Origin of the sequence: Pseudomonas sp. ADAK18, assembly GCF_012935695.1 — a bacterium.
In the GTDB taxonomy this organism is placed as follows: Bacteria; Pseudomonadota; Gammaproteobacteria; order Pseudomonadales; family Pseudomonadaceae; genus Aquipseudomonas.
Map to the genome: position 1 here is coordinate 1,357,838 of NZ_CP052859.1, position 57,671 is coordinate 1,415,508.

The 57,671-nt window shown below is 61.7% G+C and carries 23 protein-coding genes and 1 pseudogene (2 of these 24 running past the window's edge); 15 read left to right on the forward strand and 9 right to left on the reverse strand.

From position 1 onward, the window contains the following. The 3 genes from HKK55_RS06260 to HKK55_RS06270 all read left to right on the forward strand — a co-directional run. Positions 1–1,291, forward strand: the 3' portion of a protein-coding gene (locus HKK55_RS06260) for an FtsX-like permease family protein (RefSeq protein ID WP_169353840.1). The gene continues 1,187 nt to the left of window position 1, outside the view; only the last 1,291 of its 2,478 coding nucleotides appear in the window; its start codon lies beyond the left edge, outside the window; it ends in the stop codon at positions 1,289–1,291. Then, positions 1,281–2,345, forward strand: coding sequence for a lipocalin-like domain-containing protein (locus HKK55_RS06265; protein WP_169353841.1), 1,065 nt, complete (start codon positions 1,281–1,283; stop codon positions 2,343–2,345). The genes HKK55_RS06260 and HKK55_RS06265 overlap by 11 nt, the downstream gene beginning before the upstream one ends. 128 nt (positions 2,346–2,473) lie before the next feature. Next, positions 2,474–3,988, forward strand: a complete 1,515-nt coding sequence (locus HKK55_RS06270) for a hypothetical protein (RefSeq protein ID WP_169353842.1) — start codon at positions 2,474–2,476, stop codon at positions 3,986–3,988. Between the two features lie 90 nt (positions 3,989–4,078). On the opposite strand, the pseudogene HKK55_RS06275 reads toward HKK55_RS06270, so the two are convergent. Beyond that, positions 4,079–4,216, reverse strand: a pseudogene (locus tag HKK55_RS06275) (SMP-30/gluconolactonase/LRE family protein); the annotation flags it as partial. Beyond that, complete coding sequence (locus HKK55_RS06280) at positions 4,213–4,899, reverse strand: sterol desaturase family protein (protein ID WP_169353843.1); 687 nt, start codon at positions 4,897–4,899, stop codon at positions 4,213–4,215. The gene HKK55_RS06280 and the pseudogene HKK55_RS06275, both read right to left, overlap by 4 nt. Before the next feature lie 133 nt (positions 4,900–5,032). On the opposite strand from HKK55_RS06280, the gene hpaR reads away from it, so the two are divergent. After that, positions 5,033–5,455: a homoprotocatechuate degradation operon regulator HpaR gene (hpaR, locus tag HKK55_RS06285; RefSeq protein WP_169353844.1), complete on the forward strand. Its 423-nt coding sequence runs from the start codon at positions 5,033–5,035 to the stop codon at positions 5,453–5,455. 3 nt (positions 5,456–5,458) lie between these two features. Here the strand turns inward: hpaR and HKK55_RS06290 are convergent, their stop codons facing one another. Further along, positions 5,459–6,889, reverse strand: a complete 1,431-nt coding sequence (locus tag HKK55_RS06290; RefSeq protein ID WP_169353845.1) for an efflux transporter outer membrane subunit — start codon at positions 6,887–6,889, stop codon at positions 5,459–5,461. Between the two features lie 66 nt (positions 6,890–6,955). After that, a complete protein-coding gene (locus tag HKK55_RS06295) occupies positions 6,956–7,762 on the reverse strand; it encodes a helix-turn-helix transcriptional regulator (RefSeq protein ID WP_169353846.1) in 807 nt (268 codons plus the stop codon). 575 nt (positions 7,763–8,337) lie between these two features. On the opposite strand from HKK55_RS06295, the gene HKK55_RS06300 reads away from it, so the two are divergent. From HKK55_RS06300 to HKK55_RS06325, 6 genes are all read left to right on the forward strand, one after another. Then, positions 8,338–14,673 (forward strand): non-ribosomal peptide synthetase, encoded by a 6,336-nt coding sequence (locus HKK55_RS06300; protein WP_237151358.1) that lies wholly within the window; start codon positions 8,338–8,340, stop codon positions 14,671–14,673. A gap of 130 nt (positions 14,674–14,803) precedes the next feature. Next, complete coding sequence (locus HKK55_RS06305; protein ID WP_237151359.1) at positions 14,804–15,817, forward strand: GlxA family transcriptional regulator; 1,014 nt, start codon at positions 14,804–14,806, stop codon at positions 15,815–15,817. A gap of 244 nt (positions 15,818–16,061) precedes the next feature. Further along, the gene (locus HKK55_RS06310; RefSeq protein ID WP_169353849.1) at positions 16,062–29,075 is read left to right on the forward strand and encodes a non-ribosomal peptide synthetase; all 13,014 of its coding nucleotides are present in this window, start codon (positions 16,062–16,064) and stop codon (positions 29,073–29,075) included. After that, positions 29,072–40,483, forward strand: a complete 11,412-nt coding sequence (locus HKK55_RS06315) for a non-ribosomal peptide synthetase (protein ID WP_169353850.1) — start codon at positions 29,072–29,074, stop codon at positions 40,481–40,483. Before HKK55_RS06310 ends, HKK55_RS06315 begins: the two co-directional genes overlap by 4 nt. Before the next feature lie 79 nt (positions 40,484–40,562). After that, the gene (gene macA / locus HKK55_RS06320; RefSeq protein ID WP_169353851.1) at positions 40,563–41,714 is read left to right on the forward strand and encodes a macrolide transporter subunit MacA; all 1,152 of its coding nucleotides are present in this window, start codon (positions 40,563–40,565) and stop codon (positions 41,712–41,714) included. Between the two features lie 3 nt (positions 41,715–41,717). Continuing rightward, positions 41,718–43,676, forward strand: coding sequence for a MacB family efflux pump subunit (locus HKK55_RS06325; protein WP_169353852.1), 1,959 nt, complete (start codon positions 41,718–41,720; stop codon positions 43,674–43,676). 213 nt (positions 43,677–43,889) lie between these two features. On the opposite strand, the gene HKK55_RS06330 is transcribed toward HKK55_RS06325, so the two are convergent. Next, positions 43,890–44,627, reverse strand: coding sequence for a helix-turn-helix transcriptional regulator (locus HKK55_RS06330; RefSeq protein ID WP_169353853.1), 738 nt, complete (start codon positions 44,625–44,627; stop codon positions 43,890–43,892). 268 nt (positions 44,628–44,895) lie between these two features. Next, the gene (locus HKK55_RS06335; protein ID WP_169353854.1) at positions 44,896–46,146 is read right to left on the reverse strand and encodes a methionine gamma-lyase; all 1,251 of its coding nucleotides are present in this window, start codon (positions 46,144–46,146) and stop codon (positions 44,896–44,898) included. Positions 46,147–46,270: 124 nt separating this feature from the next. On the opposite strand from HKK55_RS06335, the gene HKK55_RS06340 reads away from it, so the two are divergent. After that, on the forward strand, positions 46,271–46,741 hold the full coding sequence (locus tag HKK55_RS06340; protein ID WP_169353855.1) for an Lrp/AsnC family transcriptional regulator: 471 nt from the start codon (positions 46,271–46,273) through the stop codon (positions 46,739–46,741). 787 nt (positions 46,742–47,528) lie between these two features. Here HKK55_RS06340 and HKK55_RS06345 read toward each other — a convergent pair. After that, complete coding sequence (locus HKK55_RS06345; protein WP_169353856.1) at positions 47,529–48,929, reverse strand: PLP-dependent aminotransferase family protein; 1,401 nt, start codon at positions 48,927–48,929, stop codon at positions 47,529–47,531. Positions 48,930–49,053: 124 nt separating this feature from the next. On the opposite strand from HKK55_RS06345, the gene HKK55_RS06350 reads away from it, so the two are divergent. The 3 genes from HKK55_RS06350 (at position 49,054) to HKK55_RS06360 (ending at position 52,145) form a co-directional block, all read left to right on the forward strand. Next, positions 49,054–49,689, forward strand: a complete 636-nt coding sequence (locus HKK55_RS06350) for a LysE family translocator (RefSeq protein ID WP_169353857.1) — start codon at positions 49,054–49,056, stop codon at positions 49,687–49,689. 94 nt (positions 49,690–49,783) lie between these two features. Further along, a complete protein-coding gene (locus tag HKK55_RS06355) occupies positions 49,784–50,842 on the forward strand; it encodes a diguanylate cyclase (RefSeq protein ID WP_169353858.1) in 1,059 nt (352 codons plus the stop codon). A gap of 67 nt (positions 50,843–50,909) precedes the next feature. Beyond that, the gene (locus HKK55_RS06360; protein ID WP_169353859.1) at positions 50,910–52,145 is read left to right on the forward strand and encodes a M20/M25/M40 family metallo-hydrolase; all 1,236 of its coding nucleotides are present in this window, start codon (positions 50,910–50,912) and stop codon (positions 52,143–52,145) included. A gap of 152 nt (positions 52,146–52,297) precedes the next feature. Here the strand turns inward: HKK55_RS06360 and HKK55_RS06365 are convergent, their stop codons facing one another. Beyond that, positions 52,298–55,369 (reverse strand): efflux RND transporter permease subunit, encoded by a 3,072-nt coding sequence (locus HKK55_RS06365; RefSeq protein WP_169353860.1) that lies wholly within the window; start codon positions 55,367–55,369, stop codon positions 52,298–52,300. A gap of 1 nt (position 55,370) precedes the next feature. Next, positions 55,371–56,483, reverse strand: a complete 1,113-nt coding sequence (locus HKK55_RS06370) for an efflux RND transporter periplasmic adaptor subunit (RefSeq protein ID WP_169353861.1) — start codon at positions 56,481–56,483, stop codon at positions 55,371–55,373. Positions 56,484–56,595: 112 nt separating this feature from the next. Between HKK55_RS06370 and HKK55_RS06375 the strand changes: the two genes are divergently transcribed. Beyond that, positions 56,596–57,671, forward strand: the 5' portion of a protein-coding gene (locus HKK55_RS06375; protein ID WP_169353862.1) for an MFS transporter. 127 nt of this gene lie beyond the right edge of the window; the window shows 1,076 of its 1,203 coding nt (coding positions 1–1,076); its start codon is at positions 56,596–56,598; its stop codon lies off the right edge, out of view.

A 57,671-nucleotide genomic window follows, 5' to 3' on the forward strand; every position in this document is an offset into this window, starting at 1 on the left:
TGCGGCCTGGTTGGTTGCATTGTTGGCGTTGTGGTTGGGTGACAGCCTGATCAGTGGTTTCGTGTTGATGGCGGCCTTGTTGCTGGGGGCTGCCCTGGGTTTGCCGGTGTTGCTCAACGTCCTGCTCAAGGCCGTGCTGGGCCGTAGCCGCTCGGTGCTGGGCCAATGGTTTCTCGCTGACTGTCGTCAACAACTGCCGGCCTTGAGCCTGGCGTTGATGGCTTTGTTGTTGGCGCTGTCGGCCAATATCGGTGCCGGTTCCATGACCTCGGGCTTTCGCCAGACCTTCAGCAATTGGCTGGAGCAGCGGCTGACCGCCGAGCTGTATGTCAATCCGCAAAATCCGGCCCAGGCCGAACAGTTACAGCAGTGGCTGGCGCAGCAACCCTTGGTGCAAACGGTGCTGCCCACCTGGCAAGTGCCGGTGCAATTGCAGGGCTGGCCGGCGGATGTTTTTGGTGTGGTGGATGACCCCACCTATCGCCAGCACTGGCCGTTGCTGCAAGCCGTGGCAGGTGATCCGTGGGATCAGTTGGTGCAGGGCGATACGCTGATGCTCAGCGAGCAACTGGCACGCCGGTTGAAAGTACAATTGGGCGATACGGTGACGATCCCGACGCCACAGGGGGCATGGTCGCCCACGGTGGTGGGGATCTACGCCGACTATGGCAACCCCAAGGGACACATCCTGGTCAACACCCGGCATCTATTGCAGCACTGGCCAGGGGCATCCCCGGCACGTTTCAACCTGCGGGTCGTGCCGGAAAATGTGCCGACGTTGGTGCGTGAGGTACAAGCCCGGTTTGCCCTGGAAGACAGCCGTATCGTCGACCAACAGCAACTCAAGGGTTGGTCGAGCCAGGTCTTCGAGCGCACCTTTGCCGCCACCGCCGCCCTCAACAGCTTGACCCTGGGCGTTGCCGGAGTGGCGTTGTTCATCAGTCTGCTGACCCAGAGCCAAAGCCGGCTGGGCCAATTGGCGCCGTTGTGGGCGTTGGGGGTGACGCGGCGACAATTGATGCTGCTCAACCTGGGGCAAACCTGGCTGCTGGCGGTGCTGACCCTGGTGCTCGCGTTGCCGCTGGGTTTGCTCCTGGCGTGGTGCCTGGACGCGGTGATCAACGTCCAGGCCTTTGGCTGGCGCCTGCCGTTGCAGGTGTTCCCCTGGCAGTTGGCCCAGTTGCTGGGGCTGGCGATGCTCGCCACGTTGTTGGCCTCGGCCTGGCCGCTCTGGCAGTTGTACCGCAGTCGCCCGGCCGATTTGCTGAGGACCTTTGCCCATGAAGATTAAGTGCCTGTTGTGGGCTTCACTGCTGTTGCTGAGCGCCTGCGATAAGCCGGTGCCGCCTGAGGAAAGCTTCGCCGGCCTTGGCAGCGATGCCGCAGACTTTGCCCAAGTGGTTCCTGGCAAAGTCTTCAACTTTCCTGAGGATCACGGTCCCCATGATGGTTTTCGCATCGAGTGGTGGTACGTCACCGCCAACCTGAAGGATGCCGAGGGCAACCCCTTCGGCGTGCAATGGACGCTCTTTCGCAACGCCCTCAAGGCCGGGCCGGTACAACCGGACTGGCATGATTCGACGATCTGGCTCGGCCATGCCGCCGTCACCTCCGCCTCCAGCCACTACGCCGCCGAGCGATACGCCCGAGGCGGCGTGGGGCAGGCCGGCGCCCAAGCGGTGCCCTTCAGTGCCTGGATCGACAACTGGAGTTTCGCCACCCGCCCAGGTGCCGCGAGCACCTTGACTGACATGCAGCTCAAGGCGGGCGATGGGCATTTCAACTACGACCTGCACTTGACGTCCAGCCGGCCACTGATCCTTCAGGGCGACAATGGCTACAGCCGCAAATCCGACCAGGGCCAAGCCTCGTACTACTACAGCCAGCCGTTTTTCCAGGCCAGCGGCAGCCTCACCCTCGATGGCAAAACCTATCAGGTCAGCGGCCCGGCCTGGCTCGACCGCGAGTGGAGCAGCCAGCCACTGACGGCCAACCAGACCGGCTGGGATTGGTTCTCCCTGCACCTGGACAGTGGTGAACAATTGATGTTGTTTCGGGTGCGGCAGAAAGAAGGTGAGTCCTACCTGACCGGCACCTGGATTGACAAGGAAGGGCGAACCCAAACCTTGCACAATCAAGACATTCAACTCACGCCGCTGGACAGTACCCAGATCGACGGACGCCGTATTCCAACACGTTGGTCGCTGAAAGTGCCTGGCAAACAGCTCGACATCACCACCGAAGCGGTAAACCCGAAGGCGTGGATGAAGGTGAGCATTGCGTATTGGGAAGGGCCGGTGCGGTTTGAGGGGGGAGTGGGGTATTTGGAGATGACGGGCTACTAGAAGTGGCTGTAAGAATTAGCTTACAAATAACTGGACATATATACAGTATTTATTTACATTCCATCCCAGGTGACCGGATGTCACCGAGCACTTGAGCGTTAAATTTTTTAACTATGGATGGATAAAAAATGAAATCTAAAAAAGCCTTTATGCTGGGCGCGGCCATGGCCGCTTCCTGCTTTGTTTCGACCTTTGCCCTGGCCGAGCAATACCCTCAACTGACCCAGAAAACGGCTCAGCCTGCTGACAAACAGGGCCTGAAGCAAGGCGCCAAAGTGGCGGTACACAAGGCCTCTGCTGAGCTGAAACAGCAATTGCAAGCGGCCTCCCAACTGAAAAAAACCACCCTCAAGGCCAAGCCAGTGGCCAGTGCTGGCGTGGTTGAAGGCAGCGCTGCACGCGCGCCGGCCACCAAGGTGCTCAAGCAACGCGCGAGTCAGGCCGGTGTGGCGCCGGTTGCCAAGGCTGCGCTGGTGGCCGGGTGTGAAACCACGCTGGATATCAACGTGCTTTACCCGGTGGACGGTATGCAGACCGGCGACTTGCTGTGCTACCACTTCAACCTGCCGCAGAAATCCCGGATCAACGCCTTGTTGATTGGTCAGAGCGAGGGCACCGACATGTCGTTGACCCTGTTTCAGGATGACGGCCAGGGCAATCCTGTTTCCCTGGGGACTTCCGACAGCCCGGGCAATGCCGATGAAGGCTTGAGCGGTGTGGTGCCGGCCGGTGATTACTATTGGTTCATGGAGACCAAGGCGGCCGTGGTCGGTTCGACCTTTCAGTTGGGGGTGGCCGTTGATAGCAACATCGATGACTTCGAACCCAATGACACACCGGACACAGCCTTCCAACTGCCGGATACCTTGAACTTCTTCAGCGGCAATGCGGACACCCTGGATGATGTCGATTACTTCGATTTCACTGCGGTGCGTGGCCAGGCAGTCGGCATCGCGCTGACGGCTGACGCGGCGAGCGGCAGTACCCGTGGCAAATGGATTCTCGAGCGATTCGATGGCACCAACTGGGTGACCTTGGGCGCCAATATCCCTACGACGACTGTCTCCAGCCCAGGCGTCAATGGTGTAGTCAAGGTTCGGGTGCGTCCCAATCAGCACCCCAACGAGCCGTGGAGCGCGAGCGGTAAATACACCCTGTCGTTGGGTTCCAGCCCCCGTATGAACAGCGGTGATGTCAAGGGCGAGCCCACCGTGATCCGCGTTCCCAGTTCCAGCCCTTATGGTTTCATGACCACCCAGGCCTACCGGACGCTGAACTGGTCGATGAACCTGTCGGACAGCACCGGCGCACCATTGGTGGGGCTGCACCCGATCCTGTTCCTCGACCAGCACGTCAATCCGACAACCGGCGATATCCTCTACAAAGCCTATCCGGCCACCACCAACAGCAGTGGCCAGGCGACGTCTACCGTCAACCTGGGGACGTGCTTCGGTGACTTCGAAGCGACCTCTGTCGACTATTCCATGGGCTACAACAACACCTGGCGTACGGAGTACAACTTCGGCGTGTGGCGCATGGGCGTACTGGAGTTTCCGGGCATCGGTATCGGCGGTGACAACGTGCAGTTCGTCACCTTCGGGCACCTGTGCAAGCAAACCCTGATCAGCAGCACCAAGAGCTGATTTGTTGCAGTTGTTCCAGGGATACAGGCCTTGTGGTCTGTATCCCTTTTTTTGTCTCTAGGGTTTCAGTGCAACCTGCAGCGGTGCCGCGCCATGCTCCATCGACTGAGCCTTGGGTGGCGACCAGTTGACCGACTGGACCTTGGTGGGCATCAGCAACAGGAAGGCAATAACCGTGATCAGGATCACCAGCAGCAGGTGCCGAGCTTTTCGTGGGCGGGTGTTCATGACCGTTCCTGGGTGTCGTTGGGCTCGTGGGTGGCGGGCTCCCAGTGCAGGGTGCCAAACAGGTAGTCCATCAATGGCAGGACGATGTTGAAGTTGCGTCCCTGCATCAGTTCACGACGGTGATGCAGGGCGTGCAGTTGACGCATCTGGCGAATCCAGGGGAGGCGCGCCAAGGGGTGGTGGTCGTGCAGGTGTTCGCAGGCGTGGAAAATTTCGTAGAGCAGGTAGCCGAGAATCATGCAGCCGGCGAACAGGCCGGCGACGTTGGGGTTCAGTTGCTTGAGCAGCCACCAGGCGGGAAGGGTGATGGCCAGGCTGTGGAGGATGATCAGCCAGGCGGGGAACAGGATGACGCGCCAGTCTTTTGCGCTTTGGTAGGTCATATGCCCGGGGGTGAAGAAACTGTGGTGGTCGCCGGTATGGCGGGCGTAGAACAGCTGGGCGAAGGTGTGTTTGTGGTGGCCCAGGTGGCGATGGACGAGGTAGATGCACAGGTTGAAGAACACCAGAGACAGCGGGATGGTCAGCCATTCCAGGGGTTGGACCTGGTGGACGGTGGACCAGAACAGCGTGATGCAAAGCAGGCCGTAACCCAGTACGAAACCGGCGTGTAGCCAAGGGTTGTAGCGGGGGTGGACGCTGGCGCGGTAGCGGGTGCGGAAGGCCTCGGTGGGGTGGGGCATGGGCGTGGCTCGTTGTTGTTTTTTTGGGTGGAGTGAGCTTAGTTGGTTGTGGGGATTATGCGAGTTCGTAGCTTGCACACCCCAGTCCCCGACTCTAAGCTCCACCACTCCTGCCCCTAGCGACGCGTAAACCATGCCCACCCCGAGACCCTCGTTGACCCTCACCCTGCTGCAAGCCCGCGAAGCGACCATGGCTTTCTTCCGCCCGCTGCTCAACGAGCACGACCTGACCGAGCAGCAATGGCGAGTGATCCGCATCCTGCGCCGCCAAGGCGAGCTGGAAAGTCATCAATTGGCCCATCTGGCCTGCATCCTCAAACCCAGCATGACCGGTGTGTTGGCGCGGTTGGAACGTGACGGTATCGTGCGGCGCAGAAAGTCTGCCGAAGACCAGCGTCGGGTGTTCGTCGCCCTGACCGAGCTTGGGCACCAGCGCTTTGTCGACATGAGCGGGGGGATGGAAAGTAACTACCTGAAGATCCAGGAACAGTTTGGCGAGGAGCAACTCGAGCAACTGATGACGCTGCTCGAAAAGCTCAAAGGCATCAAACCCTGAACCTTATTGCTCGGCGGTTGCCAGGCTTGGCCACTGTGCCCACGCGCCACCCAGCGCCGTATACAGGTTCACCTGCGCCACCAGTTGCGCCAACCGGTCGGCAATCAACATCTGCTGCGAACTGAACAGCGAGCGTTGTGCGTCCAGGAACGTCAAGTTGCTGTCCACGCCGCTGCGGTAGCGGTGTTCCGCCAGGTCGTAGTAGGCCTGGTTGGCCTGCACGAAGTCCCGTTGCGCCTCCAGTTGATCGTTGTAGGTCTGCCGTGCGGCGAGGCCGTTGGAGACTTCCTGGAAGGCGGTCTGGATGGACTTCTCGTATTGGGCGACGAGGATGTTTTTCTGGATCTTCGCGTAATCGAGGCTGGCCCGCAGGCTGCCGGCATTGAAGACCGGCAGGTTGATCTGTGGCTGGAACGTCCAGCTTCCCGAACCGCCCTTGAACAGTCCTGACAGGTCCTTGCTGGCGCTGCCGGCATTGGCGGTCAAGGTGAGGGAGGGGAAAAACGCGGCGCGGGCGGCGCCGATGTTGGCATTGGCGGCCTTTAGTTGGTATTCGGCCTGGAGAATGTCCGGGCGCCGTTGCAGCAGGTCTGATGGCAGCCCGGCCGGGACCCGGGCAATCAGGTCGCCATCCAGTGGGCGTGCGGGCAGTGTTTCGGGGACCGGGCCACCGACCAGCAAGCTCAGGCTGTTTACGTCTTGGGCAACCTGGCGCTGATAACGGGCGACGCTTGCCCGCGTGCTTTGCACACTGGTGCGGGCCTGGATCACGTCCAGCGAGGAAGCCTTGCCGGCGCTTTTGCTGCGGGAGGTCAAGCGCAGGCTGCGCTCGTCAACTGCCAGGGTTTTCTCTGCCAGGGCCAGCAGCTCCTGGTCGGCACGCCAGGTCAGGTAGCCGTTGGCGACGTTGGCCACCAGGCTCAGTTGGGCGCTGCGCCGGGCTTCTTCGGTGGACAGGTAGGTCTGCATGGCCTGCTCACTGAGGCTGCGCACGCGTCCGAAGAAATCCAGTTCATAGGCGCTGATTCCCAGCGTCGCCGAATAGGAGGAGGTGATGGCGGATTTGCCAGTACCGGTGATGTCGCCCGGTAGTTTCTGGCGCTTGCCGGCGCCGCTGGCGGACACGGCCGGGAACAGGTCGGCCCGTTGAATGCGGTACTGCGCCTGGAACGCTTCCACGTTCAAGGCCGCCACTCGCAGGTCACGGTTGTTGGCCAGGGCGTCGCGGATCAACTGCTGCATCGCCGGGTCATGAAACAGGTGCTGCCAGTCCGGTCCCGAGGCTGTATCGACCCCCGTCAGCGCGGCGGTGTAGGCCGGGCCCTGAGGGTACTGCGCAGGGGTGGGTGCTTCGGGTTGTTGGTAGTCCGGGATCAGCGAGCAACCGCCGAGGATCCACGCAACCGTCACCAAAGAGATGGGGAGCTTGCTCATTGACCAGCCTCAGGAAAAAAGGGAAGAGGCGCGCCGGGTTGCAGGGCTCGCCAGAGTGAAGGTGCTTTAGGCGCCGACCATCCATTTGGCCAGGCCATGGCGGCCACTCACCCCCAGCTTGGCGGCGGCGCGTTTGAGATAGGTTTCGATGGAGCTGTTTTTTACGCTGAGCTTCTCGGCCATCTGCGGTACGGTGCCGCCGGTCAACAGCCCCAGGCAGACTTCCTGTTCTCGCGCCGACAGGGTGATGTCACTGAGGGACAGGCGCTTGTAGAACTCACGCTGCAACTGTGACTGTTCCAGCAACGTTTGCGATTCCACCGCCCCGTTTACCGGCTCGGCCCGTAGGGCTTGTCGGCTGGCCTGGGCGTGCCGCTCGATCAACGGCAGCAAGGTGTCGGACAGACGTTTGAGAAATGACAACTGCGCCAGGGAGAACACCGGTTGTGTATGCGGGCGGTAAAGCGAAATCACGTAGCGACGATTGGCCCTGCGTGACACCAGATTGCACTGATGGGACGTGCCTCGCACATGGGGACTATTGGCTTTGGCGTTCATCTGGATCAGCAGCGAATCATCCATGCCCAGCATTTCCTTGAGCAGCGGGTGATCGTTGCGATGGTGCAGGGTGCGCGGTGCGGGTAGGTCTTCCTTCAAACCGGCGCTGCCCAGCAATGTAATGTCCAGTACGCTGGCCTGTTGCTCGTCCAGGGTCCACTCACTGAGGTCCACCAGGTGAGCCGGCACCAGTTTGTCCACCAAGTGCAGCATCCGCGTTGCAAAGTGCTCATTGCCTGTACTTGAAATCAACTCTCCCAATTCGAAATAGAAATGTGGGCTTTCCATCTGTCGAATACTGCTGATCAGGCTCATATACATCCATCCTTGATGTCGAAAACCGTCAACGGTTGCCGGGTGCATCAGCAGACCGTCCGTACTCCTTAAACGTAATGCGGCGCTCGAGATTTTATTTAGCCATACAGATTTGTCCTACGTATGTAGCGGAAACGGGGGACACAACCTGCCATAGAATCCAGGAAATGAGTTCGCTATTTCTGACAGGCGGAAGATTTTTGGTCTGATCAATAGTAGTTTTTAGAGTTATTTAACTAGTTGATAAAAAACAATTTTTGTTGATGTCTCAGGCTCATTAGTTAGCTAGGCATCGGAAGAAAATGGTCAATCTCCTACATTCATTTAATCGTTTCAGCAGTGAACGTTTAGCCAGCCCGGTTTTTGGACACCGACACCGGTCCTCTAAAGCCTCGAACTGTCCGGGTTTCGGGTGACAGACAGTCCCGGGAGGCAGTGCTTAAATCCGTTGATTTCGCCTGAACGGGCAGCCTTGCGCGCCCTCTGGACACCCCTCCCATGAGATGGACCTTATGACGCTTTTTTCTACCACTGCCGTGGGCGACGTTGCTGTGAACGAGGCTTCTTGTGGCACCTTGCCGGTGTTCCCGCTCACCGCCGCACAGCGGGATATCTGGCTTGACCAACTGCGCCTCGGCGACTCGCCGCTGTACAACATTGGTGGTTATGTCGACCTTGCGGGCCCTGTCATTCCCGAACTGATCCAGCGAGCGGTAGAACTGTTGGTGTTCAAGCACGATGCATTGCGCACAGTGCTGCTGCTCGATGGCGATGGCATGCCCCGGCAAACCTTCACCTCAGCATTGGCGGTGCAGGTGCCGTTGCACGACTTTTCCACCTTGGCTGATCCACAGGCTGCGACCCAGGCCCTGATGCAGCAGCAGATGGCGCAGGTCTATTCCATGGAGCGCGGGCCCTTATTCCGCTTCTTCCTGGTCAAGCTCGATGACGATCATTACCGCCTCGGCACCCAGGCTCACCACCTGATTCTCGACGGCTGGGGCTTTGGTCAGATGCTGCAATCCCTGGCCGGGATCTACTGTGCCCTGGAGCAGGGCCGCCAGCCGGACTTGGTGGCGCCGTCCTATATCGACTTCATCGACAACGATGAACACTATCGCGAGTCGGCCCGTTACGCCCGCGACCGAAAGTACTGGCTGGATAAATACCAGGCCCTGCCCGAGCCGCTGCTGGTCCCTCGTTATCGCCCGCACCGCGACAACGACCAGGCGCCCAGCAACACGCTGGTGCAGCCGTTTCCCGTGGCCTTGCTGGACCGTATGGAGCAGGTTGCGAACCGCTACCAGGCGTCGGCGTTCCACGTCTTGCTGGCGGCGATGTACGTGTATTTCACCCGTACCACGCAGCGCCAGGAGTGGGTCGTCGGGCTGCCGATTCTGAACCGCTCCAACGCGCGCTTTCGTTCGACCCTGGGGCTGTTCGCCCAGGTCAGCGCCGTGCGCTTTCAGTTCAACGAGCAACTGCCTTTCAGTGCACTGGTGCGCGGTGTGCGTGATCAGCTCAAGCAGGATTTTCGCCACCAGCGTTTCCCCTTGAGCGAGATGAATCGCGAGTTGGGGCTATTACAAGCAGACCGTGGCCAGTTGTTCGACCTGTCGGTGTCCTATGAGCAGGATGATCATGATTACCGCTACGGCCAGGCCATGGCCCATGCGATCAAGGTCTCCAACCATCATGAGCAACTGCCGATTGCCATCCACCTGCGCAGCAATCGCTACAACCACACCGCTTGCCTGCACTGCGTCTACAACCAGGCCTATTTCCAACACGACGAGGTGCAGGCCCTGGCGGAGCGCTTTACCCATGTGCTGGAACAGGGGCTGGAAGACACCACCTTGCCGGTGGCTGGGTTCTCGCTGCTGACGCCCCGTGAAGCCGAGCAATTGCGGCACTGGAATGCGACGGCTCAGGCTTACCCCCCCGGGCAAACCCTCCACCAGCGCATCGAAAACCAGGCGGCACTGACGCCGGATGCCGTAGCCGCGCTGTACCAGGGCCGGCCACTGACCTATGCCGAGTTGAATCGGCAGGCCAACGGGTTGGCGCATTACCTGTTGGAGTTGGGCGTTCAACCCGACGACCGCGTGGCCATCGTCGCCCGGCGCGGGCTGGAGACGTTGGTGGGCTTGCTGGCAATCCTCAAGTCCGGTGCCTGTTATGTGCCGGTGGATCCGTCCCATCCGGCTGAACGCCTGAACTACCTGCTCAGTGACAGCGCGCCGGTGGCGGTGCTTACGCAGCAGGAGTTGCTGGCACGCTTGCCGGCCCTTGATGTGCCGGTGATCAACTTGGATCAACCTGCCTGGCAGCAGCATTCGACGGCCAACCCGCAAACGGCCGTGACGCCCACCCACCTCGCTTACCTCATCTACACCTCGGGCTCCACCGGGCAGCCCAAAGGGGTGATGGTGGAGCATCACACCGTGGCCAACTTGGTGGACTGGCATTGCCAGGCTTTCGGTCTGGGTCAGGGCAGCCATACCGCCAGCGTTGCCGGTTTCGGCTTCGATGCCATGGCCTGGGAAGTCTGGCCGGCCTTGTGCATCGGTGCGACCCTGCATCTGCCGCCAACCCACGACGGCGCGGAAGACATCGACGCGCTGCTGGACTGGTGGCGCGCACAACCCCTGGACGTGTGTTTCCTGCCCACTCCAGTGGCTGAATACGCCTTCAGCCAGAACCTCGAACACCCGACCCTGCGCACCTTGCTGATCGGTGGTGACCGTCTGCGCCAGTTCGCCCGCGCCCAGCGCTTCGAGGTGATCAATAACTACGGCCCTACCGAAGCCACGGTCGTGGCCACTTCAGGTCGGGTCGAGGTGGGCCAGCCATTGCACATTGGCAAGCCCATCGCCAATGCCACGGTGTACGTGCTGGACGAGCAGCAGCGTCCGGTCCCTGTGGGTGTTGTCGGCGAGCTGTACGTTGGCGGCAAAGGCGTGGCGCGGGGCTATTTCAACCGTCCGGAAATGACCGCAGAACGCTTTCTCGACGACCCGTTCAACCCCGGCCGCCTGTACCGCACCGGCGACCTGGCGCGCTGGCTGGAGGACGGTAACCTTGAGTACCTGGGGCGCAACGACGACCAGGTGAAAATCCGTGGCGTACGCATCGAACTGGGGGAAATCGAAGCCGCGCTGGCCAGCCATCACGGGATCGCCGAAGCCGTGGTCCAAGTCCGTGAGGGACAATTGCTGGCCTGGTTTACGGCACCTGAACCTGCGGCAATCGACGCGCTTCGTGCCCATGTGCAATCCCGCGTGCCGGACGCGATGGTCCCCGTGGCCTATATGAAACTGGACGCGCTCCCATTGACCGCCAACGGTAAACTCGACCGCAAGGCCTTGCCGGCGCCAGGGCCGGAGGCTTTTATCACCCGCCGCTATGAAGCCCCGCAGGGGGCTGTGGAAACCGCCCTGGCACAGATCTGGGCCGAGGTGTTGCAGGTCGAGCGGGTAGGGCGCCAGGACCATTTCTTCGAACTGGGTGGGCATTCCCTGCTGGCGGTCAATCTGGTGCAGCGCATGCGCCACGCCGGGTTGCAGGCTGATGTTCAGGTGTTGTTTGGTCAACCCACTCTCGCGGCGTTGGCCGCTGCGGTGGGGGTTGGGACGGAGCTTGAGGTCGCGGCCAATCGCATCCCGGCCGATTGCACACGCATTACCCCGGACATGCTGGCGTTGGCTGAGCTGGATCAAGTGACGATCGATCGCGTCGTCGCCGCGATTCCCGGTGGTGCTGCCAATGTGCAGGAGATCTATCCGTTGGCACCGTTGCAGGAAGGTCTGCTCTACCACCATGTGACCGACGAGCGTGATCCCTACCAGCAACACGCGATGTTCACCTTTGCCGGGCGCGAGCAGCTGGACGCCTTTGCCGAGGCCTTGCAACAGGTGATCGCCCGACATGACATCCTGCGCACCAGCCTGGTCTGGGACGCCATCGAGCAACCGATGCAGGTGGTCTGGCGCGAGGCACGGCTGACGCTGGAGCAGATGACACTGCCGGGCGATGCCATCGTCGACCGGTTGCGCGAACACTTCGATCCACGCCAGCGACCGTTGGACCTGCGCCAGGCCCCGATGATGGCCTTGGCGTTTGCCGAGGACCCGCAGAACAACCGTTGGGTCGGCATGTTGCGCTTCCATCACCTGGTCAACGACGCAACGTCAACCACTGTACTGATGGACGAAATCCAGGCCCACATGCAGGGTCAGCACCAGCGGTTGCCCGCGCCGATTGCCTACCGCAACTTCGTCGCTCAAACCCGCGCACCGGATCGTCAGGCCCGGCATGAGGCGTTCTTTCGTGAGCGTCTGGGGGATATGGATGAGCCGACCCTGGCCTTCGGTTTGCAGGAGCGCCAGGCGGATCGTCGCGAGACACAAGAAGTCGAGTGCGTGCTGCCCGACGCCCTCGGCCAGCGTCTGCGGCTACAGGCACGTACTCTGGGCGTCAGTGTGGCGAGCCTGTATCACCTGGCCTGGGCTCATGTACTCGGCAAGGTCTCGGGACGTGACGACGTGGTATTTGGCACCGTGTTGCTGGGTCGTTTGCAGGCGGGAGAGGGCGCGGACCGTGCCCTGGGCATGTTCATCAATACCTTGCCACTGCGTCTGCGGCTGGCCGGGCAACGGGTGCGCGATGCGGTCCTGGACACCCATCGTCAACTGAGCGCCTTGCTTGCCCATGAACAGGCTTCCCTTGCGTTGGCCCAGCGTTGCAGCAGCCTGCCGGCCTCCACCCCTCTGTTCAACAGCCTGCTGAACTACCGGCACGGTTTGGCCGACGATGATCAAGGGCTGCTGCGGGGTGTACCGGGGGTCGAGTTGCTGAGCAGTGAAGACATTCTTAGCTATCCGTTGATGCTCACTGTGGATGACCTGGCCAGCAGTTTCCGGCTCAAGGCCAAGGCACCGCGTAAGGTCGGCGCCCAATGTTTGCTGGATTACCTGGGCACTGTACTGGCAGGGTTGGTGCAAGTCCTTGAACAGAAGCCGGATACGCTGCTGGGCAAGGTTGCAGTGATACCAGCGGCCGAGCTGCAGCAGTTGTTGGTCGATTTCAACGCCACTGAAATCGATTACCCCGCGCACTTCACCGTCCAAGGGCTATTCGAGGCCCATGTTCGGGAGATTCCTGACACCGTGGCGGTGCAAGCGAGTGAGCGGCAACTGACGTATCAGCAGCTCAACGAGCGCGCTAACCAACTAGCCCACCACTTGCGCGAGTTGGGTGTGCAGCCAGATGCTCGGGTGGCGTTGTGCGTTGAGCGCGGCCCGGAACTGGTGGTGGGATTGCTGGCGATTCTCAAGGCGGGTGGCGCCTATGTGCCCATGGATCCCGGCTATCCCCGAGAGCGCTTAGCCTACATGTTGCAAGACAGTGCCCCCGTGGTGTTGCTGGTCCACGGCCCGACTCGCGACTTGCCGGGGGACGTCACTATGCCGGTGATCGACTTTGACCGCTGCGTCTGGCAGCACCAACGGCTGACCAATCCCGAGATCCCCGGCTTGAGTGTCGATAACCTCGCTTACGTGATGTACACCTCTGGCTCCACCGGCACGCCCAAAGGTGTGATGGTCGAACATCGTGGCCTGGGTAACCTGATGCTCTGGGGGGCACGGCTGTGCCCGAATGCTCGGGGGGGGGCCTTGTTGCAGCGGGCGCCGTTCAGCTTTGATGGTTCGGTGTGGGAGCTGTTCTGGCCATTGGCCAATGGCATGCGCCTGGTCTTGGCACGACCCGATGGGCATCGCGAACCGTCCTATCTGGTGCAAGTGATCCGCGAACAGTCCATCACCGTGATCAAGTTCGTGCCGGCCATGCTGCAACAGTTCCTCGAACTGGAAGAGTCCAGCCTCTGCACCAGCCTCACCGATGTGTTGTGCGGTGGCGGCGAACTCACCGAAGCCCTGGCCCGAGGCGTCCAGGCTCGCTTGCCCAAGGTTCGCCTGCACAACGTCTACGGCCCTACTGAAGCCACCGTCGATAGCAGCGCCTGGACCCTGGAGCCGGGTGCACCGGTGCCGTCGGTGCAGTTGCCCATTGGCCGGGCCATCAGCAACACCCGGCTGTATGTACTGGACGAGCACGATCAACCGGTACCCGTGGGCGTCAGCGGCCAGTTGCATATCGGCGGCGTGGGCGTTGCCCGGGGTTACCTGGGGTTGGCGCAGATGACGGCCGAACGTTTTATCGACAGCCCGTTTGTGGCGGGTGATCGCCTGTACCGCACCGGGGACCTGGTGCGTTACCTGCCAGACGGTAATCTGGAGTTTCTCGGTCGCAACGACTTCCAGGTCAAGCTGCGGGGCGTTCGCCTGGAGCTGGGAGAGATCGAATCGCGTCTGGCCGCCCACCCGGCGCTACGTGAAGTGGCGGTGCTGATTCGCGATGAGCGACTGGTGGCCTACTTCACCGTTCGCGGTGAGACGCCAAGCCTTGAGAGTTTGCGCATCCATGTGCTGGAGCTGTTGCCGGAATACATGGTGCCGTCGGCGTTTGTGCAGCTTGAAGCGCTGCCCCTGAATCCGGCTGGCAAGCTCGACCGCAAGGCCCTGCCGGAGCCGGGGTTGGAGGCCGTGGTGAGTCGTACCTACGAGGCGCCGCAGGGCGAAGTAGAAACGCTGATGGCCGGCATTTGGGCCGAAATGTTGAAGTTGGAAAGGGTGGGGCGTCATGATCACTTCTTTGAACTGGGCGGGCACTCATTGCTGGCGGTAGGCCTGGTGGCGCGCTTGCGCAAGGCGGGACTGGAGGTGGATGCGCGGACCTTGTTCAGCCAGCCGACGCTGGCGGGGTTGGCGGGTAAGGTGGGGGCGCTTGTGCAACGGGTGGAGGTGCCGCAGACGTTGATTCCGCAGCTGGATCGGCGGCGTAGGCTTTGAAGGGGCCGGCTTGAGAGCCACCCCCACAACCCACAACAAAGTGGTACGCCTTTCCCGCCCCGGCAGTTAGCATTGCGTCCATCCGCCCGACATTCAACGGGCGGATCACCGCCAACCAGCCGGTCAAACAATAATGGAACGACGCCAATTCAGCGGGGGTATGCAGGGGAAAAACCTGCGTTACCTGAACGAAGCCCCTGGCCAAACACCGCAAAAGATCCAAACAGGCTTCCTGCTGCTCGAACACTTCTCGCTGCCAGCATTTACCCAGGCCCTGGATACGATCATCACGGCAAACCTGCTGCGCCCCGGGCTCTTTTCCACCTGTACCTTCGGTTTGGGCGAAGGCGAGATCGTCAGCGACCTGGGCCTGGTCATTCGGCCAGAGGCGCGGCTTGGGGCCTCAGTGCTTCCCGAACTGGACTTGTTGGTGATTTGTGGCGGCTACCGTACAGCGCTCACGGCCAGTGACGAGTTCCTGCACCTGCTCAAGGCCGCATCGCAGCAGGGTGTCAGCCTGGCCGGGCTGTGGAATGGCGCCTGGTTCCTGGGCCGGGCGGGTGTGCTGGACGGTTATCGTTGCGCCATTCACCCCGAGCATCGTCCTGCACTGGCAGAGATCGCCAAGGCGACCCAGGTCAGCAGCGAACCCTATGTGATTGATCGCGACCGACTCACCGCGTCCAGTCCCTCCGGCGCTTTCCACATGGCGCTGGACTGGATCAAAAGTGTGCATGGCAAGGCGCTGGTGGAAGGGATCGAGGACATTCTGGCGTTCGAAGAATCGCGTTATCGGCGCGTCAAACCGGTGACCCATATCTCGGTGAGCGCGCCATTGCGCGAGGTCGTGAAGTTGATGGAGGCCAACCTCGAAGATCCGTTGGCGCTGGATCAGTTGGCGGTCTATGCCGGCCGTTCACGGCGACAACTGGAGCGCTTGTTCAGGGAGCAACTGGGCACCACCCCGCAGCGTTACTACCTGGAACTGCGCATCACCGAGGCGCGGCGTTTGCTCCAGCACACGGAAATGTCCCAGGTCGAGGTGCTGGTGGCCTGTGGTTTCGTGTCGCCCAGTCATTTCAGCAAATGCTACAGCGCGTTTTTCGGCTATCGGCCATCGAAGGAAACACGACGAGTCAAGTGACCGACCGCTCTACGGTGCACGTGCAAGGTGTGTGCCGCCCCCTCTTGTCCCTACTTCCCATGTCACCCCCACTGACCTGAATGCTCTAGTTTTCCAACCCTGCGGGGAGCCCTGCGGCTGAACGCCGCACGCTGTTTTTTTGCGCAGCCCTCCCGGCAAACCCGCTCGTCTTCGGGCACTTGTGTGACAGCTGAAAACAGACTTTCTCCTCAACTGTATCCGACTCAAAAAGCAGGTTACTCCCATGCAGTTCAGCGAATTATTGGCAGTTCTTTCCACCTACCCGATCCGTCTGCAACTGGAAGAAGGCGACTTGATCGTTCTGGGTGACGACGATGCGCTGGATGACGCGCTGTGGGACCAACTGATTGCATACAAACCCCAATTGCTGGAACTGGTGACCCAACACGGTGGTGACTGGCTGAGCCCGGCCTATCGCATCACCCCGGACATGCTGCCCCTGGTCACGCTCGACCAATTGGCTATTGATCGCATCGTCGCGACCGTCCCGGGTGGGGCGGCCAACGTGCAGGATATCTACCCGCTGGCGCCGCTGCAGGAGGGCATGCTCTACCATCATGTGTCCTCCCGTCAGAGGGATCCCTACGTGCTGCATGCGCAGTTTGTATTCGACAGCCGCACCCGCCTCGAAGCCTTTGCCGAGGCGCTGCAATGGGTGATCGACCGTCATGACATCCTGCGCACTTCGATGGTTTGGGAGCGCCTGGACGAGCCGTTGCAAGTGGTCTGGCGCCAGGCCCGCCTGGTGTGTGAAGAAGCGCTGCTCAGCGGCACCGACGGTGATGCACTGACGCAGTTGCGTGCCCGCTACGATGCCCGCGATTACCGCATGGACCTGGGGCAGGCACCGTTACTGCGCCTGGTATTTGCCGAAGACAGCGTCCATCAGCGCATGGTCGCCATGCTGCTGTTCCACCACACCATTCTCGATCACACCGCCCTCGACGTGGTACGCCGGGAAATCCAGTTGTACCTGGCCGGGCAGACGGAGCTGGCGGGCACGCCCGTACCGTTTCGCGGCTACATCGCCCAGGTGCGCCAGGGCGTCAGCGAGCAGGCCCATGAAGCGTTCTTTCGCGGGATGCTGGCGGACATTGATGAGCCGACGCTGCCTTTTGGCCTGAACGAAGTGCAGGGCGATGGTCATGGTATTGATGAAGCTCGTATCACGGTCGAGCATGACTTGAGCCAGCGCCTTCGGGCTCAGGCACGTCCACTCGGTGTCAGCCCGGTGAGTATGATGCACCTGGCGATGGCCAGGGTGTTGGGCCAGGTGTCCGGTCGTGAGAGCGTGGTGTTCGGCACCGTGATGCTCGGCCGCATGGGCGCCGGTGAGGGTTCTGATCAGGCCCTGGGCATGTTCATCAACACCCTGCCATTGCGGGTTGATGTGGGTGAGCAAGGCGTGCGTGCCGGAGTCAAGGCCACCCATGAGCGGCTGACCGCGTTGCTGAATCACGAACATGCCTCTCTAGCCCTGGCCCAGCGTTGCAGCGGAGTGGCGGCGCCGACGCCGTTGTTCAGCGCTATCCTCAACTACCGCCACAGCGACGCTGCGGACACCGCCGATGTCATCGATATCGCCGAAGGCATCCAAGTGCTGGGTGCCGAGGAGCGCACCAACTACCCGCTGACGGTCAACGTCGACGACCTCGGCGAGGACTTTGCATTGACCGTACTGGTGGACACCTCCATCGGCGCCACGCGTATTGCCGGTTACCTGCACAATGCCCTCGAAAGTCTGGTGCGGGCGCTGGAACAGTCCCCGGATGCCGCGCTTCACAGTCTGGATATTCTGCCGGCCGCCGAGCGCCAGCATTTGCTGTTTGGCTTGAACGACACCGCCATCGATTACGACCTCAACCAGACTATTCATGGTCTGTTCGAGCAGCAGGTTCTGCGTACCCCGAGCGCGGTGGCCCTGCAAGCCGGTGATCAGCAACTGACTTACGCCGAGCTTGACCAGCGTGCCAACCAATTGGCCCATCACCTGCGCGAGCTGGGTGTGCAACCGGACACCCGAGTGGCGATCTGCGTCGAACGTGGCCTGGACATGATGATTGGCTTGCTGGCGATCCATAAGTCCGGTGGCGGTTATGTGCCGCTGGACCCGGCCTACCCGCTGGACCGCATCGCCTACATGCTGCAGGACAGCGCTCCGGTGGCGGTGCTGGTGCAAACCGCGACCCGTCCGCTGCTTGGCGAGGTGACCGTACCGGTGCTGGACCTGGACTGTTGCACCTGGCAGCAGCAACCCACCGGTAAGCCGTCAGTTCCCGAACATACGGCACAACACCTGGCCTATGTGATTTACACCTCCGGCTCCACCGGACAACCGAAGGGTGTCAGCAACGAGCACGGCGCGGTGGTTAACCGTCTGTTGTGGGGGCAGGGCGCCTACAGCCTGACGTCCAGCGATATCGTGCTGCAGAAAACCCCGTTCAGCTTTGACGTGTCAGTTTGGGAGCTCTTCTGGCCGCTGATCGCGGGGGCAAAACTGGTCATGGCTCGCCCCGGCGGTCATAAGGATCCAGCTTACCTGCGGGAGGTGATCGCCACCGCTCAGATCACCACGATGCACTTTGTACCGTCGATGCTCGATGTCTTCCTGGCCTTCGGTGATATCAGCCAGAGCAACGGGCTGGTCCGGGTCATGTGCAGTGGTGAGGCTTTGCCGGGGAGCCTGGTACGGCGCTTCAAACAACAATTGCCGGGCTGCGAGTTGCATAACTTGTATGGTCCGACCGAAGCCGCTGTGGAAGTCACCGCCTGGGATTGCGCTGGGCCTGTCGAGCAGGTAGCGGACAACACCCCCATCGGCAAGCCGATTGCCAACACCCGTATGTACTTGCTGGATGCGCAGTTGCAGCCGGTGCCCTTGGGTGTGATCGGTGAGTTGTTTATTGGTGGGGTGCAGGTGGCACGGGGTTACTTGAACCGTGCGGAGCTTACCGCTGAGCGCTTTCTCAAGGACCCGTTCACCGACGGTCGGATGTACCGCACTGGCGATATTGGGCGCCTCCTTGAAAGCGGTGCCATCGAGTACCTGGGGCGTAACGATGATCAGGTGAAAATTCGCGGCCTGCGCATCGAACTGGGGGAAATCCAGGCGCGCCTGAGTGACTTCCCGAGCGTCAAGGAAGCCGTGGTGCTGGCCCGTGAAGATGTTCCGGGAGACAAACGCCTGGTGGCGTACTACACCGGTACATCGGCCGAGATCGAAAGCCTGCGGGCTCACTTGTTGGAACAGTTGCCGGACTACATGGTGCCGATGTTGTTCGTGCACCTCGACGTCTTCCCGCTCAACCCCAACGGCAAGCTCGATCGCAAGGCCTTGCCCGCGCCGGGCTTGGGCTCGTTGATTGCCCGCGAATACGAAGCCCCAGTCGGGCAGACCGAAATCACCCTGGCCAAACTCTGGGCCGAATTGCTCAACGTGGAACAGGTCGGCCGTCACGACCATTTCTTTGAACTGGGTGGTCATTCGTTGATGGCGGTGAAGTTGATCGAACGCATGCGCCAGGTGGAGTTGAGCGCCGACGTGAAAGTGCTGTTTGGTCAACCCACCCTGGCCGCGTTGGCGGCGGCGGTAGGCGGGCAGCATGAGGTGCGGGTGCCGGCCAACCGGATTGCCGCAGACAGCCTGCGGATCACCCCGGACATGCTGCCCCTGGTGGAACTGGACCAGGCAGCCATCGACCAGATCGTTGCCACGGTGCCGGGCGGTATCGCCAATGTGCAGGATATCTATGGCTTGGCACCGTTGCAGGCCGGCATCTTGTACCACCACCTGTCGACCACCCAGGGCGATCCCTATGTGTTGCAGGTGCAGTTCAGCTTTACCGACGAGCCGGCGGTGCAGGCCTTTGCCCGCGCCCTGCAAAGCGTCATCGCCCGCAATGACACCCTGCGCACCAGCGTGCTGTGGGAAGGGCTGGACGAACCGGTGCAAGTGGTTTGGCGCCAGGCGCCCCTGGCGGTGGAGCGTATCGAAGCCGAGCCACAACACGGCGACGTCCTGCAACAGTTGCAGCAGCGTTTCGACCCGCGTCAGTACCGACTGGACTTGTCCCGGGCCTCGTTGATGCGCCTGGCCTATGCCGAAGATCCGCAGCAGGGCCATTGGGTCGGCATGCTGCTGTTGCACCATATCCTGTTGGACCACACCGGACTGCACGTGCTGGTGAATGAAGTGAGTGCTTATCTGGCGGGGCTCGGTGCGCAGTTGCCCGACGCCGTGCAGTATCGCAACTACGTGGCCCAGGCGCGGCTGGGCGTGAGCAAGGAGGCCCATGAGGCGTTTTTCAGTGAGATGCTGGGGGATATCGATGAGCCCACCCTGGCGTTCGGCTTGCAGGACGTCAACCGTGACGGCAGCGGCATCCGTGATGCGCACCTGACGCTGGACCCGGCACTGAGCCTGGGCCTGCGCGAGCAGGCGCGCCAGTTGGGTGTCAGTGCTGCGAGCCTGGTACACCTGGCCTGGGCTCAGGTGCTGAGCCAGGTATCGGGCCGCGAAGATGTGGTGTTCGGTACCGTTTTGCTGGGGCGGATGCAGGGTGGCGAGGGCGCGGATCGAGCCCTGGGGATGTTCATCAATACCTTGCCGTTGCGGGTCAGCGTCAGCAGCGCCGGTGTGCAAGCCGGCGTGCGCACTACCCACGCGCGCCTGGCACAGTTGCTGGGGCATGAGCATGCCTCGTTGTCCCTGGCCCAGCGTTGCAGCGGCGTACCGGGTTCATTGCCGCTGTTCAGTACGTTGCTCAATTACCGTCACAGTGCGCCGCAAGAGGCGCCGGGCGACAGCCCGTTTGCCGGCGCCGGGATCGAAGTGCTCAGCGCCGAGGAACGCACCAACTACCCGCTGGTGGTGAGTGTCGACGACCTTGGACAGGGTTTCTCCCTGACGGTGCAAGGGGTGGCCGAAGTGGACGTGAACCGCGTCGCCGACTACCTGTACACGGCGCTGCGCAACGTGGTGACGGCGTTGCAACAGGCTCCGGCGACGCCGTTGCAGGCTATTTCGATCCTGCCGCACGCCGAGCGTGAGCTACTGCTGAAGTCGTTCAATGATACCGCGCGCGAATACCCGGCCGAGCACACGGTGCAGGCCCTGTTCGAAGCCCAGGCCGAGACCAACCCGGACGCGGTGGCGGCGGTGCATGGCGAACGCTCCGTGAGTTACAGCGTGCTCAACCGTCGGGCCAACCGCCTGGCTCATCACCTTATCGCTCAGGGCGTCAAGCCGGGCGACAGCGTGGCGATCCTGCTGCCACGTTCCATCGACATGCTGGTCAGCCAGTTAGCGATTCTCAAGTGTGCGGCCGTCTACGTGCCACTGGACATCAATGCCCCAGCCGAGCGCCAAGGTTTCATGGTTCAGGACAGCGGCGCTGCAATAGTGCTGACCCACGGTGATGAGGTCGTCGACTACGCCGTCCTGCGGATTGACCTCGATACCTTGGCCCTGGACAGCCGTGCGGAACACAACCCCGACATTGCCCAGTCGTCCGAAGACGTGGCGTACATCATGTACACCTCTGGTTCCACGGGCACCCCGAAAGGTGTGTTGGTGCCGCACCGGGCAATCACCCGGCTGGTGATCAACAACGGCTACGCCGATTTTAATCGCAATGACCGTGTGGCTTTCGCCTCCAATCCTGCGTTTGACGCCAGCACCATGGATGTCTGGGGGCCGTTGCTCAATGGTGGCCAGGTGTTGGTGATTGACCACGTCACGCTATTGGCGCCGGCGCTGCTGGGGCAAGCGTTGCAGGAGGGTGAGGCGACGGTCTTGTTCGTCACAACCGCTTTGTTCAACCAGTATGTGCAGTTGATTCCCCTGGCGCTGGCGGGGTTACGTATCCTGCTGTGCGGCGGTGAGCGTGGCGACCCGGCCGCGTTCCGGCGCTTGCTGGCACAATCGCCGAACCTGCGTCTGGTGCATTGCTACGGCCCGACCGAAACGACCACCTACGCCACGACTCACCACGTAAAAGCTGTTGCTGATAATGCCGAGAGCGTGGCGATTGGCCGGCCGATTTCCAATACTCAAATCTATGTGCTGGATGCTCAGTTACAGCCAGTACCGCTGGGTGCAGTGGGGGAGATCTGCATTGGCGGCCAGGGCGTGGCCAAGGGTTACCTGAACCGTCCTGAATTGACGGCGCAGAAGTTTGTCCACGATCCATTCTCGGGACAGTCGGATGCGTTGATGTACCGCACGGGCGACCTGGGCTGCTGGTCTGTCGATGGGTTGCTGGAGTGCCTTGGGCGCAATGACGACCAGGTGAAGATTCGCGGTTTCCGCATTGAGCTGGGGGAAGTCGAAGCCCGACTGGCCACCTGTCCGGGCGTCCAGGACGTGGTGGTTCTGGCGCGTGAGGATGCGCCGGGGGACAAGCGCCTGGTGGCTTACTACACCGCACCGGCAACGCTGGACATTGAAGTCCTGCGTGGCCATCTGCATGACCAGTTGCCTGACTACATGGTGCCATCGGCTTACGTCTGGCTGGAGTCCCTGCCACTGACGGGCAACGGCAAAGTCGACCGCAAGGCCTTGCCAGTGCCTTCTCAGACGTCGTTGTCCAGCCGTGGTTTCGAGGCGCCTCAGGGTGAGGTGGAAACCCTCCTGGCGCAGATTTGGGAGCAATTGCTCAAGGTCGAGCGGGTCGGTCGTCACGACCACTTCTTTGAGTTGGGCGGGCACTCGTTGCTGGCGGTAAGCCTGATTGAGCGTATGCGTCAGGCGGGCCTGAGTGCCGATGTGCGGGTGCTGTTCAGCCAGCCGAGCCTGGCGGCGTTGGCGGCGGCTATTGGCAGTGGCCGCGAGGTCGTGGTGCCGGCCAATGGCATTCCGCTGAGTTGCCAACACATCACGCCTTCGATGTTGTCGCTGGTGACGCTGAATCAGGCGAGCATCGAGCAAATCATCGCCAGCGTCCCCGGCGGTGTGGCGAACGTGCAGGATATCTACCCCCTGGCACCGTTGCAGGAAGGCATCCTCTATCACCACATCACGGCCGAGCAGGGCGACCCTTATCTGCTGCAATCGCGCATGGCCTTTGACCGTGTCGAGCGTTTGCACACGTTTACGGGGGCGCTGCAAAAAGTCGTGGCCCGGCATGACATTCTGCGCACCGGCGTCGTTTGGGAGGGCCTGAAAAACCCGGTCCAAGTGGTCTGGCGCCATGCCGAACTGGTGGTGCAGCACGTTCCGCTGGACCCGGCCGACGGTGACATCCTTGAGCAGTTACACGCACGTTTCGACGCTCGTCACTACCGTCTGGACATCACCCAAGGCCCGTTGCTGCGTATGGTCTACGCCGAGGACGCGGCGAATCAGCGGGTCGCTGCGATCCTGCTGTTCCACCACTTGGCGCTGGATCACACCGCCATGGAAGTGGTCGGTCAGGAGATGCGCGCCTTCCTGTTCAATCAGGCAGACGGCTTACCGCCGGCCGCCCCGTTCCGCAACTATGTGGCCCAGGCCCGACTGGGCGTCAGTGCCGAAGAGCACGAGCAGTTCTTCCGCGACATGCTTGGCGACGTCGATGAGCCGACGCTGCCATTTGGTATCCAGGATGTGCAGGGCGATGGCCGTGATATCGAAGAAGCCGAACAGCCAGTGGATGCGATGCTGGCCCGACGTATTCGCGAACAGGCCCGTCAGTTGGGCGTCAGTGCCGCGAGCCTGATGCACCTGGCCTGGGCTCAGGTGCTGGGGCTGGTTTCCAGCCGTCAGGACGTGGTGTTTGGCACCGTTCTGATGGGGCGCATGCAGGCCGGCGAGGGCGCCGACCGGGCGCTGGGGATGTTTATCAACACCTTGCCGCTGCGAGTGAATATTGCGGCGGGTGCCGTGGACGGGGTCAAGACGACCCATGCCCGATTGACCGCGCTGCTGGGCCATGAACACGCCTCTTTGGCCCTGGCCCAGCGTTGCAGTGGGGTGGCTGCTTCGGTGCCGTTGTTCAGTGCCTTGCTTAACTATCGTCACAGCACCCCGAGTGAGATGGCCCGGGACGGTGAGGGTATCTGGGAAGGGGTGCAGTTGTTGGGTGGCGAGGAACGTACCAACTACCCGCTGACCCTGAGCGTTGATGACCTCGGCGAAGGTTTCGGTTTGGCCGTGCTGGCGCTGGCCTCCATCGGTGCACAGCGCATGTGTGGTTACATGCACAGCGCCCTGGAACACCTGGTGCGTGCCCTGGAGCAGGCTGTGCAACAGCCGCTGAACCAGTTGCCGATCCTGCCGGCCACCGAGCGTGAAACGTTGTTGCGCACATTCAATGCCACCGCCCGCGACTATCCTCGGGGCCGGACGGTTCATGCTGCCTTCGAGAGTCAGGCCGCATGCCTGCCGGACGTCATCGCTGTGATCCAGAATGGCGAGCGCCTGACCTATCGGGCGCTTAACCAGCGGGCCAACCAATTGGCTCATTACCTGTTGGCGCACGGTGTAAAACCCGATGACCGAATCGCCATTTGCTGCCGTCGCGGCCCGCAGATGCTGGTGGGTTTGCTGGCTATCCTCAAGGCTGGAGCCGGCTACGTGCCGATTGACCCGGCCTATCCGGCCGAGCGCATTGCCTACCTGTTGCAAGACAGCGCACCGGTTGCGGTGTTGGCCGAAGCCAGTACCCGTGGCTTGCTGGGTGATGTCGAAACGGTCGACTTGCACGGCACCTCTTGGCAGCACCACGAAGTGACCAATCCCCTGGTCGCCTGCCTGACGCCTGCGCACCTGGCCTACGTGATTTACACCTCAGGCTCTACCGGCCAACCCAAAGGGGTGATGGTGGAACATCGCACGCTGGAAAACCTGGTGCACTGGCATTGTGAGGCGTTCGATCTGAACGCCCTGAGCCACACCAGCAGTGTCGCCGGTTTCGGCTTCGATGCCATGGCTTGGGAAGTCTGGCCGGCGTTGTGTGCCGGCGCGACCCTGCATCTGCCGCCGGCTGATGTGGGCAATGAAAACATCGATGAACTGTTGGCCTGGTGGTTGGCGCAACCGCTGGACGTCAGCTTCTTGCCGACCCCGGTGGCCGAATACGCCTTCAGCCAGAACCTGGAGCACCCGACCTTGCGCAGCCTGTTGATCGGCGGCGATCGTCTGCGTCAGTTCACCCACGAGCGACGCTTTGAGGTGATCAACAACTACGGCCCGACCGAAGCCACCGTGGTCGCTACCTCCGGTCGGGTGTATGCCGGGCAGTCGCTGCATATCGGCAAGCCGATGGCCAATGCCACGGTGTACCTGTTGGATGAACAACACCGGCCAGTGCCGGTCGGTGTGACGGGTGAGTTGTACGTGGGCGGCAGCGGCGTGGCCCGGGGTTACCTGAACCGTCCGGAAATGACCGCCGAACGCTTCCTGAAAGACCCGTTCAACCCCGGCCGCATGTACCGCACCGGTGACCTGGCGCGCTGGATGCCGGACGGCAATCTTGAATACCTGGGCCGCAACGACGATCAGGTAAAAGTGCGGGGTATACGTATCGAATTGGGCGAGGTCGAAACCCGCCTTACGGCGCTGGAGGGCGTGAACGACGCCGTGGTGCTGGTGCGCGACGGTCGGCTGGTCGCCTGGTTCACTGCGCCATCGACGCTGGATATCGAAACGCTACGGGCCGAGTTGCACAGCCAACTGCCTGACTACATGGTGCCGGTGGCTTACGTGCAGCTGGACGCGTTACCGCTGACCGCCAACGGCAAGCTGGACCGCAAGGCCCTGCCTGCGCCAGATCAGACGGCCATGCTCAGTCGTGAATACGAGGCGCCCCAGGGTGAGGTGGAAACCACCCTGGCGCGGATCTGGGCCGAGGTGCTGCAAGTTGAGCAGGTGGGGCGTCATGATCACTTCTTCGAGCTGGGCGGCCATTCGTTGTTGGCGGTGAGCTTGATCGAACGCATGCGCCAGGCGGGCCTGAGTGCCGATGTGCGGGTGCTGTTCAGTCAACCCACCCTGGCGGCGCTGGCAGCAGCGGTGGGCAGCGGGCGGGAAGTGGTGGTGCCGGCCAATGGCATTCCGGTGGATTGCCAACGGATTATCCCGGCCATGCTGTCGCTGGTGGAACTGGACCAGTCGGCCATCGACCGGATCGTCGACAGCGTGCCGGGTGGCGCGGCCAATGTGCAGGATATCTACCCGTTGGCGCCGTTGCAGGAAGGTATCCTTTACCACTACATCACGGCAGAGCAGGGCGATCCGTACCTGCTGCAAACCCACCTGGCCTTTGACAGTGTCGAGCGTCTGGAAACCTTTGCCCAGGCATTGCAACAGGTGATCGACCGCCACGACATCCTGCGTACGGGTGTGGTCTGGGAGGGGCTGGCGCAGCCAGTGCAAGTGGTCTGGCGCAAGGCCGAGCTGAGGGTTCAGGCGCTGCAACTGGAGGGCGATGTGCTGGCCGCGCTGCATGAGCGTTTCGACCCTCGACGCTACCGCCTGGAGATTGCCCAGGCACCGCTGATCCGCCTGATGTACGCCGAAGACCCGGCGAATCAACGCGTGGTGGTGGTGTTGCTGTATCACCATATCGTGCTGGACCACACCGCATTCGATGTGGTGCTGCGGGAAATGCAGGGCCACTTGCTTGGCGATACCGCGCCGCTGGCCGCGCCGATGCCTTATCGCAACTACGTGGCCCAGGCGCGCCTGGGTGTCAGCGAGCAGGAGCATGAACAGTTCTTCCGCGAGATGCTCGGTGATATCAGCGAGCCGACGCTGCCCTTCGGCCTGCAGGATGTGCAGGGCGACGGGCGGCATATCGAGGAACACACCCACCACCTGGACACCGCGCTCAGCGGGCGCCTGAAAGCTCAGGCACGGCTGCTTGGCGTGAGTGCCGCCAGCCTGTTCCACTTGGCCTGGGCTCAAGTGCTGGCGGTGACCTGCGGTAAACAAAACGTGGTGTTCGGCACGGTGCTGGTGGGCCGTTTGCAAGGCGGTGAAGGTGCCGACCGGGCGCTTGGGGTGTTCATCAACACCTTGCCATTGCGCCTGGACATCGGCGATCACGGGGTGCGCGCCAGTGTTCGGGCCACCCATGCACGGTTGACGGCGTTGCTGGGGCACGAGCATGCATCCCTGGCCTTGGCCCAGCGTTGCAGCGGAGTTGCCGCGCCATTGCCGCTATTCAGCTCGATGCTCAACTATCGCCACCGAGGCAGTGCGACTCGCTCTCAAGAGTCGCAGCAAGCCTGGGAAGGCATGCAGACCCTGACTAACGATGGACGCACCAACTACCCGCTGACCCTGAACGTTGATGACTTGGGTGACGGTTATGACCTGACCGCACTCACGTTGCCGCAAGTTGGCGCGCAACGGGTCTGCGGCTATATGCAGATGGCCCTGGCCAACCTAGTACAAGCCCTGGAACAGGCGCCGAACCAGGCACTGAATCGCCTGCCGATCCTGGGGCGCGAGGAACGCGACCAACTGCTGTACGCGTTCAATGCCACGCAGGTGGATTACGACCTTGAGCAGACCCTGCACGGGATGTTCGAAGGCCAGGTGTTGCGTACACCGAATGCCTTGGCAGTACAGGCCGGTGAGCAACGACTGACCTATGCCGAGTTGAACAGGCGTGCCAACCAGTTGGCGCATCACCTGCGCGAGCAAGGTGTAGGGCCGGATTCGCGCGTGGCGATCTGCGTCGAGCGTGGCCTGGACATGGTCGTCGGCCTGTTCGCCATCCTCAAGGCCGGCGGCGGTTATGTGCCGCTGGACCCGGCGTACCCGCTGGACCGTCTGGCCTACATGCTGCAAGACAGCGCTCCGGTGGCGGTGCTGGTGCAAGGAACTACCCGTGCACTGCTGGGCGAGGTGAACGTGCCGGCGGTGAACCTGGACCACAACACCTGGCAGCACGAGCCCGTCGACAATCCGCAGATTCCGGGGCTGACGGCGCAGCATCAGGCCTACGTGATCTACACCTCCGGCTCCACCGGCCAGCCCAAGGGCGTGATCAACGAACACGCCGGGGTGGTCAACCGTCTGCTGTGGATGCAGGACGCCTATGGTTTGACGGCCAGCGATACGGTCTTGCAGAAAACCCCGTTCAGTTTCGACGTGTCGGTGTGGGAGTTCTTCTGGCCACTGTTCACCGGTGCGCGGCTGGTCATGGCGCGCCCTGGCGGCCACAAGGATCCGGCTTACCTGTGCGAAGTGATCGCCGCCGAACAGATCACCACGCTGCACTTTGTGCCGTCGATGCTCGACGTGTTCCTGGCCCAGGGTGATGTCAGCCAGGCGGCCGGCCTGGTGCGGGTGATGTGCAGCGGCGAGGCGTTGCCGGGCAGCCTGGTGCGGCGCTTCAAGCAGCAATTGCCGGGCAGCGAGTTGCATAACCTGTACGGCCCGACCGAAGCGGCGGTAGACGTGACGGCGTGGAACTGCGCCGGGCCCGTGACACCGGACAACACGCCGATCGGCAAGCCGATTGCCAACACGCGGATGTACCTGTTGGACGGTCAAATGCAGCCGGTGCCGTTGGGTGTGGTCGGTGAGTTGTTTATCGGCGGTGTGCAGGTGGCCCGTGGTTACCTGTACCGCCCTGAGCTGACCGCCGAACGCTTCCTCAAGGACCCATTCGCTGACGGTCGGATGTACCGCACCGGCGACGTCGGCCGCTACTTGCCCGACGGCAGTATTGAGTACCTGGGACGCAACGACGATCAGGTGAAAATCCGCGGCCTGCGCATTGAGTTGGGAGAAATCCAGGCCTGCTTGACGGCCTACCCGCAGGTCAACGAAGCCGTGGTACTGGCCCGTGAGGACGCGCCGGGGGACAAGCGCCTGGTCGCGTATTACACCGGCATCAAGGCACAGATCGAACACCTGCGCACCCACCTGTTGGAGCAGTTGCCCGACTACATGGTGCCGGCGGTGTTCGTTCACCTCGACGCGTTGCCGCTGAGCTCCAACGGCAAGCTGGACCGCAAGGCGCTTCCGGCGCCGAGCCTGGATTCGCTGATCGTGCGGGAATATGAAGCGCCCGTCGGCGACACCGAGATCACCCTGGCCAGGCTTTGGGCGCAATTGCTGAAGGTGGAGCGGGTAGGGCGCCATGACAACTTCTTTGAACTGGGTGGGCATTCGCTGCTGGCGGTCAGTCTGATCGGGCTTTTGCGCCAGGAAGGCATGGAGGCAGATGTCCGGGCGTTGTTCGAGCAACCGACCCTGGCCGGCTACGCCGCAATGACTGAACGAATGGAGATCGTCCTGTGAGCATCATCGAACTGCTGGCGACACTGAAAGCCAAAGATATCCAGCTGGCGCTCAAGGGCGAACAGTTGTCGGTGCAGGGCAACAAACAGGCCTTGAGCGATCCGGCTGTACTGGCTGCACTGCGGGAGCATAAGCCGGCGCTGATCGAGCTGATCAAGGCCGGTGAGTATTCGGCGCTCAAGGCCGGCGAGGTGGACGTTCCGGCCAACGGTATCCCGGCAGGCGCCAGCCGCATCACCCCGCAGATGTTGACCCTCTCGGCCTTGAGCCAGGACGCGATTGACCGCATCGTCGAGACCGTCGATGGCGGGGTGGCCAATGTCCAGGATATCTACCCCTTGGCGCCTTTGCAGGAAGGCATTCTTTACCACCATGTGAGTGCTGAGCAGGGCGACCCGTACATCATGCAGTCGCAGTTCGCCTTCGACAGCCTTGAGCGCTTGAATGGGTTTGCCCAGGCCTTGCAGAAGGTTATGGACCGCCACGATATCCTGCGTACGGGGATTGTCTGGGAGGGTCTGGAAGAGCCTTCTCAGGTGGTTTGGCGTACGGCGCGGCTGCCGGTGCAAGCCGTCGAGCTGGATCCCGCCGAAGGTGAGATTGCCGGCCAGTTGCACGCCCGGTTTGATGGCCGTCATTACCGACTGGACGTGACCCAGGCGCCGCTGTTGCGCCTGGTGTACGCCAACGACCCGGCCCATCAACGGATTGTCGCGATCCTGCTGTTTCACCACATGGCGCTGGATCACAGTGCACTGGAGGTGGTGTGCCACGAAATGCAGGCTTGCCTGCTGGGACACGCTGACACCTTGGGCCACGCGGTGCCTTTTCGAAATTATGTGGCCCATGCGCGCCTGGGCATCAGCGAGCAGGAGCATGAGGTGTTTTTTCGCCAGATGCTGGGGGACGTCAACGAGCCGACCTTGCCTTTCGGCCTGCAGGATGTTCAAGGTGATGGGCGTGGCATTGAGGAAGTCAGCCTGGCGCTTGCACCCGACCTGAGCCTGCGCCTGCGTACCCAGGCCCGGCAATTGGGCGTGAGTGCAGCGAGCCTTTTTCATTTGGGCTGGGCTCAGGTGCTGGGCGCGCTGGCCGGTAAGGAACAGGTGGTGTTCGGCACGGTGTTGATGGGGCGCATGCAGGGCAGCCACGACACCGACCGGGCGCTGGGGATTTTCATCAACACCTTGCCGTTTCGCGTGGATGTGGGAACGCAAGACGTGCGCGCCGGGGTCAAGGAGACCCATGCGCGGCTGACCACCCTGATGCGCCATGAACACGCGCCCCTGGCGCTCGCCCAGCGCTGCAGCGGTGTGCTGGCCCCGATGCCGCTGTTCAGCGCCTTGCTCAACTACCGGCACAGTGCCGGGAGCACCAGCGCCGAGGCTGTGTCGGCGTGGCAGGGCATCGTTGCCCTCAGTTCCGAAGAACGTACCAACTATCCGCTGACCTTGAGTGTCGATGATTTGGGCGAAGACTTCAGCCTGAGCCTTCTGGCCAGCACTCAAGTCGATCCGCAACGGGTGTGCGGGTACCTGCAAACCGCCCTGGAAAACCTGGCGCGAACCCTGGAGCAGGCGCCGCACACGGCAGTCAATCAGGTGTCGGTCCTGCCCGAGGCGGAGCGCCAACAACTGATGCAGTTCAACGCCATCCAGGTTGATTATCCGCAAGGCAGCACCCTTCACGGCCGTGTGGAAGCCCAGGCCGTGCTGAACCCGGATGCGCTGGCAGCGGTGTATCAGGGCCGCCACCTGACGTACAGCGAATTGAATCAACAGGCCAACCTGCTGGCCCATCACCTGCTGGCCCTGGGTGTTAAACCCGATGACCGTGTGGCGATCGTCGCCCGTCGCGGCCTGGATACCCTGGCCGGCTTGCTGGCGATTCTCAAGGCGGGCGCCTGCTATGTGCCGGTGGATCCGTCCCACCCGGCGGAGCGCTTGAGCTACCTGCTCAATGACAGCGCCCCGGTGGCGGTACTGAGCCAGCAAGCTTTACTAGCACGTTTGCCGGTCCTTGATGTGCCGGTGATCAACCTCGATCAACACACCTGGCGGCACCATTCGCTGGCCAATCCACAGGTGGCAGTCACGCCGTCCAACCTGGCCTACGTGATCTACACCTCCGGCTCCACCGGCCTGCCCAAGGGTGTGATGGTCGAGCACCACACGGTCGCCAACTTGGTGGACTGGCATTGCAGCACCTTCGACCTGCGCCAGGGCCGTCATACCGCCAGTGTCGCCGGTTTCGGCTTCGACGCCATGGCCTGGGAAGTCTGGCCGGCGCTGTGTGCCGGTGCAACGCTGCACCTGCCGCCGGCCCACGACGGCGCTGAAGACATCGACGCGTTGCTGGATTGGTGGTGCGCACAGCCACTGGACGTGTGTTTCCTGCCCACGCCCGTGGCCGAATACGCTTTCAGCCAGAACATCGAACACCCAACCCTGCGCACGCTGCTGATCGGTGGCGATCGCCTGCGCCAGTTCACCCGTACCCCGACGTTTACCGTGATCAACAACTATGGTCCTACCGAAGCCTCCGTGGTCGCCACGTCCGGCCGCGTAGAAGTGGGGCAGCCGCTGCATATCGGTAAACCGATGGCCAATGCCACGGTATACCTGCTGGACGCGCAGCAACGGCTGGTACCGATGGGTGTCGCGGGCGAGTTGTACGTTGGCGGCAAAGGCGTGGCGCGGGGTTACTTGAACCGTCCGGAACTGACCGCCGAACGCTTTCTCGACGACCCCTTCAATGCCGGGCGCATGTACCGCACCGGCGACCTGGCGCGCTGGCTGCCCGACGGTAATCTCGAATACCTGGGCCGCAACGACGACCAGGTGAAGATCCGTGGCGTGCGCATTGAGCTGGGTGAGATCGAAACCCGCCTCAGCCAGTTTCCCGGTATTCAGGAAGCGGTGGTGTTGGCCCGTGAAGACCTGCCTGGCCAGATCCGCCTGGTGGCGTACTTCACCGAAAGGCAGCAGATCGACCCCTTGGAGGTCGGCGAAATTCGTGCGCATCTGGTGGCGCATCTGCCGGACTACATGGTGCCGGTGGCCTACATGAAGCTGGACGCGTTGCCACTGACCGCCAATGGCAAGCTGGATCGCAAGGCCCTGCCCAAGCCGGACCTGACCGCCGTGTTTACCCGCGAATACGAAGCGCCGATTGGCGAAATCGAAAGCGTGCTGGCGCAGGTCTGGGCCGATGTACTGCAGGTGGCGCGTGTCGGGCGTCAGGATCATTTCTTTGAACTGGGCGGTCATTCGCTGCTGGCGATGCGCATGGTGTCCCAGGTGCGTCAGCGCCTCGGAGTCGATTTGCAACTCGGCGACTTGTTCGCCAACGCCGAACTCGCGGCAGTCGCCCAGGTACTGGCCCAGGCCGGCCGCAGCACGCTGCCGGATATTCTGCCGGCCGCCCGTGACCAGGACCTGCCGCTGTCGTTTGCTCAGCAGCGGTTGTGGTTCCTGGCTCAGATGGAAGGTGCCAATACCGCTTACAACATCCCTGTAGCCCTGCGTCTGCGAGGACAACTGCATGTCCAGGCACTGCAACTCGCTTTGGCGCAGATTGTCGTGCGTCACGAGACCTTGCGCAGCCGATTTGTCCAGCGGGGTGATGACGCGCTGGTGCAGATTGCATCACCTGAGGAGGTGCAGTGCCTGCCGCTGCAGGATTTGCGCGGGCAACCCGACGCGCAGCAAATACTGGAGGCCCTGATCCGCAGCGAAGCCTCGGCGCCCTTTGACTTGCAGCACGGTCCGTTGCTGCGCGGGTGCCTGGTGATCATGGCTGACGACCATCATGTGTTGTTGTTGACGATGCATCACATCATTTCTGATGGCTGGTCCATGGGCGTCCTGACCCGGGAGCTGGTGGCGCTCTACCAGGCCTTCCGTCTGGGCCAGGCCGATCCGTTACCGCCGCTGGCCATCCAGTACGGCGACTTTGCCGTCTGGCAGCGCCTGTGGCTGAGCGGTGAAGTATTGAAGCGCCAAAGCGACTACTGGCAGCATGCTCTGGCCGGTGCGCCGGCCTTGTTGATGCTGCCTACCGATCATCCGCGTCCGGCGCAGCAGGACTACACCGGCAGCAGTGTCGAGGTGCAACTGGATGAGCGCTTGAGCGCCGGACTCAAGACCTTGAGCCAGCGTCATGGCACCACGCTCTACATGACCATGATGACCGCTTGGGCAGCGCTGCTCTCACGTCTGTCAGGACAGGACGACGTGGTGATCGGTTCGCCGGTCGCCAACCGCCAGCGTGTTGAGGTGCAAGGGTTGATCGGCGTGTTCGTCAACACCCTGGCGATACGCATCGACACCAGCGGCGAACTGAGCGTCGCAGCCCTGTTGGCCCGGGTCAAGGCGCTGACCCTGGCGGCACAGGAGCATCAGGACCTGCCCTTCGAACAAGTGGTGGAAATCGCCCGGCCGGTGCGCAGCCTGGCTCACAGCCCGCTGTTCCAGACCGTACTGACCTGGGACAGTGCGCAGGGTCCTGCCCTGAGTCTGGGGGACTTGACCCTGGAGGGCGTGACTGCCGACAGTCAGATCGCCAAGTTCGACCTGTCCCTGGGCCTGGGAGAAACGGCGGGCGCAATTCACGGTGTCCTGGAATATGCAACGGCGTTGTTCGATCAAGCGACGATGTTGCGGTATATCGGCTACTTCAAGCGGCTGCTGCAGGCTATGGTCGACAATGACCAGGCGGTATTGGAACACGTTGCCTTGGTGGGGGAGCAGGAGCGCAAGCACCTGCTGGAAGGTTTCAACAGCACCGAGGTGGATTGCGCCCTTGACCAGACCCTTCACGGCCTGTTCGAAGGCCAGGCGCTACGCACGCCGTATGCCCTGGCAGCACAGGTTGGTGAGCGACACCTGACTTACGCACAACTCAATCAACGTGCCAATGCCCTGGCTCGTCACCTTCGGGGGCTGGGAGTGCAGCCTGATGATAGGGTGGCGATTGTCGCCCGGCGTGGTCTGGACACGTTGGTAGGGTTGTTGGCGATCCTCAAGTCCGGTGCCTGCTATGTCCCGGTGGATCCGTCCCATCCGGCCGAGCGCCTGAACTACCTGCTCAGTGATTGCACGCCGGTGGCCGTGGTGACTCAGGCGGACCTGCTCAAACGCTTGCCGTCCCTCGGCGTGCCGGTGATCAACCTGGACAACTCCACCTGGGAGCACCAGCCCGAGACCAACCCACAGGTCGCGGGCCTGACCCCGTCGAACCTGGCCTATGTGATCTACACCTCCGGCTCCACCGGCCTGCCCAAAGGGGTGATGGTGGAACACCGCACGGTGGCCAATCTGGTGAGCTGGCATTGCGGCAGTTTCGACCTGGGCCCAGGACGCCATACCGCGAGCGTTGCTGGCTTCGGCTTTGATGCGATGGCTTGGGAAGTCTGGCCGGCGCTGTGCAGCGGCGCCACTTTGCACCTGCCACCGGCCCACGACGGTGCGGAGGATATCGACGCACTGCTGAGCTGGTGGCGCGCGCAACCCCTGGATGTGTGCTTCCTGCCCACGCCGGTGGCCGAATATGCCTTCAATCAGCACATTGAGCACCCAACCCTGCGCACGCTGTTGATTGGTGGCGACCGCTTGCGCCAGTTTCCGAAGGCCCAGGGTTTCGAGGTGATCAACAACTATGGCCCCACCGAAGCCACGGTGGTGGCGACCTCGGGTCGGGTCGAGGTCGGGCGTATTTTGCATATCGGCAAGCCCATCGCCAACGTCAGGGTCTACCTGCTGGATTCGCAGCAGCGCCCCGTTCCACAGGGCGTGGCCGGCGAGTTGTATGTGGGAGGCAAAGGCGTAGCCCGTGGTTATCTAAACCGGCCGGAAATGACTGCCGAGCGCTTCCTCGATGACCCGTTTAACCAAGGGCGCATGTACCGTACCGGCGACCTGGCCCGGTGGCTGGCTGACGGCAATATCGAGTACCTGGGCCGCAATGACGACCAGGTGAAAATCCGTGGTGTGCGCATCGAGTTGGGCGAGATCGAAACCTGCCTCAACCAGTGGCCCGGCATCCAGGACGCGGTGGTATTGGCTCGAGAGGACCAACCCGGCCAGACACGACTGGTGGCCTATTTCATCGAACACAAGGCCATCGAGCCCCTGGCTCTCGCCGAAGTACGGGCTCATCTGTTGGCGCACTTGCCGGATTACATGGTGCCGGTTGCCTATGTGAGGCTGGACGCGCTGCCGTTGACGGCCAATGGCAAGCTGGACCGCAAGGCCTTGCCCAAGCCGGACTTGGCGGCGATGTTCTCCCGTGAATACGAGGCGCCTCACGGCGAAATCGAGACGGTGCTGGCCCATATCTGGGCTGATGTGCTGCAGGTGGAGCGTGTCGGGCGCCAGGATCATTTCTTCGAACTGGGCGGGCATTCATTGCTGGCGATGCGCATGGTGTCCCAGGTCCGCCAGCGACTGGGTGTTGAACTGGCGCTGAGCGATCTGTTTGCCAATGCTGAACTGACGGCCGTGGCCCAAGTCCTGGCTCAGGCAGGGCGCAGTGTCTTGCCGGATATTCTGCCGGCTGCGCTCGACGAGGATCTGCCGTTGTCATTCGCGCAACAGCGCCTATGGTTCCTGGCGCTGATGGAAGGCGCCAGCACGGCCTATAACATTCCTATCGGCCTGCGTCTGCGGGGCCAACTGCATGTTGAAGCCTTGCAGCACGCCCTGGCGCGGATCGTCGCGCGCCATGAGGTGCTGCGTAGCCGCTTTATCCAACAAGGCGATGACGCCCAGGTGCTGATCGTACCGCCCGAGGACGTAATGCCCCTGGCCTTGCAGGACTTGCGTCATCACCCTGAAGCCGGGCAGGTGCTGGAGGCCTTGATCCAGGGCGAAGCGTCGGCCCCGTTCGACCTGCAACGTGGTCCGCTGTTACGTGGGCGTCTGGTGATCATGGCCGACGACCATCACGTGCTGCTGCTGACGATGCACCATATCGTCTCGGACGGTTGGTCCATGGGGGTGCTGACCCGTGAACTGATGGCGCTGTACCGTGCCTTCAGCCAGGGCCTGGCCGATCCGTTGCCGCCGTTACCCATCCAGTACAGCGACTTCGCCATGTGGCAGCGCCTGTGGCTGAGTGGTGAAGTGCTGCAACGCCAGAATTCGTTCTGGCAGCAGACTCTGGCGGGCGCTCCCGCACTGTTGATGCTGCCCACTGACCGCCCACGGCCGGCCCGCCAGAACTATGCCGGCAGCAGTGTAGAAGTGCGCCTGAATGATGCGTTGAGTGCAGGGGTCCGAGCGCTTAGCCAACGCCATGGCACCACGCTGTATATGACCATGATGGCCGCCTGGGCCTCGCTGTTGTCGCGCCTGGCCGGCCAGGAAGAAGTGGTGATCGGTTCGCCGGTAGCCAACCGCCAGCGGGCCGAGGTGGAGGGACTGATTGGGCTGTTCGTCAACACCCTCGCGGTGCGCATTGATACCTCGGGTGAACTGAGCGTCGAAGCGTTGCTCGCCCGGGTCAAGGCCCTGACCCTGGAAGCCCAGGCTCATCAGGACCTGCCCTTCGAGCAAGTGGTGGAAATCACCCGTCCGGTGCGCAGCCTGGCCCATAGCCCGCTGTTCCAGACGCTGTTGACCTGGCAGAGCATCGATGGCCCGGTACTGGCGCTGGGAGACCTGACCCTGGAAGGGGTTGCCGAGCCGAGTCACTTTGCCAAGTTCGACTTGTCGTTGAACCTGGGTGAAGGGCAGGGCGGCATCAGCGGCACCCTGGAATACGCCACGGCATTGTTCGATGAGTCGACGATGGTGCGTTATGTCGGCTACTTCAAGCGGGTATTGCAGGCCATGGTCGACAATGATCAGGCGGTGCTGGAACACACGCTGTTGTTGGATGACGCACAACGGCATCACTTGCTGGAAGGCTTCAACGCTACCCAGGTTGACTACAACCTCGACCAGACCCTGCATGGGATGTTCGAAGGCCAGGTGTTGCGTACACCGAATGCCTTGGCAGTACAGGCCGGTGAGCAACGACTGACCTATGTCGAGTTGAACAGGCGTGCCAACCAGTTGGCGCATCACCTGCGCGAGCAAGGTGTAGGGCCGGATTCACGCGTGGCGATCTGCGTCGAACGTGGCCTGGACATGGTCGTCGGCCTGTTCGCCATCCTCAAGGCCGGCGGCGGTTATGTGCCGCTGGACCCGGCGTACCCGCTGGACCGTCTGGCCTACATGCTGCAAGACAGCGCACCGGTGGCGGTGCTGGTGCAAGGAGCTACCCGCGCGCTGTTGGGCGAGGTGAACGTGCCGGTGGTGAACCTGGACCACAACACCTGGCAGCACCAGCCCGTCGATAATCCGCAGGTACCCGGATTGACCGCGCAGCATCAGGCCTACGTGATCTACACCTCCGGCTCCACCGGCCAGCCCAAGGGCGTGATCAACGAACACGGTGCGGTAGTCAACCGTCTGCTGTGGATGCAGGACGCCTATGGTTTGACGGCCAGCGATACGGTCTTGCAGAAAACCCCGTTCAGTTTCGACGTGTCGGTGTGGGAGTTCTTCTGGCCGCTGTTTACCGGCGCCCGGTTGGTCATGGCGCGTCCTGGCGGCCACAAGGATCCGGCTTACCTGTGCGAAGTGATCGCCGCCGAACAGATCACCACCTTGCACTTTGTACCGTCGATGCTCGACGTGTTCCTGGCCCAGGGTGATGTCAGCCAAGCGGCTTGCCTGGTGCGAGTGATGTGCAGCGGCGAGGCGTTGCCGGGCAACCTGGTACGACGCTTCAAGCAGCAATTGCCGGGCAGCGAGTTGCATAACCTGTACGGCCCGACCGAAGCGGCGGTGGACGTGACGGCGTGGAACTGCGCCGGCCCCGTGACACCGGACAACACGCCGATCGGCAAGCCGATTGCCAACACGCGGATGTACCTGTTGGACGGTCAAATGCAGCCGGTGCCGTTGGGTGTGGTCGGTGAGTTGTTTATCGGCGGTGTGCAGGTGGCCCGCGGTTACCTGCACCGTCCGGAACTGACCGCCGAACGCTTCCTCAAGGACCCGTTCACCGACGGTCGGATGTACCGCACCGGCGACGTCGGCCGCTACCTGCCCGACGGCACTATCGAGTACCTGGGGCGCAACGATGACCAGGTGAAGATCCGTGGCCTGCGCATTGAACTGGGGGAAATCCAGGCCTGCTTGACGGCCTACCCGCAGGTCAACGAAGCCGTGGTACTGGCCCGTGAGGACGCGCCGGGGGACAAACGTTTGGTGGCGTATTACACCGGCCCTGCGGTAGAAGCTGAAACGTTGCGTGCCCATCTGCTGGCGCACCTGCCGGACTACATGGTGCCGTCGGCCTACGTATGGTTGGCGCAACTGCCGCTGTCGGCCAACGGCAAGTTGGACCGCAAGGCCTTGCCGGCGCCCGAAGCCCACGCGTTGATCAGCCAAGCCTATGAGGCCCCGATCAATCCCCTGGAGGAAACCCTGGCACAGTTATGGGCCGAGGTACTGAAGCTGGAACGCGTGGGTCGGCATGACAACTTCTTTGAGTTGGGCGGCCATTCGTTGTTGGCGATCCGCCTAGTCAACCTGATGAAGGGGACGGGGCTGGCGGTGTCTTTGGCCGAGCTGTTCGAGCACGCCAGTGTTGAGGCCGTGGCCTCGATGCTTAGCCTGCGTACCGACGCGCCTGCTGATGAGGTGGTGCTGATTCCGGTGCGCGCCGGCGGCAGTCAGCCGCCGTTGTTCCTGGTCCACGAGTTCACCGGCCTGGACGTGTATTTCCCGACACTGGGGCAGCATCTTGCGGGGGACTTCCCTATCTACGGCTTGCCGGGGGTTACCTTGGGGCAACCCCAGTTGCAGACCATGGAAGGCCTGGCGACGCGCTTGGTGGGGATCATCCGATCTGTCCAGCCTCGAGGCCCCTATCGGTTGGCGGGGTGGTCGTTCGGCGGTGTGTTGGCCTATGAGGTGGCAATGCAGTTGTTGGGTCAGGATGAGCCGGTAGCGTTCCTCGGATTGATCGACAGCTACGTGCCGCGCCTGGCTGGCGAGGGCAAGGCACACTGGTCCGGGCAGCATGCGAGCAAGCGCCATTTGCTCTTCCATTGCACCGCGTATTGGTCGACACAGGGGGCTGCAGGCGTCGATGCGCTGGCCAGTCTGGAGCAGTTGGGGGCGGACATTTCGCATTTCGACTTCGACGGATTGTTGCACTGTTGTCGCGATCAGCACCTGTTAAGTCCGGACATGCTGACGGCGACTGCGACGGATGTGCTGCATTTCATCGAGCGGGAAGTGGCTCATGGTCATGCCCAAGCGCATTACAGCCTGTTCCCGACCTCGATCCCCGTGCACCTGTTTTGTGCCGAGCATTCGAGCGAACCCTCCTCTCAGGGCTGGAACGAGGTATTGGTGGCGGGTCAACTGCGGCAGGTTCCGGTACCAGGCGACCATCGCAGCATGATGCAGGCACCGCATATCCAGAAACTGGGGCAGGCGATCTGCCAGGCGATGGAGGATTGCGAGCCACTGGCCGAAGTGGTCCATCAACCGTTACTGCGGATTCAGCGCGGTCGGGCAGGGCACGCCCCGATCTTTTGTGTGCCGGGAGCGGGTGACAGTGTCACCGGGTTTGTCGGCCTGACCGAAGCCTTGGGAAGTGATTGGCCGATCCTTGGCTTGCAGCCTCGTGGGCTGGATGGAGAGTCGGTGCCCCATAGTCTGGTGGAGGCGGCTGCACGGCATTACTTGCAGGCCCTTGAGCATGAATATCCCCATGGGCCGGTGCACCTGATCGGGCATTCGTTTGGGGGCTGGGTGGCGTTTGAGATGGCGGCCAGTTTGCAATCGCAGGGTCGGGAGGTGGCGTCGCTGACGGTGATTGACAGTGAGTCTCCGGGGGGGAATGGGGTGGTGGGCAAGCCCTACACCACCACCGCAGCACTGTTGCGGTTGATTGAGTCGATGCAACTGGCGGCGGGTAAGCCGTTGGGGATTGATCGGGTGCGTTTCGCCGAGCAAGGCGAGGCGGTGCAGCGCCAGTTGCTGCATGCCGGGATGGTGGGTGCGGGGTTGCTGCCCCAGCGTTCGACCCCGGATGCGATGCATGGGCCGGCGCGTACTTATGCCACTGCGTTGCGTACGGTTTATCAGCCGCGCCGGGCGGTCAGTGGTTTGGTGCGGTTGGTGCTGGCTGATGATCCGACGCTGGATGCCTTGGGTAACCAACGCGAGCAAGCGGCGATGATCGAGGGGTGGCGTCGTCATTCGGGTTCGCTGGAGGTCTGGTATGGGCCGGGGAATCATTTCACGCTGCTCAAGGCGCCGAATGTCTACAGTTTGGCGGCTTGGTGGCATGACGGGTTGACAGTGGCGGCCAGGGAACAGGTTCGTGATAGCCGGCAGTAAAGCTGCATCGATCTGAAGATTTAAGTGAGGCCCGACCAAACCCGGTCGGGCTTGCCCTCAACACCTTTTGTGGTCATTTATGGAAAAGTCGAAGTTTCGCAAGGTTGGATTAGGCCTGGTGTTGGTGGTTGCGGCGGGGTTGGTTGTCTATGCGGTGCAAGCGCCGGCGGACGCGCCGCAGTACCTCACCGCTACCGCTGAACGCAGCGATATTGAGAATGCAGTGCTGGCCACCGGTCTTCTGGAGGGCATCAAACAGGTGGATGTCGGTGCCCAGGTTTCCGGCCAGTTGAAGTCCCTCAAGGTCAAGCTTGGGGACAAGGTGAGGAAGGGGCAGTGGCTGGCGGAAATCGATCCGCTGATCTTGCAAAATACCTTACGCAAAGCTCAGGTGGATGAGGAAAACCTCCAGGCCCAGCGCCGCGCCACTGCCGCCCAGCTCAAGCAGGCCAAGTCGGTCTACGAGCGTTATCAGAGGCTGCAGGACGACGAGTCGGTGTCGCGCCAGGATTTTGAGAACGCCGAGTCCAACTACCATGTGCAACAGGCCAACCTGTTGGCCCTGGATGCACAGATCAAGAGTGCGCACATTCAGATCGACACCGCGAAGGTCAACCTGGACTACACCCGCATCGTCGCGCCAATTGATGGCGACGTAGTGGGCATCGTTACTCAGGAAGGCCAGACCGTGATCGCTAGCCAGTTGGCGCCGGTGCTGCTCAAGCTGGCAGACCTGGACACCATGACCGTCAAAGCCCAGGTATCGGAGGCGGACGTCATCCATATCAGCCCCGGCCAGCAGGTGTACTTCACCATTCTCGGCGAGGCCGACAAACGCTACTACGCCAAGCTGCGCGGTACGGAACCTGCGCCACAGAATTTCCTGGACACCCAGCCCGCCGGTACTCCGAAACAGAACACGGCAGTGTTCTACAACGCGCTTTTCGAGGTGCCCAACGTCGACCACCGTCTGCGCATCGCCATGACCGCCCAGGTGCGCATCGTGCTGGATACCGCAAAGGCGGCGCTGACGGTGCCGGTGGCGGCGCTCGGCCCGCGCAATGCCGACGGCAGTTTCACGGTGCGGGTGCTGGGTGCAAAGGGTAAGGCCACCTCGCGTAATGTCCAGACCGGTATCAATAACAACGTCAAGGTGCAGATCACCGATGGCCTGGTTGAGGGTGACCAGGTGGTGATCGGCGATGCTGCGCCAGCCGTGGCGGGGGGCTGACGGATGAGTCAGCCATTACTGGAACTTAAAGGCATTACCCGCAGTTTCATGGCCGGCGACCGGGAGTTCATTGCCCTCAAAGGCATCGACCTGACGATCAATGCCGGGGAAATGGTGGCGATCACCGGGGCCTCGGGCTCGGGCAAGTCGACCCTGATGAACATCCTCGGCGGGCTGGATTACGCCACGGCCGGCAGCTACAAGATCAATGGCATCGAAACCCGGTCCCTCAACGATGAGCAGTTGGCTGAACTGCGTCGCGACTACTTCGGTTTTATCTTCCAGCGTTACCATTTGTTGGCGCACCTGAGTGCCTTGCACAACGTGGAAATGCCGGCAATCTATGCTGGCACGCCCCAAACCCAGCGCTACAGCCGGGCTGGGGAGTTGTTGGCTCGGCTGGGGTTGTCGGGGCATTTGACCCATCGGCCCAGCCAGCTTTCTGGTGGCCAGCAACAGCGGGTGAGTATCGCCCGGGCGCTGATGAATGGCGGCGAAGTGATCCTCGCCGACGAGCCCACCGGTGCTCTTGATACCCACAGCGGTAAGGAAGTGATGCGTATCCTGGCGGAGTTGCACGCGGCCGGGCACACCGTGATTATCGTTACCCACGACCCGAAAGTGGCAGCCAATGCCCAGCGGATTATTGAGGTGCGCGACGGCGAGATTGTCAGCGATCGCGCCAACGAAAGTAGTGGCCTGGATCTGCCCAACGAAGTCCCCATCGAGCCCAAGCACAGTGGTCCACGGCGCTTGGTGGCCAGTCTCGGGTTGTTCAAGGAGGCTTTCAACATGGCTTGGGTGGCGCTGGTCTCCCATCGTATGCGCACCTTGTTGACCATGCTTGGTATCGTCATCGGCATCACGTCTGTGGTGTCGATTTCGGCTATTGGCGAAGGTGCCAAGCGCTATGTGCTCAAGGACATCCAGGCCATTGCGAGCAACACCATCGACATCTTGCCCGGCACCAGTTTTGGTGACAGCCGGGCCTCGGCTATCGAGACCCTTCTACCCTCCGATGTGGACGCGCTGAACCAGCTGTACTACGTGGACAGCGCAACCCCGATGGTGGGCCGCAACCTGCTGTTGCGCTACGGCAACATAGACGTGGATGCTCAGGTGAACGGTGTCAGCGACCGCTACTTCCAGGTCAAGGGCCTGAAGCTGGAAGCCGGCATTTCTTTCAGCGAAAGCGATGCCAGGCGTCAGGCGCAAGTAGTGGTGATCGATCACAACACCCGTCACCGGCTTTTCGGCGCGGGGGTGGATCCGTTGGGCCAGGTGATCCTGATCGGCAACCTGCCGTGTACGGTGATCGGCGTGACGAAGGAAAACAAGAACATGTTCGCCGCCAGCAAGGCTCTTCAAATCTGGGTGCCTTATGAGACTGCGGCCGGTCGGTTATTGGGGCAGCGCCATCTGGACAGCATCACCGTGCGCATCAAAGACGGGCAGCCGAGCAAGGTGGTGGAAGATAACGTCAACAAACTCATGCAGCAGCGTCACGGTACTAAGGATTTCTTCACCAACAACCTCGACAGCATCATGCAGACGGTGCAGAAAACCAGCCGTTCCCTGACGTTGCTGCTGTCGTTGATTGCGGTGATTTCGTTGCTGGTGGGCGGGATTGGGGTGATGAATATCATGCTGGTATCGGTCACCGAACGTACCCGCGAGATTGGTATTCGCATGGCGGTTGGAGCGCGGCAGTCGGATATTCGTCAGCAGTTCCTGGTGGAGGCGGTGATGGTCTGCCTGATTGGCGGGATGATCGGCATCTCGCTGTCGCTGGGCATCGGTTTGTTGTTCTCGTTGTTCGTCAAAGAATGGGAGATGGTGTTTTCCGTGGGCTCGATCGTCACCGCGTTTGCCTGTTCGACAATGATCGGTATCGTGTTTGGCTTTGTACCGGCGCGCAATGCGGCGCGGCTGGATCCTATCGAAGCGTTGGCGCGGGATTGAAGAGGGCGTCTACCAGGGCGGGCCGTGTCGACCACCTGTAGCCGCCGGCGCAGCCTGCGATCGGCTGCGCAGCAGATCGCCAGGATCTTGAAACTGCCGAAGGTCCTTCGGCCCTTATCGCAGCCTCATTCTTCGGCAGCGGCTACAACGGGCCAAATGTATGGCCTGACAGGGCTCTTGCCTGGTGACTGCAGACGGTATCTAACCAGAGGGCTACAGGGTAGCGCCGTCTTGTGCCGAATACATCCACCGCAACAACGAATGCCGCCCGCTGATGCCCATCTTGATCGCGGCACGTTTGAGGTAGCTTTCGATAGTGTTGACCTTCAGCGCCAGTTGCTCGGCCAACTCCGGTGCGGTACGTCCGGCCAGCATGCCGACACACACTTCCAGCTCACGGCTTGACAGCTTCAGGTCCGATTGCGCCAGGCGTTCGTCAAAGCGTCGACGCAGGGTTTCGATGCCCTGATTTTCGCTGCTCTGGGTGAGGGCGCTGTTGTCATTGCTGCACGGCTGGATCGCGGCGATGTGTTTCTCGACCATGGGTAACAGCAGCGATGAGAAATCCTGCAGGATGATCCGTTCCTGGGCAGAAAAATTCTGCGACTGGTGCGAGCGATACACAGAGAGCACGTAATTGAAATCATCCTTGCGCCGAGTCAGGTGCAACTGAGCGGCGGGCCATGCGGGGTCGGATGCTGTGGGTGCTGTGTGGGTACTGCCGGCTATTGAGTCGGTGTACACCGGGAGCAGGCCTTCGACCCTTGAGGTGCATGCCTTGCGCTTCGGCTGGCCCTCTGAATTCACACGCAATTGCTTGATGTGCGTGGCATCCACATCCAGTTGGGTCAGTATCAGGTCATGTAGCATGCGCGGGAAGTGGCGGCTGCCGGTGCTGGCGATGACCTTGCCAATGTGTGGGAACAGGTGTGAGTTCATCATTTCGTCCATGAGTTTTGTGGGTGAAGAGGCTGCCTTATCGCGATGGGTTTTAAGATGATAAGTAGAGTGAATAACCTACAGTGATAGTAGTGGCGGCCGAGTCGTATCCTAGTACAGCCTTGGGATAGCAGGGGGATCCAATCCGTAAAAAAAATATTAAGTCTTGCGAGGGCGACAACCCGAAAGGGTCGGATTGAATTGTCTATCGGCGGGAGTAGTTGAACACTGCACTGTTGCAGTGGTGTGTCGAGGAGGCGGACACCTCCTCGGCGTGGATTTACTTGGCGTGTACCTCAAGCTGAACCGCTGGCTTTGTCACCGGAGTGCGCTTGATGCATTTGGCCAGGGCCTGCTGCACATCCGCCAGCAAATCGGCGACGTCCTCAAGGCCTGCCGACAGCCGCACCAGCCCTTCGGAAATCCCGTGATGGGCGCGTTCTTCGGGGGTGTAAGTGGAGTGGGTCATGGTCGCCGGGTGCTGGGCCAATGACTCGGCATCCCCCAGGCTCACCGCACGGCTGAACAGCTGGAGCGCATTCATGAAACGCCGTCCGGTATCGATGCCACCCTTGAGTTCGAAGGCGATCATGCCGCCGGACAACTTCATCTGGCGGGCGGCCAATTCGTACTGCGGGAACGACTTCAGTCCGGGGTAGGTGACCCATTCCACCGCTGGGTGCGCCTGCAATGCTTCGGCGATGGCCTGAGCGTTACTGCAGTGGCGATCCATGCGCAGGGCCAACGTCTTGAGACCGCGCATCAACAGAAAAGCATCTTGAGGCGACAGTACGGCGCCGGTCAGATCCTTGAGGCCTTGCAGGCGAATTCGTTGGGCCAGGGCCTGGGTGGTGACGGCGATGCCAGCGGTGATATCACCGTGGCCGCTGAGGTATTTGGTGGCTGAATGCACCACCACATCGGCGCCCATTTCCAGAGGACGTTGCAGGTAGGGGGTGCAATAGGTGTTGTCCACCACCACGGTGATACCGGGCCGTTGGTGAGCGATCTCGGCTACGGCCGCGATGTCCACCAGTTGCAGATTGGGGTTGGCCGGGGTTTCGAAGTAGATCATGCGGGTTTGAGGCGAGAGTGCCGCGCGCAAGGCGGCCAGGTCCGATAGGTCGACATGGCGCACCTTGACGCCGAATTCGCCGATCCCGTGGTGCAGCAGGGCGAAGGTGCAGCCGTAGAGCGTCTGGCTGACGATGATTTCGTCACCTGGGCGCAGCAGGGTCCAGAAGGTGGCGGCGATTGCACCCATGCCGGAGCTGAAGGCCACGCCAGCTTCGCCGTTTTCCAGGGTGGCCATGCGTGACTCCAGCAGGGCCAGGGTCGGGTTGGAGATGCGCGTGTAGAAGTGCCCGCGTTCTTCACCGGCAAAGCAGCCGGCGCCGTATTCGGCGGTGGGAAAGGCGAAGGTGGCGCTGAGGTAGATCGGCGGGATCAGGGCACCGTGGTGGTCTTGTGGATCATAGCCATGGTGGATGGCGCGGGTGGAAAAGCCGAACGTGTTGTGTTTATTGTTCATGGTCGGACGCTCCTTATTTCCTACGATGCTATGCTCATAACCGAGGCCGAACGTTCCATACTTTGCCGGGAAAAGCCGGTGGGTTGGGATGAAAACCAATAAAAATGAATTTTTGAGGCAAGACATGCCTGGAAGCCTGGACCGTACCGATAAAGCCCTGCTGGATGCCCTGCAGGGTAATGCCCGTTTGACTGTGGCCGAGCTGGCCGAGCGTGTTTCCCTGACCACTTCGCCGTGTTGGCGACGGGTGAAACATCTGGAAGACAGTGGGGTGATCAGTGGTTATCAGGCGATTCTTTCGCCCAAGGCGCTGGGGTATGGGGTGACGGCGTTTGTCAGCATTATGATGGATACCCATTCCAAGGAAATTGCCCGGGCGTTTGAGCAGCGGTTGTTGGCGATTCCCGAGATTGTGGCGTGTCATAACGTTTCGGGGCGGTATGATTTTTTGCTGGAAGTGGTGGCGAAGGATCTGGAGTCGTTTGGGGAGTTTGCGCGGGAGGTTTTGCAGACGTTGCCTTGTGTTAAGGAGATTTATTCGAGTTTTTCGTATAAGTCGGTGAGGTCGTTGAGGGTGATTCCGTTGCCGGGGTGACGTGGCGGCCTGGTAGCCGACCAGGCTGTTTGGTTGTTTGAGTACATATCCATTTCTTCGGTGATGGCTACTTATGGTTCCGCTCTTACAGCGGGTCACTTTTGGCAAACGCCCCAAAAGTAACCAAAAGGTCTTGCCCCACCATTCGGCGCCTCGCTGTGGCTCGGCGTGCCCTCACTCCGGCATTGCTCCGTGGGCCGCCGCGACGGGCCATCCATGGCCCAACGCGGCTATCCCGGCATCCATGCCGGGATGCCCACTGCGCAATGCCTGCGTTCGGCCATCATGGTTAATGGGGCCTGATAGATCAAAATCAAAAGCACGGCGGCCTGAAAGCCGACCTGAGTGGTAGAAGCAAAGGCAAGGTCCAGCAAGGGCCAGAGCGAAAGCAGATCTGCTTTTCTGTGGGAGCTGGCTTGCCTGCTCCCACAGTAGACCGTGCCCGTTTTTGATTTTGCCTTCGATTCACACCACTCAAGCCGGCCGGTAGGCCGCTGTGTTCTTGATCTGCTTTTGACTTTGATCTTAGGCGCCCCGTTAAACCACGCTGGCTGAACGTAGGCATTGGTCCGTGGGTAAACCGGCAGGACGCCGGTTTAGCCGCACTGGGCCAGGGATGGCCCATTGCGGCGGCCCACGGACCAATGCCGGAGTGAGGGCACACCGAGCCTAGGCGAGGTGCCGAGTGGTGGGGCAAGAGCGTTTTGCTTACTTTTGCGCTGTTCAAAAGTGAGCCGCTGTAAGAGCGGAACCCTAATCAGCCATCACCGCAACAACGGATATGCACTCAATCACCCCTCAACAACCCCTCAACCCCCTCCCAAACCCTAAAATCATCACAATGCCCCACATTAAACCGCATAAAATCCCGCATCCCCCCCTCATACCCAAACAACGCCCCCGGCGCCAACACCATCCCGCGTTTCAACCCCGCCTCAGCCAGCCGCTCCCCATTCACCCCCGCCGGCAACCGCGCCCAGATAAACATCCCCCCTTCAAACCCCATGGGCAACTCACACCCACACCGCCGCAACCACTGCTCAACCCGCCCTCCGGCCTCCAGCAACCGCTGAACCATACGCTTGCGATGCTTGGCATAACTCCCCTCACTGAGCAACCGATAGACAATCTGCTCAAACAACTCCGACGTAATCCCGCCACTCATCAACTTCATATTGGTCAAGTTGGCCGCCAATTGCGGCGCCGCCACCACATAGCTGACCCGCACATTCGCACTGAGGCTTTTCGAAAACCCGGATAGATAAGTCACCTGTTCCAGCCCGGCGAGGGCGGCCAGACGTGGCGGTGGGTTGGGGTGCAGGTCGCCGTAAAGGTCGTCCTCGACGATATGGCAACCGTATTGCCGGGTCAGTTGCAACAGGCGAAAGGCTTGCCCCGGGCTGAAGGAATGCCCGGTGGGGTTGTGCAGCACGCCGGTGGTCAGGTACAGGCTGGGTCGCTGCTCGGCGAGTAGTTGCTCCAGGGCGGCAAAGTCGAAGCCGTCTGGCCGCCGCGCGATCGTCACCACCTTGACCCCGTGCAACGCCAGGTTGGCGTGGAAGTTGAAATAGCAGGGGGCGTCCAGCAGCACCGTATCCCCGGGGCGCGCCAGCAGACGCATCAACATATCCAGGCCTTGCAGGGTATTGGGGGTGGTGATGATTTGTTCCACCGGTACCGACAGCCCTTCGCCCTGGAGTTTCTGTTGCAGGGCTTGGCGCAAGGGCAGCAGGCCGGCCGGGGTGCCGAGGCTGGCGACACGCAGGGACGGTGCGCGCACTGCGCTGCGCATGGCTTGGCGCAGGGCGTCGGAGTCGAGCCAGTCTTCCGGCAGATGGCCGCCGCCGGGGCGCAGGCCGCCGGGGGCGATTGCCAAAGGGCGGCGCAGTACGCTGAGCAGGTCCTGAGGGAGCAGATCCACCCAGGTGCTGGAGGACGGCTGGGCCAGGCGGCTGGCGACAAAGTGCCCGCGACCCTGGCTGGAGGTCAGCAGATGGCGACCGCGCAAGCGGTCCAGTGCCTCGTTCAGGGTGAATTTACCGACCCCCAGTTGCTCGCCCAATTCACGTACCGACGGCAGTTTGCTGCCGGCGGCCAGCTCGCCTGTTTCGATGGCCTGGGTGAATGCATCGACGATTTGCTGAACCTTGGGCGCACGGTCATGGAAGCGAATCTGCGGAATAGGCATGCTGAGTCCTGGGTTTACCGCAAACTTTACCGGTAAAGTCTGCGTGGATATACACAGAGTTTACCTGCCTCGGGCAGGCCTTGCAGTTCTAGACTGCACGGCATTCCTTCCTGTGGTGAAACCCATGGCCAGCGCCCTGACCCTGTCGTCCTTTCTGTATTTCCTGCTGTTGTGCACCACCCTGGCGTTCAGCCCGGGCCCCATGACTCTGTTGTTGCTTAGCCTGGGCCTTAAGGATGGCCTGCGGCGTTCCTTGCCGGCGCAGTTCGGGGCCAGTGTGTCGTACCTGATCTCGATTCTGATTTTTGCGGTGGGCTTTTCCGAGCTGATCAAAGGCTATCCGCTGATCACCCAGGGCATTCAACTGGTGGGCGTGGCTTACATCCTCTATTTGGCGTTCAAGCAATGGACCAGCAGTGGCGTGTCGATTGACACCGGGGCCCAGGGTCAGGAAACCACTCGCAGTCTGTTCAGCAAGGGCCTGTTGACCGGGTTGTCGAACCCCAAGGCGATCATCCTGTTCAGCGCAGTGTTTCCTCAGTTCGCCGCCGTGGGCCAGGAAAGTGCAGCGCGTGATATCGCCATCCTCGGTCTGACATTCCTGATGCTGCAGTTCGCCAGTGGCTGCCTGTATTGCTATTTCGGGCAGCGCATCAAACATGTGCTGGAAGACCCAAAACGGCGGGTGCTGTTGCAGAAGGTTACTGCGGTGTTGCTGCTGGGGGTGGCGATGATGTTGGCGCGGGGTTTTTCCAACTAGGTGCCTTGGCACGGGTGTTCCAGTCTTCGGGCGGCAGTGGCTATTTGCTTTTCCCCTGATAGACTTCGAGCATTCATTCAGGATCACGCCAGACATGTCAGTCGCAGGAGGAAAGGGACTTTCGCTCGCCGCACGCCTGTACAAATCCCGCGCCCTGGGGCTGACCCTCGGGTTTGTCTGTGTGGCGGCCGGGATGTACCCGTTTCATCCGTCGGGCTGGGTCTGGGCCTTGATGATCGCCAACGGTTTTATCTGGCCGCACTTGGCCTACCAGTGGTCGCTTCGTTCCTCCAACTCCCTGCGCGCAGAAACCCGCAATCTGCTGTTTGACTCGTTTTGCGGCGGCTTCTGGGTCGGTGCCATGCATTTCAATCCGTTGCCCAGCGTCACCACTTTGTCGATGATGACCATGAACAATGTCGCCATCGGCGGGCCTCGGTTCATGCTGGCCGGCTGGGTGGCCCAGGCGCTTGGGGTGGGCGTGTCGATGCTGGTGTTCACCCCGGCGTTTATTGCGGTGACCAGCGAGGCGCAGCTCTATGCCTGCCTGCCGATCCTGATGCTGTATCCCCTGGTCCTGGGCTGGATTTGTTACCGCCAGACCATCACCTTGTCCCGGCACAAGCGCGAGCTGTTGGCCCTCAGTCGCACCGACAGCCTGTCCGGGTTACTCAACCACGGCGCCTGGAAAGATCACCTGGAAATCGAGTTCCAGCGTTGCCGTCGGGGGCAGCAGGGCGCGGCCATTGCGTTGATCGACATCGACCACTTCAAGGCCATCAACGACACCTACGGCCACGTCACTGGCGATATCGTGCTGCGCCAATTGAGCAAGGTGTTGCGCCAGAACCTGCGAGCCACCGACCTGGCTGGGCGCTACGGCGGTGATGAGTTCTGTGTGATCCTGCCGGACATGCCTCTGGGCCGGGCCACGGAAGTGATGGACGCCTTGCGCGACCGCTTCAATTGCCTGGGCTATGCCCAGGATCCGACGCTGCGCGCCAGCTTGAGCATCGGCCTGGCGCCGTATCAGGCGTCCCACAGCGATGCCATCAGTTGGCTCAATGATGCCGACCAGGCGTTATACGAAGCCAAGAGCAGCGGGCGCAACCGGGTCAGCTCGGTGTTGGGGAGTTGGTTGAAGTCGGTTTGACGATCAACAAATCGGTGTTTGTCAGGTAGGGTGTGCAACGACTCCCAACAAAAACAAGGACCGGTTCATGACTTTCAACTTCCGCCGTACGGCCCTGGCCGCCACCCTGGCACTTTCCTTCGGTTTCACGTTCCCGGCCTTTAGTGCCGAACCCCACAAACAGATCCAGGCTGATGCCGAGCAGTACAAGGCTGATGCCCTGAAACTGCTGGAACGCCTGGTGAATATCGATTCGGGTTCCGGCTACGAGCCAGGCCTGACCCAGGTCCGCGAGATTGCTGTCGACGAGCTGAAAAAGCTTGGTTTCAGTATTGAACTGGTGCCCGATGCCGCTGCTAAAAACAGCCATGTCATCGCCACCCTCAAGGGTACCGGCAAGGCAAAAATCCTGCTGATGGCCCACATGGATACCGTGTTCAAGGAAGGCTCGGCCGCCGAACGACCGTTCCATATCAAGGACGGTCGCGCCTATGGCCCAGGGGTGATGGACGACAAGGGCGGGATCGTCGCCGGGATCTACGCGTTGAAAGTCCTGCAAAACCAGGGTTTCAAGGACTACGCGCAAATCACTTTCCTGCTGGATGCCAGCGAGGAGACCGGTTCGGAGGCTGCCTCCGAACTGATCCGCAAAACCGCCAAGCTCAACGACGTGACCCTGAACCTGGAGCCGGGTCGTCCAGCCGATGGTCTGGTGGTGTGGCGCAAGGGCAGCGCCACCGCTGTGGTTGAGGTCAAGGGCAAGGCCGCCCACGCCGGTGTTGCTCCGGAATTGGGGCGCAATGCGGCGATGGAAGCGGCCCACCAGATCCTGCAACTGGGCAAACTGGGGGACGCCGAGAAGAAAACCACCATCAACTTCACCGTGCTCAACGCAGGGGATCGGGTCAACGTGATCCCGGACCAAGCCACCGCCAAGGCGGATGTGCGGGCGGCGGTGCCGGAAGAGTTTGATCGGATCGAGAAGGACTTGGCGCGGGTCTCGGCCAACAAACTGATTCCCGACACTGAAGTGACCACCAGCCTGCACCGCGGCTTGCCGCCGATGCCGCAGACGCCGGAGTCCGACAAGTTGGTGGCGATTGCCCAAGGGATCTACGGCGAGTTGGGACGCAAACTGACCGTTGAAGGCAGCGGCGGGGCGGCTGATGCCAGCCTGTCGGCGGGCGTGGGCACGCCGACCCTGGATGGGTTCGGGATTGTCGGCGGCAATATTCATACGCCTGAGGAATATGCCGAGGTGGAGAGTGTGGCACCACGGATCTACCTGTTGAGCCGGATGATCATGGAGCTGTCCAAGCGCTGACTTAAAGCCTCATCAATTTCCTGTGAACACAGATCGAAATGTGGGAGCGGGCTTGCTCGCGAATGCGTTGTATCAGTCGACATATTCTGTGACTGACACTCCGCATTCGCGAGCAAGCCCGCTCCCACAGGGGGTTTACTGCGTCTTTGAAGTCAGGTTGGTGCCACCATCTCCCGCGTCTTCTGCCGCCCCAACACCAAGCTGCACAACGCCGGCAAGAACAGCAGCGTCAACACCGTCCCCACCAACACCCCGCCAATCAACACATACGCCAGCGACGACCAGAACACCGACAACGTCAGCGGAATAAACGCCAATGCCGCCGCCAGCGCCGTCAAGATCACCGGCCTGGCCCGACGCACCGTCGCTTCGACAATTGCCTCGTGAATCGCCAGGCCCTGGTCCTGGTTTTGCCGAATCTGGTCGGTAAAAATCAGCGTGTTGCGCATCAAGATCCCGCCAATCCCGATCAACCCCAAAATCGCATTGAAGCCAAACGGCTGGTTGAACAGCAACAAGGTCGGTACGGCACCAATCAAGCCCAATGGCGCCGTGGCAAAGACCATGAACATCACCCCGAATGAACGCACCTGGAACATGATCACCGTCAAGGTCAGCAGGATCATGATCGGGAACAGCGCCGCCAGGGCAACGTTGGCCTTGGCGCTTTCTTCCACCGGGCCACCGATGTCGATGCGATAGCCGGCGGGCAGTTTGGCGATCAGCGGCTTGAGGTCGGCATATACCGCCATTTCCACGTCTGGTGGTTGGGTGCCGTCGACGATGTCCGCACGCACTTCCACGGTCGTCGCACGGTTGCGGCGCTTGAGGATCGGTTCTTCCATCACAGCCTGGAAATGCCCGACTTGAGCCAAAGGCACCGACACGCCTGTGCGGTTGGTCAGCGTCATATTGTCCAGGTTGCCCAGGTCTTCGCGCTGGCTCACTTGAGAGCGGGCCACCACCGACACCGTGCGATTGCCTTCGCGCACTTCGGTGATCGGGTTGCCGCTGAGCAGGGCATTGAGCTGGGATTTCACTTCATCAGGAGTGAAGCCCAACAGGCGCAGGCGATCCTGGTCGAGCACCAGTCGATAGCCGCTGGCGCGCTCGCCCCAGTCGAGAAAGCTGTCTTGGGTCAGTTTGTTGGCCGCCACTATTTGGCGCACGTTTTCGGAAAGACCGCGCAGCACATTCAGGTCCGGACCGGACACGCGAAACACCACGGGGAAGGGCACGGGTGGGCCGAACACCAGTTGGGTGACCCGCACCCGCGCTGAAGGAAATTCCCCGGCTGCGATGCGTTCACGCATGCGCAGTTTCAAGGCGTCTCGGGCATGCGCGTCGGGCGTTTGCACGATCAGCTTGGCGAAGGCCGGGTCCGGCAGTTCGGGGTTCAGAGACAGGAAAAACCGGGGGGCACCACCGCCGACATAGGTATCGACCATCGTGGTTTGCGACTCTTCCATCAGCGCCTTTTCCACCTGTGCCGCCACCGCCTCAGTGCTTTTGAAGGCGCTACCGGGCGGCATGTACACCTCAAGAATCAGCTCGGAACGGTCGGAGTTGGGGAAGAATTGCTTCTTCACCACTCCCATGCCCAAGCCGCAGAGCACAAACGCCAATACCACCCACCCGGTCACCCACCAGCGTTTGCGCACGCAAGTCTCCACCAGGCTGCGCAGCTTCTGGTAATAACGGCCGGCATAAATCGCGTCATGGCCGCCCGGCACCGGTTTGATTTGCGGCAGCAGCTTCACCCCCAAGTAGGGGGTGAAGACCACCGCCACCAACCACGATGAAATCAACGCAAAGCCGACGATCCAGAAAATATTGCCGGCGTATTCCCCAGCCCCCGAGCGGGCAAAACCCACCGGCAGGAAACCTATAATCGTCACCAGGGTCCCGGTCAGCATGGGTGCTGCGGTAGAGCGCCAGGCAAAGGTGGCCGCGTGGATACGGTCAAAACCTTCTTCCAGTTTCACCACCATCATCTCGATGGCAATGATCGCGTCATCCACCAGCAGGCCCAGGGAAATGATCAGCGCACCGAGGGTGACCCGGTCGAATTCGCGGCCCGTCATCAGCATGATCACAAACACAATCGACAGGGTCAGTGGTACTGCTGCGGCCACTACCAGGCCGACGCGAAAGCCCAGGGCCAAGAGGCTGATCACCATCACTACCGCCAGGGCGACGAAGAATTTCAGCATGAATTCGTTGACCGCCAGGCTGATGTTTTTCGCCTGGTCGGACACCTTGGCGAAGTTCACGCCCAGTGGCAGGTCGGCCTGGATTTTTGCTTCCTCGGCCTTGAGACTCTTGTCCAGCTCCAGGCCGTTCCAGTGTTTCTCCATGACCACCCCGAGCATCAGCGCCGGGTCACCCTGATGGCGAATGCGGTAGCTGGGCGGGTCTTCATAACCACGGCTGACGGTGGCGACATCGGCGATACGCAGCACCTTGCCGTTGGCTTCCAGGGGAACGTTTTCGATCAGCGACAGGCTGTCGAAGGCGCCATCGATACGGATATACGCCCGTGCGCCGGCGGTTTCGACAAAGCCTGAAGGTGCCACGGCGTTTTGCGCGGAGAGGGCAGCGAAGATCTGTTCGGGCTTGATGCCCAGCGTGGCCAGGCGTTCATAGGAAAACTCGACGAAGATTCGCTGGGCCTGTTCGCCGAGGATGTTGACCTTCTTCACCCCCGGCAGGTTGAGCAAACCCTGGCGCATGGCTTCTGCCATTTGCACCTGTTGCCGGTGGGGCAGGTGTTCGGCTTCCAGGGCGTACAACGCGAAGTACACGTCGGAGTACTCGTCGTTGAAGAACGGGCCGATCACGCCTTTGGGCAATTTCGACGCTTCGTCGCTGAGCTTCTTGCGGGTCTGGTAGAACAGGTCCTGGATCTCGCTGGGGCGCGTGGACTCCAGGTAAGTCATGCGCATCGAGACAAAACCGGGCTGGGCGATGGTCTCGACGCGGTCGTAGTAGTCCAGCTCCTGCAGGCGTTTTTCCAGGCGGTCGGCCACCTGTTCCTGCATTTCCTGGGCCGTAGCACCGGGCCAGGCGGCGGTGATGGTCATGACCTTGACGGTGAACAGCGGGTCTTCTGCGCGCCCCAGTTTGCCGAAGGCAAAAATCCCGGCGGCGAGGATCGCGATGATCAGGAACAACGTGACGGCGCGGTGTTTGACGGCCAGTTCGGAGAGGTTGATGCCGCGCATATCAGTGGCCCTGCTTACGGTTGAGTGCCAGCACCTGGGCCGGTAGCAGGCGTACCGCGTCACCGCTGTGGAGCAGGTGCGCGCCAAGGGCTACGACAATCTGGCCGGGGCTGACACCGCTGTTCAGCAGCGCCTCTTCCTGGCCAAGACTGGCGACGCTCACCGGGACGAAACTGACCTTGTCATCATCACCAATCAGCCACACCCCGGTGCCGTTGCCGGCATCCTGCAGGGCACCGATGGGCACGCGGGTCTGTTGCGCCTGGCCATTGCCTTGCAAGCGTACGGTGATGGTCGAGCCAAGAGCGAAACGGTCGACGGCGCCGTGCAGCACATAACGTGCGCGGTAGGTGCGGGTGGTCGGGTCGGCGCTGGCGGACAGCTCACGCAACGTGGCAGTCACGGCCTGGTCAGGGGCGCCGAAGGGGAAGGCCAGGGCTTTTTGCGAGGCCTGGTCGCGCTGGTTCTCCGGCAGGTTAACGATGGCTTCCCGGGCGCCATCGTGGGCCAACCGGGCGACAACTTGCCCTTCGGCCACCACTTGCCCGCGATCCACCCGTACGTCGGTGATGATCCCGTCACCGTCGGCCTTCAGTACCGAGTAGGTGCGGCGGTTTTCGATCTGGCTGGCATCGGATTGCGCGGCGGAAAGCTCCGCTTCGGCGACCCGCAGATTGGTGGCGGACTGGTCGAAAATCTGCCGCGACACGGCGCCGGTATTGGCCAGGCGCTGGTAGCGGTTTTCGTCGTCACGCCGTTGGCGCAGCTGGGCCTGGGCGGCATTCACGCGGTTTTTTGCCGAGCGTAGGGCCAGCTCGAAGTCGCCGATGTCCAGCACCAGCAAGGTATCGCCACGGGCTACGCGCTGGCCGGGGTCGACCTTGCGCTCGATCACCTTGCCACTGACCCGGAAGCCCAGGTCGCTTTCGGTACGGGCCGCGACCACTCCGGTGTAGGCGCTTTGCTGATTGGCGGCGGCTTCGACCTTGGCGGCGAGCACCGGGCGGGGCAGGGAGGCTTGTGCAACGGGGTCGGCTTTGCTGTTGCAACCGCCGAGCATCATCAACAGTGCCAAGGATGGGAGAAGGCTTAAGCGATGAGAAAGTGGGTTCATGGGGGAGGCTCCGTGGGATTCACTCTGACCGTCGGGCAAAAAATTATGGACATAATTTTTTACTCATATTATGGTCGAAATATAAATTAATCCAGCCCCCCGGAAAGCCCCCATGTCGAACGACCCGACGCCGTCTCGTAGCTTGTTGTTTCTACTGGTGGCCCTGACGGCATTGGGTGAAGTCTCGACCCAACTGATCATTCCCGGCCTGGGTTCCATCGAGCAGGCGCTGGTCGCACCACCCGGTTCAGCGCTGGCGGCGTTGTCGGCGTTTGTCGCGGCCTTTGGCTTGGGGCAGTTGCTGTTGGGGCCGTTGTCGGACCGAATCGGCCGGCGTCCGGTACTGATCGGCGGCTTGCTGCTGTATGTGGCGGCAACGTTGTGGATGCTGCTGGTCAGCAGCATGGGTGAGTTCATCGCCGCCCGTGTCCTCCAAGGCCTTGGCGCCTGTGCAGCGCTGGTGCTGGCGCGCACGGTGGTACGGGACGTGTGGAAAGCCGAGGCCGGCCCGGCCCTGGCGTTGACGGTGATTGGCATGCTCTGCGCTATCGTTGTCTCGCCGATGCTGGGCGGCTTGCTGGTGAAGCTCGGCGGCTGGCATGCACCGATCCTGCTGGCGTTGGCGATTGGCGTGATTGCGACCCTGGTCGTCGTGCTGTTCTACCGCGAAAGCAACCAGAACCTCGACCCCAAGGCCGGCCATTGGAAAACCCTCGCCGGGCAATACCTGGATTTGCTCAAGGGCCGCTCCTACCGCGCGTTCGCCGTGACCCTGGCGTGTACCTATGGCGCCATGTTTGCGGTGATCGCCGGTTCATCGGCGGTGTACATCAACCTGCTGGGCCTGAGCAGTGCGCAGTACGGCGTGACCTTCGGGTGCATGGTGTCGATGCTGATCGTCGGCGCCACCTTCACCCGGCGCAGCATCATGCACCTTGGGGCGGAGCGTATCGTCGCCATCGGCGTGACCCTGGTGGCCATCGGCGGGATAACGACGGTGGTGATTTTCGAGGTGTTCGGTTTGTCGGTGTTGGGCCTGAGCCTGCCGGTTGCCCTGGTGACTCTCGGCGGTGGCTTGGTGCTGCCTGGTTCGGTGACCGGCGGGGTGATGCCCAATGCCCACCGCGCCGGTCTGGCGGCCGGGTTGATGGGCTTTTCGCAGATGCTTGGCGCCACCTTCAGCGGCGT

Excerpts from the sequence above, each read along its gene's own strand:
- HKK55_RS06265 (WP_169353841.1), top strand. The coding sequence starts at position 1,281 with ATGAAGATTAAGTGCCTGTTGTGGGCTTCACTGCTGTTGCTGAGCGCC.
- HKK55_RS06270 (WP_169353842.1), top strand. The coding sequence starts at position 2,474 with ATGAAATCTAAAAAAGCCTTTATGCTGGGCGCGGCCATGGCCGCTTCC.
- HKK55_RS06280 (WP_169353843.1), bottom strand. The coding sequence starts at position 4,899 with ATGCCCCACCCCACCGAGGCCTTCCGCACCCGCTACCGCGCCAGCGTC.
- hpaR (WP_169353844.1), top strand. The coding sequence starts at position 5,033 with ATGCCCACCCCGAGACCCTCGTTGACCCTCACCCTGCTGCAAGCCCGC.
- HKK55_RS06290 (WP_169353845.1), bottom strand. The coding sequence starts at position 6,889 with ATGAGCAAGCTCCCCATCTCTTTGGTGACGGTTGCGTGGATCCTCGGC.
- HKK55_RS06295 (WP_169353846.1), bottom strand. The coding sequence starts at position 7,762 with ATGAGCCTGATCAGCAGTATTCGACAGATGGAAAGCCCACATTTCTAT.
- HKK55_RS06310 (WP_169353849.1), top strand. The coding sequence starts at position 16,062 with ATGCAGTTCAGCGAATTATTGGCAGTTCTTTCCACCTACCCGATCCGT.
- macA (WP_169353851.1), top strand. The coding sequence starts at position 40,563 with ATGGAAAAGTCGAAGTTTCGCAAGGTTGGATTAGGCCTGGTGTTGGTG.
- HKK55_RS06325 (WP_169353852.1), top strand. The coding sequence starts at position 41,718 with ATGAGTCAGCCATTACTGGAACTTAAAGGCATTACCCGCAGTTTCATG.
- HKK55_RS06330 (WP_169353853.1), bottom strand. The coding sequence starts at position 44,627 with ATGGACGAAATGATGAACTCACACCTGTTCCCACACATTGGCAAGGTC.
- HKK55_RS06335 (WP_169353854.1), bottom strand. The coding sequence starts at position 46,146 with ATGAACAATAAACACAACACGTTCGGCTTTTCCACCCGCGCCATCCAC.
- HKK55_RS06340 (WP_169353855.1), top strand. The coding sequence starts at position 46,271 with ATGCCTGGAAGCCTGGACCGTACCGATAAAGCCCTGCTGGATGCCCTG.
- HKK55_RS06345 (WP_169353856.1), bottom strand. The coding sequence starts at position 48,929 with ATGCCTATTCCGCAGATTCGCTTCCATGACCGTGCGCCCAAGGTTCAG.
- HKK55_RS06350 (WP_169353857.1), top strand. The coding sequence starts at position 49,054 with ATGGCCAGCGCCCTGACCCTGTCGTCCTTTCTGTATTTCCTGCTGTTG.
- HKK55_RS06355 (WP_169353858.1), top strand. The coding sequence starts at position 49,784 with ATGTCAGTCGCAGGAGGAAAGGGACTTTCGCTCGCCGCACGCCTGTAC.
- HKK55_RS06360 (WP_169353859.1), top strand. The coding sequence starts at position 50,910 with ATGACTTTCAACTTCCGCCGTACGGCCCTGGCCGCCACCCTGGCACTT.
- HKK55_RS06365 (WP_169353860.1), bottom strand. The coding sequence starts at position 55,369 with ATGCGCGGCATCAACCTCTCCGAACTGGCCGTCAAACACCGCGCCGTC.
- HKK55_RS06370 (WP_169353861.1), bottom strand. The coding sequence starts at position 56,483 with ATGAACCCACTTTCTCATCGCTTAAGCCTTCTCCCATCCTTGGCACTG.